This window comes from Thermogemmatispora tikiterensis (assembly GCF_003268475.1).
GTDB lineage: Bacteria > Chloroflexota > Ktedonobacteria > Ktedonobacterales > Ktedonobacteraceae > Thermogemmatispora > Thermogemmatispora tikiterensis.
In genome coordinates this window covers 4,961,771-5,019,441 of record NZ_MCIF01000002.1, presented here as the reverse complement: position 1 = coordinate 5,019,441, position 57,671 = coordinate 4,961,771, and the positions used below count along the sequence as shown (strand labels likewise).

The following is a 57,671-nucleotide window of genomic DNA, read 5'->3' as shown; positions in this document are numbered from 1 at the left end:
TTCACACTGGACAGGCAGGGAGCCAGGGATGAGGCGTACACAGGATGACCTACTCGGGGGAGGCACATTGACAGCAGACAGGCAGAGAAGATCAGATTTCGGAAGGGGCTTTCACAAGAGGAGCGAGAGCCAGCTATGATCAAGGTCACAACCACGCGCCTGCGCTCCCTGCAAGCGATCTCTGAACAGCGCTTGCCCGCTCTCTCACGTAATGATTGCTTTGTCCTGGCTCAGGCCCAGGCACTGCGGGTCTTTTCTCTCTGCGGCAGCCTGCTCATCACTGACACTGCCGCAGAGAAAAGGGGTTCTCGGGAGCTGAGCCTGGCCTCCTTCCTGGATCTGGTGGCCCAGGAAGTCGATTCAATCTGGCAACAAGTCAGGGCGGACAGGCCAGAGACCGCCACCGCCCCCGCTCGCTTACCGGCAGCCCCCGCCATAGCCCCCACCCGCCTACGCCACCCCCACTCTCAACAGCCAGACGCTCAGCCGCAACCTCTTCCCTGGCCCCTCCAGGATTTTTTCGACAGTCTGGACGGTAAAGCGGGAAATTCCTGACTGCGAACTGATATCAAACGGGGTTCTCGTTCGTTCTATATATAGACCCGAAAGGAAGCGGGGGTGGCCGCGAGCAAGCAGATCCACCTCGACGAGCAGCTTGTAGCGCTACCCGTTTCCTGTGCAGCCTTCTCCCCATGAGGCTGCACCCGCCCTTTCAGGGATCTCCCGGTAGCAGAAGCTTCTGGGTAATAAGGGGGAGACGAGCTGGCACCCCGTCTTCCCCTTATTCTTTTGCCGGCCTCCACCCACCCGCTCACTCACTCTCACCCAATCGTACCCTCGCTGTTCTCTCGGTTTTACTACTCCAAAAGTATTCTTTCTCCAAAACAAAAGATCAAATGTGCAAGAAGTATCAGATGCCAGCTGTGCGCGATCTCTTCCCTTTGATGGCGCCGTACGCTATACTCTCTGCGGGACGATGAGCCGCAGCTTTCCTCGATCCCCTCTTTCGTCGAGAGACAAACCCAGCATCGCTGTACTGACTCCCAGCGAGCGAACAAGCAAACAAACTGAGATAGCGACACAACAAACAAATAGTCACTCGGTCGAGCAAAGGAGGCCATGATGCCATTTTGGGGTCTACTGCGTCGCAAGCGGCCCACGACGCCGGCCCGCGCTCTCCATGCCCCGACACTGGCCCAGCCGCCGGCGGAGCAGGAGAGTGCTGCTCGGTTCCAGCGCCGCTACCTGGAAGACGTCCCCTACCTGCTGCCTAAGGATGAGGCAGAGATCGATCGTCTCAACTTTCAGCACTATGCCCTGATGAGCGTTCAGAAGGTTCACATCGTCACACCGCTGGAAAAGTATCCCCAGGCAATCCTCGATGTCGGCTGCGGTACCGGCCTCTGGGCGCGCGAAGTCGGCAATCGCTTCCCCGCCTGCCGCGTTATCGGGGTTGATGTGGAGCCGCCGGAGCGACTGCCCACAACGCCCATCAATGTGCAGTTTCTCTACAGCGATGTGCTCAAGGGGCTGCCCTTTGACGACAACTCGTTCGATCTGGTGCATCAGCGCTTGCTGATCTCGGCTATCCCCGCCCGTTCGTGGTCAGCAGTGGTACGCGAGCTGGTGCGCGTGACCAGGCCAGGCGGCTGGCTACAGTTGACGGAGACCGGCGGCTACTACCACCGTCCAGGCCCGTTCTCGCTGCGAGTCAGCGGCCTCCTGGACCGCGCTTTCGAGCGCTGGGGCTTTGATCCCTATATCGCCGAGCATCTGCCGATGTACCTGCAACAGGCCGGGGCGGTTGAGGTGGAGAAGTATGTGTACAGCGTTGTCTTGGGCGAAGGGGGTGGCCAGGGCGGGCGCCTCCTGCAGAAGGATCTGCTGGCGCTGCTCCATGCTTTGAGCGAGCGCATGGCCTCTCTGATCGCCCGCGAGGAGTGGCAACGGATGCTGGAAGCCCTCCCGGCTGAGTGGGCTTCCCATCAGACCGCTTTCCAGTTCCATGTGACAGTCGGTCGCAAGCCGCCGGCTTCTTAACGGCTGCTGCTGCGCAACGCTCTGGCGCAGTCCGAGGGGAAAGAACTGGGGGCACACGCCTGGCCTGGTCTGGCTCCGCTTCACCCTCTTTCCCCTCCCACACGGCTTCATGCATCATGCACAAAACCCTCGTCCCCTTATGCGTTAAATTGGCCATAGCTTCCTCTACTCTTTGGCCCTATACTGATCTACAGAGGCCGCAACGGCGCGCTCTCTGTGCATTTTATATAAAGCAACGCGAAGCGCTTCCCCTCCGGTGGCTCGCGGTAACCAGGGACGGTGCGAGCTGGTGCGTCGCGCCGAGGCTCCTCTCATAGGCGAGGTCGCTGCTTCTCTCCGCTGCCGCTCTGACGGCGCGGCACCTGCGAGGCTGCGGGCCATGCGCTGCATCGCGCGCGCAGCGCTCTCCGGGCGCCCTGGTCGTTAGCCAGTTGGTCGGTTGGTTCAGATTACCCGGCCATCGCTCTGGTTTGTCGGTCGCGCGCCCGCTGTCGACCCGTTATGTCAGCTGCCAGCAGATGAGGAGGCTTCTGCGCATGCTTGAAGAAACGGAAGCAACACCAGTCGCCGCTACCGCTCTCTCTACCGCTGATCAACCGAAGCGTCGTTTCAATTTGTTAGTGAACAATCCAGTTCTGGAGGACTATTCGCTGCGCTATGCGCCGCGCTCCTTCCGTAAGTGGGGAACGCTGGCGGTGGCGAGCGCCGCCCTGGGAGGGATCGCTTATCTGGCCGACTTTGCCATCGGGGCCGACATTATTATCGCCCACGGCTTCAGTAACGCGGTGGCCGCTATTCTGCTGGCCGCTGTGGTGATTTTCTTAACGGGCATCCCGATCGCTTATTATTCGGCTCGCTATAACATCGATATGGATCTGCTGACGCGCGGGGCCGGTTTCGGCTATCTTGGCTCAACGCTGACGTCGCTGATCTATGCGAGCTTTACCTTTATCTTTTTCGCCCTGGAAGGCTCGATTATGGCCCAGGCCCTGCATCTCTATACGGGCCTGCCGCTGCCGTGGGCCTATCTGGTGTGCGCGCTGCTGATTATTCCGCTGGTGGTCTTCGGGATGACGCTGCTGGCGAAGTTGCAGACCTGGACGCAGCCGCTGTGGCTGGTGCTCTATGTGCTGCCCTTCCTGGCGATCCTGTGGAAGGACCCGGGGGCCTTCGCGGCCTGGACGCACTTCGGCGGTCTCTCTCCGACGGGCGCCAGCCTGGTGCCGCTGGAGGTGGGAGCTGGCGCCGGCGTGGCGCTGTCGCTGATTGCCCAGATCGGGGAACAGGCCGATTATCTGCGCTTTATGCCGGATAAGACGCGCGAGAATAGCGGTCGCTGGTGGCTGGCGGTGTTGAGCGCTGGCCCGGGCTGGGTGATCCTGGGGGCGCTGAAGCAGCTGGCCGGGGCCTTTCTGGCCTTCTATATCTTCGCCGAGGTGGGGGCCCAGCTGGCCGATCAGCCAATTCAGCAGCTGCTGAAGGGCTTCAGTGTGCTGATCCCCAATCCGTGGCTGGCCTTGACGGTGGCGACCTTCTTCGTGCTGCTCTCCCAGGTGAAGATCAATGTGACGAACGCTTATTCCGGCTCGCTGTCGTGGTCGAATTTCTTTTCGCGGATCTTGCACCGTCACCCGGGGCGCGTGGTCTGGCTCTTTCTCAATGTGAGCATCGCCCTCTTGCTGATGGAGCTGAATATGTTCGCCTTCTTGAATACGATCCTGGGCTTCTATTCGAATGTGGCCATCGCCTGGATCGGGGCCGTGGTGGCGGACCTGGTGATTAATAAGCCGCTGCTGAAGCTGAGTCCTCCCTATATCGAGTTTAAGCGCGCGCACCTGTATACGATTAATCCGGTGGGCTTCGGGTCGACGCTGGTGGCTTCGGTGCTGTCGGTGCTGGCTTTCTTCGGGCTGTTCGGGCCGGTGGCGCAGGCGTTCTCGCCCTTCCTGGCCCTGGTGATCGCTTTCGTGCTCTCGCCACTGCTGGCGGTGCTGACGCGCGGGAAGTACTATATCGCGCGCGAGAACGCCGCGGCCCATACGAGCACGAGCAGTCAAGGGGAGCTGCCGCTGCTGCAGTGCTCGGTCTGCGCCGATGCCTATGAGGCGCCCGATACAACGTTCTGTCCATTCCACGAGGGGACGATCTGTTCGCTGTGCTGCACTTTGGAGAAGGATTGTCACGATCTGTGTAAGGCGACGGCCTAGCTTCGCTATTCCGCGGGAGGGAAAGCAAAGGACTGGTATGACGGTCAGCCAGTCAGTCAGTCGGTCGCCTGGTCTGTCTCTCGGTCGTTGCGTTGGCTGCCAGGCCGACTGGACTGGCTGACCGCCTGCCAGTGGGTCGGTTTTTGGGGGACTGGCGTAGCATAGAAGAGAGGTGGGATGTGCTTGCTGTGAGGCCGCGTGGTGAACCGCGCTGAACTGACCTGCCCACTCCTCCCCAATGGCATGCTCCGACCGCATCCCGCCTCTCTATTTGTTGTTGATAGATGGGCCTGCTCTGCGTTGTGGCCCTGAGAGTAAGGAGACGAAAGGAGGTGCGTCAATGGCCGCTTTGCTGGGTGAGCCGCCGCTAGCGGGGCCACCCCGCGATGGGTTGCGTCTGGACCTGGAGCCGTTGCAGGTCTTGCAGTTGCTGCAGCTGTGCGATAGCGCGCTGCCTGTGGGGGGCAGCGCGCACTCGTTTGGTCTGGAGACGCTGGTGGCTGAGGAGCTGCTGACGGTGGAGACCTTAGAGGAGTTTTTGCAGGCTTATTTGACGGAGGCCGGCCTGCTGGAGGGGGTCTTTTTCGGGCGCGGGCACCGCCTGGCACAGGTGACCGAGCCGGGGGAGTTCCAGGTACGCTGGCGGGCGCTGAACGCGGAGCTGAGCGCGCTCAAGCTGGCTCGCGAGAGCCGCCAGGCGAGCATCATGATGGGGCGCCGCCTGCTGCACTTGGTGCAGGGCTGGTTTAGCGAGGAGCGTTTGACGCTGGCTCAGCAGATGGCGCTGCGCGAGGATGGCGTGAGTCATTATGCGCTGGCCGCTGGTCTGCTCTGCGGCTTGCTGGGAATCAATGAGCGTGTGGCCCTGGCCGCCTTTTTGCAGCAACAATTAGCCGCCCTGCTGGCGGCGTGTCAGCGCCTGTTGCCTCTGGGCCAGCGACGGGCGATGTCGCTGTTGTGGCAACTGAAGCCGACGCTGTTGGCAGTGACAGGGCAGGCACTGGGCTATTTGGAGCAGGGTGAGGAGCCGTGGCAATGGACGCCTCTGGTGGAGCTGGGCAGTCTGCGCCATCCGTATTTGGAGACGCGCCTCTTTATTAGCTAGGGGCACCATCCCGCCTGGCCCGCGCGGGCAGCCGGGTCGGGCATTGAACAAGGCGGCGGGTTGAGGAGAGAGGAGATGGTAGACACAGCAATGGTCAGGTCAGGAAGGAGCGAGGATTTGGATGCAGGCGCTGGGAAGTGAGCCGCGCGAGGAGGCCACTGAGGAGGAACCGGCAGCAGAATCTGATGAGCGAGAAGGCCAGGAGCAGCCTGACACGCCAGGATATCGCCAGGCTGTGGCTGGCTGGCTGCGGCTGGGGTTCGGCTACGAGCGGGCGACGGGCCGGTCGCGGCTTCTCGTTCAAGAGCAGCGACCGCCGCTGCAGGTGGTGCGCGCTTTCTCGACGGACGAGGGTGGGGCACTGGTACATGTGCACAATCTCTCGGGCGGTGTCCTGGGCGGCGATCGCTGCGAGCTGGCGATCGAGGTCGGGCCTGGGGCCCGGGCAATGCTCACGTCGACAGGGGCGACGCGCCTCTATCGTCCGCGCGCCGCTGATTGCCCGGCTCTGCAGCGCTGGCAGGTCCAGGTCGGCGCCGGGGCTTTATTGGAGCATCTGCCCGATGCCTTGATCCCTTTTGCTGGGGCGCGCTATCGCCAGGAGGTGACGATTGCGCTGGCGGAGGATGCCGGCCTGTTCTGGTGGGAAATTGTGGCGCCGGGTCGTGTGGCGCGCGGCGAGTGCTTTACTTATGAGTGGCTTGAGCTGCTGCTGACAATCACGAGCGCCGGGTGTCCGCTGGCGATCGAGCGTTTCCGCCTGGAGCCGACCGCCAGGCCGCCGCTCTCGCTGGCGCGTCTGGGACCGTACCGCTACTGTGCGAGCCTCTACGTGTGCCGCACAGGTCAGCCGCCGCAGCGCTGGGCCGACCTGGAAGCAGAGCTGGCGGCGCTGGCACAGGAGCTGAGTCGGCCCGGCTGCTGCGTTTGGGGTGTGAGCCGTCTGCCGGCTGATGGGCTGGTGGTGCGCGGGCTGGCCCAGGAGGGGCTGACGCTCGGTCACCAGCTGCCGGAGTTCTGGCGCCTGGCGCGGCTGCGCCTCTATGGGAGCGCGGTGCCGTTGCCGCGCAAGATCTACTGATGATGGCTGCGGGCTGCCCTGGAGGGCAGTCCGGGGTGATAGGCGATATGACGGGCATCTGCCTGAGCTGAGCAAGGCAAGGAGGAAGGAGGTTTGTCGCTCGATGTATTTGACGCTGCGCGAACAGGAGAAGCTCTTGATTGTGGTGGCGGCTGAGCTGGCACGCAAGCGGCGGGCGCGCGGTCTGAAGCTCAACTATCCCGAGGCGGTGGCCTTGCTGGCCGCCGAGATGATGGAGGCGGCGCGCGATGGGCGCAGCGTGGCCGAGATTATGACGCTGGGCACGACTGTGCTGACGCGCGACGATGTGATGGAGGGTGTGCCTGAGATGATCCAGGAGGTGCAGATCGAGGCCACCTTTCCCGATGGGACGAAGCTGGTGACGGTTCACGATCCAATCCGCTAGCGCTGGTTACCAGCCGGGAGGGAGAAAGGAGGTCTCGCAATGGGAGCTGCTGAAGACGGTGAGGTTCGGCCAGGGTCAGGACCGTCGGGGCTGGAGGGCCTGGCGCCCGGGGCCTATCTGTTGGCCGACGGGGAGGTCGTGCTCAATGCTGGTCGGCGCACGGCCCGACTGCGGGTGCGCAATAGCGGCGACCGTCCGGTACAGGTTGGAAGTCACTACCACTTTTTCGAGGTCAATCCGGCCCTGCAGTTCGAGCGCGCCGCCGCCTATGGGATGCGCCTCAATATTGCCGCCGGGACGGCGGTGCGCTTCGAGCCGGGCGAGGAGAAAGAGGTGACACTGGTAGCCTTCGGGGGCCGGCGGGCGATCTACGGGCATCGCGGCCAGGTCAATGGGCCCCTGGAAGCAAGGCCGCCGGCGCCGGCAGGGGAGGCCGCCGACGCCGAGGGGCAGCGGTCTGGCGAGGAGGGCAGGCTATGAGTTTATCGCTGCCACGTCGCACCTATGCTGATCTCTATGGGCCGACGGTCGGCGATCGCGTGCGTCTGGCCGATACGGCCTTGTTGATAGAGATTGAGCGCGATTATACGGTCTATGGCGATGAGGTGACTTTTGGTGGCGGGAAGGTGATCCGCGATGGAATGGGGCAGAGCAGCCAGGCGCTGCGCGAGGCGGGGCCAGGCCAGGCGAGGGCGCTGGATCTGGTGATCACGAATGCCATTGTGCTCGACCATTGGGGGATCGTGAAGGGCGATATTGGCATCAGGGATGGGCGCATTGTGAAGGTGGGCAAGGCGGGCAATCCCGATACGATGGAGGGGGTTGATCCCGAGCTGGTGATCGGGGCCAGTACGGAGGTGATCGCCGGCGAGCACCTGATCGTGACGCCGGGCGGCATCGATAGTCACATTCACTTCATCTCGCCGCAGCAGGTCTATGAGGCGCTGGCCAATGGGATCACGACGATGATCGGCGGGGGCACAGGCCCGGCGACGGGGACGAATGCGACGACCTGTACGCCGGGGGCCTGGTATCTGGCGCGCATGTTGCAGGCCGCTGAGCACTGGCCGCTGAATTTCGGCTTCCTGGGCAAGGGCAATGCCGCCGCGGAGGGGCCGCTGCTGGAGCAGATTCGGGCGGGGGCCTGCGGGCTGAAGTTGCATGAGGACTGGGGCAGTACGCCGGCGGCCATCGATGCCTGCTTGCGGGTGGCTGAGATCTGCGATGTGCAGGTGGCGATCCATACGGATACGATGAATGAGAGTGGCTTCGTGGAGGAGACGATCGCGGCCATTGCCGGGCGGACGATCCATACCTACCATACGGAAGGGGCTGGCGGCGGCCATGCGCCCGATATTATTCGCGTGGCGGGCCTGCCGCATGTGCTGCCGTCATCGACGAATCCGACGCGGCCTTATACGGTCAATACGCTGGCTGAGCATCTGGATATGTTGATGGTCTGCCATCATCTGAATCCCCAGGTGCCGGAGGATGTGGCCTTTGCCGAGAGCCGCATTCGTCCGGAGACGATCGCGGCGGAGGATATTCTGCACGATCTGGGAGTGATCAGTATGATGTCGAGCGATTCGCAGGCGATGGGGCGCATCGGCGAGGTGGTGCTGCGTACCTGGCAGACGGCCCACAAGATGAAGGTGCAGCGCGGGCCGCTGCCCGAGGACTCGGGACGCAACGATAATTTCCGGATCAAGCGCTATCTGGCGAAGTATACGATTAATCCGGCGGTTACGCACGGGGTGGCGCGAGAGATCGGGTCGATCGAGCCGGGGAAGCTGGCTGATCTGGTCTTGTGGAAGCCGGCCTTTTTCGGGGTGCGGCCCGAGATGGTGATTAAGGGTGGCTTCATTGCCTGGAGCGTGATGGGCGATCCCAATGCCTCGATTCCGACGCCGCAGCCGGCTCTGTATCGTCCGATGTTTGGCTCGTTTGGCTCGGCGGTGGCGGCGACGAGTCTGACCTTTGTTTCGCGGGCGGCCTTGGAGGACGGGGTGCCGCAGCGCCTGGGCCTGCGCAAGCGGGCGGTGGCCGTTGAGGGCTGCCGCGCCATTGGCAAGCGGGATATGGTGCACAATACGGCGACGCCGCGGATCGAGGTGGACCCTGAGACGTATGAGGTGCGCGCCGATGGGGAGCTGTTGACCTGCGAGCCGGCGCGTGTCTTGCCGCTGGCGCAGCGCTACTTTTTGTTCTGATGGTGATCTCTTATTGTGGGGGCTATGTGTCTGTCTGGTGTCTAGCCACGGAATGCAGCAAAGGAGGGAGCAGCGATGAGTCAGTCACTTGAGCCGATGAGGCGAGCTTTTCGGGTGGGCATTGCTGGACCGGTTGGTAGCGGTAAGACGGCGCTGGTGGATTGCCTGAGTCGGCGCCTGCGCGAGCGCTATAATCTGGCGGTGGTGACGAACGATATTTATACGCGCGAGGATGCGGAGTTTTTGCTGCGGCAGGGGGCGTTGCCGGCGGAGCGGGTGCGCGGTGTAGAGACGGGTTGCTGCCCGCATACGGCGATCCGTGATGATGTGTCGATGAACGAGGAGGCGATCGCCGATCTGGAGGCGAGCCTGCCGGGGTTGGAGCTGGTATTGATCGAGAGCGGTGGGGATAATCTGGCGGCGTCTTTCAGTCCCGATCTGGTGGATGTCTGGATCTATGTGATCGATGTGGCTGAGGGGGAGAAGATGCCGCGCAAGGGTGGGCCGGGGATTCTGCGTTCGGATCTGCTGCTGATCAATAAGATTGATCTGGCGCCGTATGTGGGGGCGTCGCTGGAGGTGATGGAGCGTGATACGCGGCGCCAGCGCGGTGAGCGTCCTTTTGTTTTTACGAACCTGCGCAGCGGCGAGGGGCTGGATGCGGTGGTCGGTTGGCTGGAGGAGCAGCTGGCGCGGGCGCGCGGGTCACAGCGCCATCTTCTTTCAGAACGGTAGTTCCCCTTCCTCTGTCAGCTCGGTTGGTCTGCTGGAACGGGAGCCAGAGCGAGGCCGCGGCGGGTGCCACGGTGGTCTTGCTCTGGCTCTTTCTTCCTCTGCCTGGTTCCTTTCAGTATCCTCGTTTCAGTATTCCTCAAGCGGATCGACTCCCCTGCCACCGCAGCCAGCGAAGCAGGGTCGGGGATACTTCTCTCTTATCTTATAACGAACGAGGCCCCATTTTTGGCATCTGAGAGCCTCGTTGTTTCCCTGAAGATAACTGGCGTCCAGTGATCGCCAACGATGTCGACGGCCCCGGCTCGCTGCCACTGCGCCTCGACGGCGAGTATCCCAACCTGGGCCACCTGGGCGCCAGCCGACGCGTGGCGCGCACCCTCTACCTGGGCACCGCGCCTACTGTCCACAGCCCCAACCGCGGCCTGACGGTCAGCGAAATCAAGCTTGGCTGCGTCATGCCCGGCGAAAATATCCCGGCCTTCAGCGACGCCCTGGGCCACCTCTCCAACCGCTCAACCCACCTCTGGTACGATGGCCAGCGCTACTGGTACGACACGCGCGTCAGTATCACGCGTCTGGCCCACGATCGCGCCCGCCAGGTGCAGGACTATGAGATCACCCAGGAGCTTGAGCAGCGCCTTGGAGCGCTCAACAGTCCCAAGCAGCGCGGCGCCTTCGCCCGTATCCACGTCTTCCCCACCAGCAGCGCCAATGTCCCCGACGAGAACAACGGCGTCGCCCTGGTCATCCTGGGACCAAATTGCACCCACGGCGCCAAAGATTCCCAGAGCAGAGCCTATCAAGAGGCTTACCGCCTGCTGCAGGAGCACGGCAACGGGCGCCGCCAGTATTGCAACACGCTGGTCTTCCTGGCCGCCGATCGCCACCGTATCGACGACCTCAAGGAGGGCATTCGCGAGTTCCTGGCCTGGAAAGGCATTTGCGACGATAGCGAGAGCCTCAACCTGGACCTCGCCCAGCTCAACCAGGCTCAGGGCAAGCAGCAGGAGGCCAATCGGACGGTTAACCTGCGCATTCCCGAAAGCTACTGCTGGCTGCTCACCCCCGAACAGAGCAACGCCCGCGATAGTGGCAGCATCCACCTGGATGAGCGTCAGCTGAAGATGACCGGGCAGGAGCCGAAGCAGATCGCCCAGACCGTGAGCGCCACCCTGCGCGACAGCGAGCAGCTTGTCGAGCGCTACGCCCCGACCTGGCTGCGCCGAGAACTGGACAGCATTCCGCTCTGGCGCGGCAACCACGTCAGCGTCAGGGAGCTGCTGGACTTCTACGGGCGCTATCTCTACCTGAAGCGCCTCAAGAGTCCCGAGGTCCTGCGGCAGGCCATCGCAGAGGGCGTGGCCCTGGTACAGTGGCGCGACGAGAGCTTTGCCTATGCCGATAGCTGGGATGAGAGCCGTGAGCGCTACCTGGGGCTGCGCGCCGGTCAGCCCATGAGCAAGGAGCAGGTGCAGCCTTCCGGCCTGCTGGTCAAGGCGGAGGTGGCCGCCGCCCAGCTAGAGGCCGAGGCGCGGGCCAGAGCCGAAGCCGAGCGCGCGCGCCTGGCCCAGACGGCGGCCAGTACGCTGAGCGCGCCCGCGACCGCTGGCGGTACGCCCTCGGTGGTTCAGGCCTCTCCCGCAGTCCGCGAGCAGAGCCTGCCCGGGAGCACGACCTACACCCCCACAACCGTCGGCGGCGCAGCGTCGCCGGCCCCCGAACCAGAAGCGCAACGCTTCCACGGGGCCGTCTCGCTTGATCCCCGGCATCTCTCCAGCGGCGCCAGCACCATCGCCACGGAGGTCATCCAGCATCTGCTGAGCCTGCCCGGAGCCAGAGTCGAGGTGACCCTGGAGATACAGGCGACCTTCCCCGACGGCTTCCCGTCCCACAAGCGCCAGATCGTCGAGGAGAACTGTCGCACGCTCAAATTCTCAGACTTCGGCTTCGAGAGCGAATAGTCTACCCAGCAGAACAGTCAGCCAACCAGTCACCTGGCTAGCTAGCCAGACTGGGACGCCAGCCCGCCTCAGCTCAACGTCACTCAATGAGACGAGGCAAGCCACCGAGACGGCGCGTCCTGGGGTCCTGGTCTGGCATGGCCTCCTCCTCGCGCGAGGTACGGGCATCGGGTGGGCCGTCTGTGGTCTGCAGCAGAGCGAAGGCCGGCGCCTCATCTTCAGCAGCTTCATCCGGTGAGGCTGCCAGAGCCAGAGCGGCCAGCTCGCGGCGGAAGGGCCAGAGGAGGATCTGCCAGGCCCGCGCCGGCGGCAGTCCTGCCAGATGGGTCCGCGCCGCCGCGATGGCCTGCCAGACCTCGCGTACATGCTCCATTGCCTCGGCCTGCTCCTCGCTCTGACCCAGGGTCGCGACCGCCTCCTCCAGATGCCGCCAGGTTGCCGGCGACTCGCCCTGTCTGGCGGAGGTGGGCGTCAGTGTCGGCCCCTGCTCCTGTATGCGCCGCACCAGCTCAAGGCCGGGCGTTGAGCGCTGGCGGATCTTCATGTTCGGTTTCCTCCTTTGTGCTTGATACCTCCTCTCCGGTTGAGCAATCTGCCTGGGCCTGCCGGCCCAGACGGCCTGGCTCGTTCTGGCACCAGGCGAGTAGATCGGGCGGGCACTGCTCCCAGGGGACATGCGCCAATGGGTCGCAGTGGCGGGAGAGGCAGAGACGCTGGCGCAGCAGGGAGAGGTGAACGGCGACGGTGTGAGGTGCGAGGCCCAGGTGAGCGGCAACGGCCTGGCGGGAGAGACCGCGGCGCAGCAAGAGGACGATCTGCCACTGGCGCATGGTTAGAGGTCGTCGCTGCTGGTCGTCGGCCCTGGGTCGGCAGATAAGAGCCATAAGGTGTCTTCCTCCTTCAGCGAGTGAATACAGGTAGTAATGAACATCATCTTGTCGGGATGATCAAGCAAGCTGTCTATGATGAAGGGAAGAACGAGGGTGGGGAAAGTGGCCAGGGAGCCGGGGGGAGAGGTGGAGCGGAAGGGGGGACCGACGAGGGAGGCAGGTGAGAAGGGGCGAGGGTGAGAAGGTGCTGGACGGTGGCGAGCAGGTCGGCGATGGTGAAGGGCTTGGGGAGGAAGGCGGAGGCGCCGGCCAGGCGGGCCTTAAGGCGGTCGAGGGTGCTGTGACGGCAGCTCAGCATCAGAATGGGCAGGCGAGACAACTGGGGATAGCGGGTCTGGTGGCGCAGGAGCCAGGTCAATTGCAAACCGGAGAGGTGGGGCAGGAGCCAGTCGAGCAGGAGCAGATCGGGCGGGGGTGCTCCGGGGCTGGCCAGCGTCGAGAGGGCGCTGAGGCCGTCGCTGCACGTTTGGACCTGGTAGCCGGCGCGGCTGAGGGCCACGCGCAGCACGGTCCGACAGACCGGCGAATCGTCAACTACGAGAATGGTGGGTCCTGGGCGCATGATGTCCACGCCTCCTTCCACTTATCGCTAAGCAAGCGTACTATATTTGATTGCATTTCTTTACAGTGCTACATCTAACATAGTGCAATCTAAGTGAGGAGTAAATCGGTGCCTGCCCAAAAAGGAAAATTCCTTTCCTTCTTACCTCATTGCATGATTGAAATTGTTGCCCGGAGTAGCTATACTGTGCTCAGGAGGTGCTTCTATCTGGAAGACAGGCGAGTTGTATGGAACAACCATACTACTGGTGGTATGTGTATGGGCGATTTAGTCCAGGGGAGAATAATCTGCCCTGTACGGGGGAAGTCATTGCCTATTATTTCGCGCTCAGCGGACTCTCGAAAGAGGAATTAGCACGCCGATTACAGTGCACAGAGAGATACGTCACCATGCTTAAGAGTCCGAAGAATAAGACAATGCCAGAGCTGCTTTCTCGCCGCATCCTGCTGGCCAAAGTGCTCCAGATCCCGCCCGTTCTGCTTGGCCTGTCTTCCGTCACGCTCGCCAGCGGCGATGGAACCCTCAAACTGGCCTCTTCTTCCGTGGGGATCGAGTCACTGGCCAGCGGTCAGATGATGCAGTCCTACGAAAGCCTGCTGGCTCTCTCCTGGGAACTCTACTACACCAGCAGCATCCAGAAGGCCGCCCAGAGCATTCAGCAGGCACTCGGACAGCTCAACAGCGACTTTGCCCACGCCAGCGGCCTCAAGCGGGATCAATACGATGCACTCCGCTGCCGCTTCTATCAGCTTGCATCGGTCGTGGCTCGTGACCGCCAGGACCGGGCCCAGGCTCTAGAGTGGGCTACCCAGGCTGTCGAGATTGCCAATCGGCTCAACCATCCTGAATTGCTGGCGGCAGCGTATCTACGGCGTGCTCGGGTCTACATAGGACTGCAACGCTACGAGTCTGCCTGGCAGGACGCTGCTGCCGCCTTACCGTATGCCGACCTCGCGCGTGACCCCCTCAAAGGCAAGTGCCTCCAGATGGCTGGGGAGGCTCTCAGCTATGTCGCCGGAGCAGATCGGGGCCGGCAACAGCAGAGCCTGCGCTACTTCGAGGAGGCTGCCCGCATTGCACGCAAAGGGAACCTGACCCCAGACGGCAGCTTCGTGAGAACAGATCTGACCAGCATCGCCATCGAGAAGGCCCAGGCCCTCACGCTGTTTGGTCGGCACGATGAGGCACTGGCAGCTCTCGGTGTGGCGCGCAAACATCTGCAACCAGGTATGACACGCTGGCAGTTGAATTTGCTGCTGGCAGAGGCTGATACTTACTCTGCTCAGGGGGACCTGGAAAGCTGCTGTTACGTTCTCACAGACGCCCTGCGCATCGCCCGCGCGCTCAACCTGCCTACCAAGGAGGAGCGTATCAAGCGCTTGTATCAGCAGTGTCAGGGAAAGGCGCCACTGCATGCTCTGCGCGATTTAGAGCAGTTACTCAGCCGCCCTGTTTGAGAGCACGCAGTCTTGACGGGCCCAACCAGGATCTTGCTGCCGTTGGGCTTTCTGAGGGGTATATGGGATGAGGGGGGAATCTATGTCACCCGCCGAAGAGAAGATTCATCACGTTCTTGAAGCCAATGCCTGGCGCCTCCGAACGGAAGGGCCGGATGTCGTTCGCTGGCTGACCGGCGGCAGCGAACCAGATGCCTATGTGCTTTTGGAACGCGAGCCTGCCGTAGACCGGCTGACGGCTCGCTGTGCTTCCTGTCGGCAGGTGCTGCAGTCGCTGACCCTGGTCGACGGGCATCTGGTTGCTGAAGAGCTATTAGCAGTGCGGCGGCGCTTTGCTGGCCATACCTGTGCCAGAGCAGACGCCTGATCAGGGCTAAACCCGTTCCCTCTGGGGCCTGGCTGAGCGGCTGCTCCTTTTGAGAGAGTGTTAGCGGGAGGCGCTGGCCATCGGGGTCCAGCCTCTGGCTGATGCGGAGGGGCCACGGTGCTGAGGAGCTCCCTCCGACAGGCTCTGGCCAGGGCAGCCAGCGTCTGCCTTTTTGTTTCTCTGCCGACTCACAGCAGGCCGCCCAGACGCTGAGGCCGTCGCTGCACGTTTGGACCTGGTAGCCGGCGCGGCTGAGGGCCACGCGCAGCACGGTCCGACAGACCGCGAATATGGCTTTCCTTGCCTCCTCATCTTGTGGCTCCTTGCTCCCAGGGTGGGGGTAAGCGCGGGTAGGACCTGGCCTGCGCGCTTTTTGTTTTTGGGAGAGATAGAGGGAGGAAAGGGAGCCTGGCCAAAAAATGGCCCATTTGAGAGGCCGATTCGAAACTCTCCGAGAGTACCACCCTAATGCGGTCAGAATCTGACCGCATTAGGTCAGAATCGCACATCTTCTGCTGCTTTTATGATGAGAAATCTGTTGTTGCTTTCTCGAAACTCGCCCCTTGCGGCTTGCAAAAAACGAGTTTCGAGAAAGGTCGTGATACGATAGATGTTGGTGGCTGGAGGAGGGAAATAACGAGGCTCTCAGATGCCAAAAATGGGGCCTCGTTCGTTATAAGATATGTGAGAAGTATCTCCGACCCTGCTTCGCTGGCTGCGGTGGCAGGGGGGTCGATCCGCTTGGGGATACTGAAAGTACCCTACTCCCACTTTTGAGATAGAGATATATATCATGTGGCAGGGGGGTCGATCCGCTTGGGGATACTGAAAGTGCAAAACGGCGACAGTCAAGTAAGAAGTTCTCTAGGTGGCAGGGGGGTCGATCCGCTTGGGGATACTGAAAGCATGTTCCAGGCTCCGGGGCCGTCTGATGCATTCACCGTGGCAGGGGGGTCGATCCGCTTGGGGATACTGAAAGCGCCAAGGGCCTTGATGCCCATCGCAGCGAACCCCAGTGGCAGGGGGGTCGATCCGCTTGGGGATACTGAAAGGACGGGACGGATCTGGCTGAGCCGGGGACATTCGGTGGCAGGGGGGTCGATCCGCTTGGGGATACTGAAAGGAAGCCGACCGCGACTACTACACAGCCAGGTGGCAGGGGGGTCGATCCGCTTGAGGATACTGAAAGGGATGGAGTGAGCGGGTTGTGTGGGCGGTTGGTGTTACAGGTGGCAGGGGGGTCGATCCGCTTGAGGATACTGAAAGGTTCTGCAGAGTCCCCGGCCTCCAATGGGAGCGGCTGTGGCAGGGGGGTCGATCCGCTTGAGGATACTGAAAGTGAAGCGAGAAGCACTGGCTGAGCCGATCCGTTTTGTGGCAGGGGGGTCGATCCGCTTGAGGATACTGAAAGGCTGTATATCTATCGCGCTACTGCGCAAAATGTCAGTGGCAGGGGGTCGATCCGCTTGAGGATACTGAAAGTCACCACTAGATGAGCCTGGCTGACCTGGCTGACCGTGGCAGGGGGGTCGATCCGCTTGAGGATACTGAAAGTTGTCTTTTGGCGCTGGGCTGCTCTGGAGAGTTGAAGGTGGCAGGGGGGTCGATCCGCTTGAGGATACTGAAAGACAGGCAGTATAGCATCTCCAGGCACTACGCCAGGTTGCCAGGAGCGCTGAGCAGCAGGTCAGCCCCTCATCAGTGGCCATACTCGCTGCTCTGACGCCCAGCCGAGGCCGGAGGCACTGCGAGTATGGCCACAATGGTCCATTCCCCGCAGTACTTCCCTTCTCTCACGCCCGGCAAAGCGCTATGTGGGGCACTCTCTGATGAAGTGGAGGCGAGAATCGCGCCACTATTCCTTGACGTGGTTGCAGCAATCTGCTATACAGGTATCTAGCAACACCGTTGCAGGTAGAGAAGAAAACAGGCAGTCACGGGAGCTCGGGAGAGCCGGGCTGAGAGGGTGACCAGCCGCTGCACTCCGGCAGATGGCACCGTCACCGACCGCCAGAACCTGATCTGGGTAATGCCAGCGCAGGGAGCGTGCTTCTTGCCGCCAGGCAGCATCGAAGCAGCAGAGCCATCCCCGGGGTGCTGGCGCTCTCTTGGCCAGCACCCCGTTGTCGTGAGACGAGCCGCGACCGCTCCCTGCGTAGGTCTCGGTCCCAGGGCCTTGACCACTGACCAGGGCAGCTGGAGGCGCCTCAAGTCCACTCACCCAAGCCGGCCCGGCCCTTGCCTTCCGGCCTCCCGTGCCAGCCCACGTCAGCCACATCCAGAGAAGGAGCGAACAGCATGGAACAGCCGGACAGCAGCATTCTGCAGGTAAGAGGCGTAGAAGCCGATGATTTTCTCAAAGTCGAGCGCCACGGCATGGAGCCGATCCCCGAAGCCGACCGCCACGGCAGCGCCCGCGAGCTGACGCTTGTCTGGGCCGGAGCAATGGCCAATTATCTATCGCTCCTCACCGGCGCCCTGGCCATCGGTGCCCCGCTCGTCCTGGGCCTGAGCCAGGGACAGCTTGGCCTGCTCGATAGCGCCATCGCCATCATCATCGGCTCTGCCCTGGCCGCCGTCCTGCACGGCCTGACCAGTGCCACCGGCGCCCGCACCGGCACCCCGCAAATGGTCTTTGCCCGCGCCGTCTTCGGGCACCGTGGTGCCTACGTGGGCGCCTTCCTCACCTGGCTGATGGCCGTCGGCTGGTTCGCCGTCGACTGCGTCATCGGCGGCTGGGCCCTCGTGCAGCTCGCCAGCCTGATCGGCATCCCCAGAACGCCGCAGACCGCCCTCATCGCCATCGGCCTCGTCCTCATCGCCTCCGTGATCGTCGCCGTCTACGGGCACCAGACCGTCCACGTCTTCGAAAAGTACGGGGCCATCGTCTTCATGGCCTTCTGCCTCTTACTCTTCATTGTCCTCTTCCCGCGCATCAACTGGAGCCTGCCGACCACAGTTCACGGGCCGGCGCGCCTGGCGGCCATCGTCACCGGCGGCGGCTTCATCTACGCCCTCATCGCCTCCTGGATACCCTTTGCCTCCGACTACTCGCGCTACCTGCCCTCGCGCACGCGTCCCGGGCCTATCGCCTGGTGGGCCGGCCTGGGCATCGGTCTGCCCACGGCCCTCCTGGGCATCCTGGGCGTCGCCCTGGCCACCATCAACCCGGCCAATCCCGATCTCTTAAGCGTCATCACCGGGGCTGCGCCGCGCTGGCTGCTGGTCCCCTTTCTGCTCTTCGTGGTCCTGGGCGAAATCTGGGCCAACTACTTCGACGTCTACACCGCCGGCCTGGTCGCCCTGGCGATGGACATCCCCCTGCGGCGCTGGTGGTCGGCTCTCCTCTGCGGCATCGTCGGAGCGCTGGGTGTCTTCTGGATCGGCCTCTTCTCTCATTTCAGCTTCAGCGAGGCCCAGACCTACAGCGAGCTGGTCAATCGCTTCCTCAATGTCTACATCGACTTCCTGCTGCTGACCTACCTGTGGGTGCCGGCCTGGGCCGCTGTGCTCCTGATCGATTTCTTCTTGCTGCGCCGCGGGCGCTACGCTGCCGAAGAGCTGACGCGCGGGCGAGCCGGGCGCTACTGGTATCGCGGCGGTGTGGCCTGGCGAGCCGTTCTCTCCTGGCTGGTGGGCTTCGCCGCTACCATCCCCTTCATCGGCTCGGCCACCCTGCCCTGGCTAAGCCAGCCCTGGCAGGGGCCATTCGCCCACCTGCTAGGCGGCATGGACCTGAGTGGCATCATTGGGGCCGTTGTCAGCGGCCTGCTCTACCTCCTGCTGAACCTGCCCCATCTGCGCCAGCAGCCCGCCGCTGGCACCGCCGAGACGGCAGCAGTCAGCTAAGTAAGCTCACGACCAGCCAGAGGCGGTGGCCCCGTCCGCACTGCTCCGACCCGACCGGAACGGATCGGGCCGAACGAACCGGACTGGGCCACCGTCTTCTTCAGGAGGGCTATTTACTCCTCGCCTTCGTCTTCGCCTTCCTCGCCGCTTCTCTCTGCGGCCTCAGCCTCGGAGGTTAGCCACGTGCGTAGCTCAGCTGGGCGGAGCGGCAACGTATACTCTTCGAGCTGGCGCGCCAGGTGGAGTGGCAGGGGCAAGATCATTGGCGATCCAAACTGAACGGCCATCTGGGCGCGCAGCTCGTGGGCGACGACTGCACACATTAGTACGTCATCAGGGCGCTGCTCATGGCCCTGGCGGGCTATGGTCAATTCCACGATGCGCGGATTCCAGGCCATTCCCCCAGGAGCGTCGAAAGGCTGATGCGCACTCCGTTCCGTAGCCAATTTCTCAAACGGGCGCAGTGAGAGCTTCGAGCTATATTTGCTCTGGTGCGCCGTGGGCGGCTTTTCCTGCACACTATAGAAGACAGTGGGATTCGTCGCGTCGCGGAACAGCCCCTGCGAGAGCAGGTACGGATCTTTGCCCAGAGCCTGCCGCTTTGCGTTAAAGGCATACCACTCGGGCACTTCGGGCGAGGCACTGCGTACGCGGACAATGCGCAACTGCGGAAAGCGCTCTAGCTCTGGCGGCAGACTGGCTGTGATGCGCTCGTTCCCCAACCAGGGCCAGGACTGACGCAGGTTACAGGCATCGCAGAAGAGGATGGTCTCCCCGCGCGTCGGCAGGAGCGTATGCAGCGTCTTGAACAGGAACTGACGCACGGCCTCGCGATCGCGCTGGCTGGCCTGCTCCAGGCAGGCGAGCTGCAGGGCAGCCTCGCGATAGGGCAGCCAGTCCTCAAAGCCAGGCGCGCGTACCAGCACAAGCCGGCTATCGGAGCGCAGGTAGACCACGACAGGCAGATACTGGGGCAGATGGGTTTCGCTGCCGCGCCGATTGCGGTGAATGACCCAGGCGGCCAGGTAGTGCAGCGGCTCAGGAATCTGGAAAGGCAGCTTGTGGACCCTGGCCTTGGGGAGCAGCCGCGGCGGCACACCGAGAACGCCACACTGCCGCAGAAGATCACGGACGGCAGATCTGGCCCGCTCCTGCAGCGTCTCCTTAGAGGTTTCTTCTTCCCTGTCAGAGGTCGGCGACGTCAAAAACTGCGTCAGGTAGCCCTTGCGGGCGAAGCCCAAACGTAGGGCGGCCTTGGGATCTCCATCGTGACGGAAGAAGTAGGCATCAGGCAGCTCGATGATGACCCCATAGGGACCAGCCGCCTCTGGTAAGGTCTGCGCTATAGCCTCAGCTCGCTCTTGAATCTTCAGACGCCAGTGCTCGGCAGCCTGCCCCCGCGAACGCTCCTTGATTCCCAGCGCCCTCCCGATCTCGCCCAGCGGCTCATAGCGCACCGTGAGCGTCAGCTCTGGTGTTGTCCAGACCGTTCCCTCAGCTGTCTCCAGAGGATAGCCCAGCACCTCATACAAAGCCAGCCGCACAGCCTGCAGCACCTCCGCGGTCTGGTAGCGCACAAGAATGGTCATGGCCTGCCCGTCCCCAAGTGCTTCCGCCACAGCCTGCCGACGCTCAGCGCAGACCTTCATCTGGGCCATCGGCTCCCGATCTTGCTTCTCTTGAGGGAAGAAAGGATTGGACGGGTGCGTAATGAAGCGCCGCGCCCCATAGCGCTCTAGCGGCGAGCGCAGTACGAAATCCGGGGCCAGCAGCTCAGCGATCTGCTCCACCATGAAACAACGATCGCTGAGAGAGAAGCCCGCTCCCTCCCCATGATCCGGCCTCATGCCGGTCCGAAAGACAAGCGCAGCCTGCGGGCTTCTACCCGTCAGAGCCCGCTCTAACCATTCGGTCGGCTGCTGGATGAGCTGCTGCGGATCAGGCAGCAGCTCGGCCCAGTGCAGATCGTTGAGCAGGGCAACCAGCGAATCGGCCCACCTATATTCGGCAATCCAACCGTTGCCATTCTCGGGCGTCTCCCCAGCCTTGCGATTGCGCCTGACAATCGGCGCTACCTGAAAGCACTGCCGCTGCTGGTCGGCGGCGAGCCAGGGCAGGCTATCCAGCAGATAGGCGCTGATGGTCTCAGCCGGCGTGTATTTCAGCGGCTGCGAGACCCAACGTCGAACGCCCAGGTTGATATGTAGCTGGGGATAGCTTTGAAAGGGCACCGTCTGGAGGGTCACCGTGATCACGATGGACCAATACCAGGTCTGGGACCCCCTGCTCTCCTGCTGCGGCGGCCAGGAAATCAGCTCGCAGCCATGTCGGCCCGGCGCCAGGGGCGCCCGCTTGAAACGAAAGCGTCGCGTGTGGTCACCTGCCAGCTCTAAGGCCGAGAGTCTGGTAGCCACCAGATCGGGCATGAGCACAAAGCCATTTTGAATGCAGCGCTGGTCAACCTGGCGGTACGGTCGAGCCGTCCCATTCGGGGCCTGCGACCAGTAGCAAAGGTCGATCTCTTCCCGCTTCCAGCCGAGAGGCAAGGTCTGCACCTTCTGGAGCAGATCCATGAGAGCGGGCGATGGGAAGAGAGGACGAAAGACGGTGCGCAGCCAGGCACTGAGCAGCGCCTGCAGCAGAACGCCCTCTATTGGCGGCTCCGCAGGCCGCTCCTGGTCGACAAAACCATAGAGCCAGGGCTGCACACCACTATCGGTGATACGGCTGGTAATCGAGATCAAGTCAGGAATCAGCAGGCGCGCTGCCTGATTCAGGACCACATGGGGAGGAGTGCTTTCCTCCGGCGCACGCCCGACGATCTGACTCTGGACCTCACGCAGGCGGCGCTTGAGGTCCTCGGGGAACTCCAACACCCAGAAAGGATGAGAAGCCAGCCGCTCTCTGACGGCGGCGTTGTCGCTCGCCAGGCAAAAGGCTATCGGCTGCAATACTGTGTCATTGGCCATCAATAGTGCTCCCTCTCTTCAATGCCCTTCAAGCCATAATAAAGGGGTCCATAGAGAATCTGAGCCAGATGCCTCTCACGAGGAGGAATAGCCTGTGTGTCATCTGGCTCAAAGTAAGGACGGAGTACCTCTTGCATGCCCTTGATGAGGCTGGTATGTTCGTAGTCGCTCTCGCCCGTGGCCGCCTGGCGCGGGGCAAAGCGCGCATCGCAGAAAAAGATGCGGGCCGGACAGCCGCCACGCACCAGGCGCCCGATGACCTGCCAGAGCGAGACCAGCAGCGTCCAGGTCAGAGCCTGACGCTCCTCCTTCGGCAGGGAACTGTAGCGCAGGCGCAGATGCAAGAGGTGCTGCCAGCGCGCAAAGGCTCGCTGACGGAAGCGCTTGCCGAGTGTCTCTAGATCCGCTGGCTCGGAACCGCAGAGCCGGCGCAGCCAGTTGGTATCGGCACAGCGCTCGATCGCCCAGCGGTTCATGCTATGCAACAGGTAGTGAATGTCATCGGGCCGCGGGTGCGGGCGCACGAGGAAGCAGACGGCCCCGAGCGCAGCTTTCCCCTCGTCGTTCAGGATGTTGTGGCCCCGCTCAATCGCCTGGAGAGGCGCAATGAGCAACCAGGCGTCGCGTTTGCTCAACTCGCTCACCAGGCCACGGGGCAGCCGATCATCGCTTTGCCACGACCATTGACTTTCGAAGATGGCATCGTCGGGGACAAGGTAGACAGCTTCACCCGGGGCTATCAATCCCTGGTTGAGCAGGTAGTGATAGGCATGCCGGGCCTCCGCGTAGCTGCCCACGACCAGGAGAATGCGCTGCCGTCCTTCGGGCAGCTCAGCCCGCAGCCGATCCAGCGAGCTCGGCAGCCGCTCCTTAGCAAGATGCTCGTGTCGCGCCAGATCTCGGAGCACGATCTCTAGATGCCTGAGACGCTCCTCTCCCTGAAAGCCCGAGACCGCAGCCGCCTCCATTGATTCCTCCAGGCGCGCGAAGCGATAGACAAAGTCACTCTTTTCGATGGCCAGGCGTTCCTCCTCCGGTGGTAGCAGGATCGCCTGGACCGGTAGCTGCAGATGATAGATCGGCGAGGTGCCCGCCCAGCTTGTCCCCGAGAGCAGCAGGCTGTGAGGACCCGCCAGCCCATCAGCAGCCAGAAAGTCATGCAGGTGCAGCAAGAGCCAGCGCCCGACGCCCATGCAGCGGAAAAAGCGCAGCTCCCCCGGCTCTGAGGCGCGCTCGGATGAGCGTACATATTGAAATCCAAGGATGTTGCCCATTGGGGCATCTGGTAACAGGGGAGCGTAATCGGGCGGTGGGCTGTAGAAGAGCGTCGCGCTGCTGCCTTCGAGGCCAAAGAGAGCCTCCATCTCCCTCCAATCGTGGATCAGGGCATCCAGGCTATCGGCCAGGACCTCCAGCAAGAGGGCAAACTGCAGACGCACAGTCCAGATCTCTAGACCCTGCTCGTCTAGACAGACGAACGGCTGCCGCTGGAGCCAGCGCCGCAGCTGCTCGCGCACTCGTTCATCGTCTGGCAGACTGATGACCTGGCGCGTTAGAGCCGCGAGCTCATGCTCGCCGCGCTCCCCTAGCGGATCGTCGAGGAAGCGGGCCAGCGGCGGCCAGAACTCCTTATAGCGTCTCTCCTGCTCAGCCTGATCCAGAGCTCTTGAGATACCACAGACAGCAACAGTCAGTTTTTCGAGAAGCGTGAGGCTGCTAAAGTAGCTGCCCTGTCTGGTGATCCATTCCATGAGTGCCCGCTCGCGCAGGAGCAGGCCATAGATGCTCACCGCCGCCTCGTTGGCTCGATGGAGGCGCCTGACCCAGGCTTGCACGCTCTCATCGCGCACCTGTCCCAGCCCCTCGCGGTAGAGCGCCGCCGGCACCTTGTTGAGCAAGGTTCCGAGCCAGGAATCGCCCCCCTTACTTACCAGGGTCAACGCCGGGCTGAACAGCTCATCAAGCTGCACCTGGACGCGATCAGCCTCATCGACGACCACCAGGTCGCAGAGGCGATAGACCAGCTCCAGGAAACGCAGATGGGGAGGACAGAGCTGCGGGTCAACGCTGGTGTAGATCAGGCTCTGGGGAGTGGCGACCCAGATGGCCGCCTCAACCAGTTCGCGCTGCCCAAGATGGGAGGGGCAGGCGCCATAGAAAGGGCAGGCATAGCTGCGACCTCGCTGGCCCTCTCCCAGCTGGACCAGCTCATCCTCTTCTGCGCCGGCATGGGCCCGGTCCTCTTCGCCTTCTCCGTCTGGCTCCGGCTCTTCCTCCTCCGCCGTTCGCAGCGTCAGACAGGGCGGGGCATCGGTGTCCAGTGGCGGCGACGCCTCGCTACATAGCCCATTGAGCAGGCAGGCGCTGCTGGTGTAATCAAAGCCCATATGCTCCTGTTCTATGGGGTGCTCGCTATAGACAGATGAGAGCATTTGATGCAGCTGCCTCCGGTGCTTGACACGGTTTGTCGCCCCCAGCACGGGCGACGCGCTCAGGCCCAGGCTGCGAAAGTACTGGACCCGCTCCAGCAGGCTCGTTACATCTCCGACAACCAGGGTGATGCGCTTGCCTCGCCGCGCCGCCCAAACCGCGAGCACGTCCATCAAGGTGGTCTTGCCAGTCCCTACCATACCTACCATGTGGAGGGCTCCCTCCAGTCGCAGGACATCCGCCGCTTGAAATTCGCTGTTCTCATCGGGGGCCAGATAGAGCTGAATACGCTCTAGCGCGCGGCGCCACTGCCGCGGCGCGAGCTGATGCAGTGCTTCCTGCTCATCGAGCCACTCCGCAGTCTCCAGGAGCTCGGCCCAGGGAATCGCAAGCGCTTCGTGCTGGCGCCGCTCGGGAAGTCGATGGCCCGGCGGCCAGGAAGAAGGCAGCGCTAGATCCGGCGGGATGATGACCGTTGTACGTCGACGTCCGCTTCTGCAGAGGTAGCGCCCAGCCGGGGCCAGGCGCAGCTTGCGCTCGCGATGGGGCAGCGGCTGGCGGCAGAGCTGCTGATAGAGCGCCAGCCGCTCGGGATAGAGGCTGACCGGACGCCGGCTATAGCGCCCGGTCTGGAGATCCACATCGTACAGGCGCAGCAGCTCGCTGACCCTGGTATAGTCCGCTAAGGCCCGCTCCCAGTGCCGGGCATTTTTATAGGCCAGCAATAGATGGCGAGCTACACCGATCATCTGTACATGCTCTTGATGAGAAGAGTGGAGTTCAGGCAAGGCGAATGAGTAGCCAGTCAGAAGCACCCATAGGGCCCGGGCAGAGGCCGCCGGCGCTACCTCGCTCAACAGGGTCAGGCCCAGCTCCACCTCGGCCAGGCGACGGGCATCGACCATCAACGGGGCTGCTGCTCCGTCTTCTTCGGCAGCTTGCGCGAGCTGGCTCAGCTTCGACAGCGCTTCCCGCAGCTTCTTCTCTACCATCTTCCATTGTTTCGAAAGATCGCGCATTGTCATCTTCCCTCGTCAACACATCTCCAAAACTTCTCTGAGAAAGTCATCCTCAAAAGCCACCTTGATGCCGCTTGCGGCCAGCGAAGGACCGCGGAGGGTATCGTAGGCCGCCGTAAAGGCGCGTACATAGTCTGGCTGGAGGCTCCGACGCTCCTGGGGGAAGACGTAGTAGAATTGGTCACCCGCTTCAGCCGGCCAGCCATTCTGCTTGACATGTCGCGCCAGCAGATAAGGGTTGCTCCAATCCTTGACATCGACGGCCAGAGTCGCCCGCGCTACCACGACGCGCAGATCGTAGCGATCGTAATCGGGCCACAGCTCCACCTTGATCCCTTGCTCGCGTAAGCGGCGCTCTAGTCGCAACTCTGCACGGCCAGGCCACATCACAAACCACAGCAACCCGCGCTTGAGGCAGCGCACCTGCTCTAGAGGGTCAAGCCGGCGCAGCGACAGGCCCCCCGACTCGGTAACGGTCTGGAGGGGAAGCGAGCGTTGACCACAGCGATCAATCACACAAACCAGGCTCCTCCCGCGCTGATCTGGCTGCAGCAAGGCCCCACAGTTGGGGCAGCAATAAAAGTGATTGTGATACATGGCTTCATAGGGAGCTTCTACGTACGCCTCGCGGAGCAGCTCCCGGAGCGGCTCCATGACCGGCGAGGCAGCTCCCCATTCGAGCAGCTCCTTCCCGGTAACCACCGGATGCTCAATCAACCAGCGCCGGAAGCAGACATAGGCCTCCGGGCTCTGATAGAGACGGCAACGGGCCAGGATACGCCCGATGAAATCCCGCTCCATCAGATCCGCTTCGACGTCGTCGGTCGAGCAGGCCAGCTCAAGACAGAGCTGCGATGGCCAGCGCCCATGCAATAGTACCTCCTGGTCCATCAGCTTCCAGCCGGGAGCCGCCCGATCCAGATCGAGCGACCACTCGGAGAGCGGCCTGCGACACCAGGCCAGCAGATCGACCACGCTCTTGATGAGCGGCAGGCCCCGCCGATAACGCAGCACGTTGAGCAAGTCTAGTCCCCTTTGCAGCGGCTTGGGGTAGCTGCCGTCTACGACAACCAGCCCGCCGGGACCAGCGCTACATTGCTCCTGATAGCGCACAATTCCGGTGGCAATCAGATGCAGGATGAGCAGCTCATGGGGCAAAGCTTCTGAGATACCGGCTTCCCCCGCTTGTCCTGCCTCTTCCATAGTCATTAGCTCCTTTCCTCTTCTACGGGTCCCGTCGCCATAGCGACTGAGTCGCACTCTGCGTAGAGTGTCCGCCCTGGCTACCCTTCCCCATCTCTCTCCTCACCACAAAAGGGGAAGCGCTTACCAGAAAGTCCTCTCCGATCAGATGCTGCCAGGCCCGTCTTGCCAACCGCTTGGCTTGCTCTGCCTATCGGTCCATTTGACCTCAAGGCCCATCCTATCGGGGTTGCAGTATTTTTTACTGCAAAAATATTTAGTATCTCAGGATGCGTTCTAAGAATAGCATATGCGACTCACAGAGTAAAGACTCTTTTTCATCCATTTATATCTTGTGCAACAAACAACGGCACTGGCTCCTGCGCCCTCCCCTACGGCCTCCGCGCAAGAGCCAGTAGTAGAGCAGCCGGACCGATTGACAGACCAGAGAAAATCTAGCCAGGAGGGCAAACCAGACTCGCTGCACTGGTTTCAGCCGACGACCTTCTCCTGCTCTGCCCTGCTCTGCCGTCGCGGCGGGCACGTCGCCGGCCAGACAGCAAGAGTGGCAGAACAGCCCCGTAGCACGGCCTACAAGACCGGGAAACATCAGCGAGGGAGGAAACGGACAGGCTTCTGACGATGTTAGTCATGGAGATCTATCGCTCGATCCAGGGTGAGGGCAGCCTGATGGGGGTACCGACAACCTTCGTGCGCTTCTTCGCCTGCAACTTGCGCTGCTCGTGGTGCGATACCAAGTATTCATGGAGCGTGCGCGAGGGCGGCAGCTGGGAAACGCTCTCGCCCGCAACGGTGGCGGAGCGCGTGGCCGCCCTGGGCGCCCGCCACGTGGTACTGACCGGCGGTGAGCCAACGCTACAGAAGGAGCTGCCGCAGCTAGCGACCCTGCTGAAAGCCCAAGGCTACCATCTGACGGTCGAGACGAACGCCACGATCTTTCCAGCGCTGGCCGTGCCGTTGATCGACCTGTGGAGCCTCTCGCCCAAGCTGCCCAGCGCCGGGAGCGGCGCAAACTATCTGCGCCATCCAGTCATTGAGCAGTTTTTACACAGCCTGGAGCCTGAGCACCAACAGTGGAAGTTCGTCGTGCGCGACGCCCACGACGAGCAGGCCCTGCGCTCCTTGCTGGAAGCTCATCCGCTCTTCAAAGAGCGTCGCTTGCCAATTATCGTGCAGCCGGAGGGCGATGCCGCCCTGTCAGACTATCCCGCGGCCCTGGCCTGGCTGGCTGAGCGTGTGCGTGATCCCTTCTGGGATCAGTACAACGTGCGCGTGCTGCCGCAGCTGCACGTCTTGATCTGGGGACGCCGCCGCCTGGTCTAATCTCCGCCGGCAGACCGCTCAGTTCTGGTTCCTGCACAGACATGCACAGGAGCGAGCCGCGCACCACACACGGCTATCTCCTCTGCCGCGGTTGGCCCTGACCGGCTGGGAGCGAGCAGGGAAGCATCCTTCCTGGCTCCCGGCGGGCAGGGCCAGCTCTGCACATTGGTGCTCCTTACGGAACGGACCCCGCCCACCCTTGTCCTGGCCACCAGCCAGCGCGCCAGTGAGTGAAGAGCAGACCTAGCTCAACGGCTGCGGCGTGAGAGGCACAACAATCACTTCAACGCTGACACACTCGGGCAGAGGTGTAATCGGACCCTCCCCGGAGAGGCAGATGAGCGGCTGGTAGGTGCCAGCCTTAGCGTAGCTGTGAGCAGCAACCAGCTCTACCGGCGGAACTGGACAGGCAGCCGCGCATACAGGATACTTGGAGAGGCTACCATCCCCCCAGTCCACAATTACGATGGGAGAGGGGATCGCTGGATAGCAGGAGACCGTAATGACAATGTGGGCGGGCTGTCCTACCGCGACTTGCTGCTTCGATGGCGCCGCCGCCAGACAACCAGAGGCGACGGGAACGGTTGCCTCGGGGGCTCCCGAGGCGGCGTGCACTGGAGCCGCACCAAGTAGCACGGTAAGCGCCAGGGAGAGCAACAGACAACAGACTGCTGAGAGCGAGAGCAGCAGGGCTGAAATCCTTTTCATTGACCAGTGCTCCTTTCAACCTCAATCTGAGTTGGCGTCGCGATCGTCTCGTCAGTGGCGGAGAGAGAAGAGAAGATCGCAGAAGACACGGAGACGCCGCTGGTGAGCTGCTTTCTCTAAACAGGCTTCCCTGCTCAGCTATAAGTGTACCTGATCTACGCGAAAAGTCAACTACAGTCCAGTTGCTCGGAATCAACGGCGCCCCCTCGGCGGGACAGGCCCGGCCCTCTTCACCTGCTCCGCCAGTCTCTGCTCTAGAGAAGAGCGTTGCCTAGACCCTGTCTGTAAACTGCCCTTCTTCTGCCTAGCCGTCCCCTTGACAGGATGAAGCTGGGGAGGCTATATCTCTATTGATCGTCTTTCATCTTAAATAGAAATTCACTGTGATGATCAATCCCAGCATTCTGAAAATTTTCAAGCTCTCTCAACCTTTTGAAAATTTTCAGAATGGAAAATGATCAGAAAATTTTCAAGCAGGAAACCAAGGACAGCCAGGTAATGCCCGTTTCCTTTGCAGGGGAAGACGTGACATTCCCTGGTACCTGGTGTAGCTGAAGTGGCGATCGCCACTTCAGCTACACCAGCAGCCCTTCGGCACTTCAAGGAGGAAACGCCATGTCGTTCAAGCAGCCGGCAGGGAGAGCCGGTATGATCCTCATCAGCGCACTGCTGCTCGCGGCCCTCGCGGCGAGCGTGATCCTCTCCTTTTCACCGCACACGGCCTACGCCGCCTCAACGATTAGCGTGAACGGGGCGACCCGCTATCAGACGATCGACGGCTTCGGCTTCTCTGGCGCCTTCGGTCCCGCTCAAGAGCTGGAGCAGTCTTCCAGCAGCATGCAGCGTCAAATTCTAGACCTGCTCTTCAGCACCACCAGCGGAGCCGGCTTCTCAATTCTGCGCAACTTGCTGCCCTCGGATCAGGCCCATACCATCGAGCCGAATAGTCCCGGCAGCCCGAATGCTACCCCCACCTACGTCTGGGATCACGATAGCTGGGGCCAGGTCTGGCTTTCCAAGCAGGCCCAGAGCTATGGCGTCACCCAGTTCTATGGCGACGCCTGGAGCGCACCCGGCTTCATGAAGACCAATGGCAATGAAGCCAACGGCGGCGCCCTCTGCGGCTCCCCGGGCGCCAGCTGCAGCAGCGGCGACTGGCGTCAGGCTTATGCCAATTACCTGCTGCAGTACTACCGCGACTATCTCAGCGATGGCATTCGGCTGACGCAGATTGGCGCCTTCAACGAGCCGAATCTCTCGACCTACTATTCGAGCATGGTCATGAATCCCACCCAGACCGCCGATTTTGTGGCCATCCTGGGGCCAACGCTGCGAGCGGCGGGAGTGACCGCCCAGGTGGTCTGCTGCGACGGCGAGGGGTGGGACAGCGCCCAGAGCTATGCTAACGGCATTCTGGCCAATCCAACGGCCAATAGCTACCTTGACCTCTTCTCCAGCCACGGCTATACCGCGCCTCCCACGACACCGATCACGGGACTGGGCAGCCGCCATGTCTGGCAAAGCGAATGGGCCAAGTTCGATGCGGCAGACTACAGCTGGGACGACGGCGGCGACGGCTCCGGCTTCTACTGGGCACAGCAGATCTATACAGGCTTGACGGCTGCTAACCTGAACGCCTTCTTCTACTGGTGGGGCGTAAACTTCAACGCCAGCGATAACGGCTATCTGATCAATGTCGTCAATGGGACGGTGACGCCGGCCAAGCGCCTCTGGAGCTTCGCCAACTATAGCCGCTTTGTGCGCCCCAGCGCGACCCGCATCGGCGCCACCAGCAGCGATAGCACGCTAGAGGTGACAGCTTTCCTCAATAGCAATGGGACCCTGGCCATTGTGGTCCTCAATACCTCCTACAGCCCTGTGCCGGTGACGCTTTCGCTGCAGGGCCTCGCGCTGCCCACCAACGCGAGCGCCGTGCCCTATGTAACTGATGCCAGCCATAATACAGAGGCCCAGGCACCTCTGACCGTCCAGAACAATAGCTTCAGCGCGACAATTGCCGCCCGCCAACTGGTGACCTATGTGATCAGCGGCACCGGCGGAGGAACCGGCTCGCCTACACCTTCGCCCTCGCCTTCACCTACGGCAGGCGCCTCTCCCACTCCTTCGCCTACCGCAGTGCCGACGCCGACCGCTGTTCCTGCTCCTACACCTTCGCCGACACCTGCTCCAACCCCGGTGACAGGTGCAAGCTGCACGGTGCATTATGTAGTGAACTCGCAGTGGCCCGGGGGCTTCAGCGCCCTGATCCAGCTGACCAACACGGGCACCACGCCAATTAACGGCTGGCAGCTTCAGTTCACCTTCCCCAACGGGCAGACGATCACCCAGGGCTGGAACGGCTCCTTTAGCCAGAGCGGCAGCACGGTCACGGTGACCAATCTTTCCTACAACGCCAGTATCCCGGCAGGCACCACGCTGGGAGCCTCGCCCGGCTTCAATGGGACCTGGAACGGCAGCAATAACCCGCCTACAGGGTTCAGGTTGAACGGCGTCACCTGCACGACCACTTAGCGAGCGCTGCACTCAGGGGAGACTGGTCGGCAGAGCAGGCCGCAGCGGACCGGCCTGTCTCCCCCGACGCGCTGAGGCCAGACTCGCGCGCTTCTCTCCGTCTCCCAGACAGGGAGACAGGACGCGGGTCCGGCGGATGCATCCCTCCTCATCTGGCTCGCCCGGCGGCGCTGTCCTGCGCGCTGGTCGCCGTGATCGCTCTGGCGCCCGGTCCGTCCAGAGCCTGACGGCGGTGCGCAGGGCAGCGCTGGCCTGCTCTCTGGTATGGCTAGCTCCCTCCGCGGCGGCCCTGACAGATCCCCATTCCCAAGCCCCAGAGAGCGGCCCGCTCCCATTGCTCCGCTTCCAGGCTTTCTGCTATCATAGAAGCAGCCATGTTGGTCGACCTCCTGGCACCCGACAAGCTGCGTTTGTGATACCACTGATAGACCTTGCGGGCGGCAGGATGTCCCGCGCATGTCCCCGAAGGGAGACTCTCTTGAGGCAGGAATCCACCGGGCGCCTTGCCGCCGGCCTCTGCCTGATCATCGTTGCTATTGCTCTCCCGCTCGTGCTCTGGTTCGCCGCCGGCGGACGAGCCGTTGTTGTCGGCCTCACTGGTAGCCTGCTTGCATTGATCTTCGGCATCTTCCTGCTCGTAGGCATCTTCCCGCCACGCGCCAGGAGCTGAACTGCGCCAGCGAGAGCGCAGCCTGCTCACTCTGGCCTCCCGCGATCTGCCGCGGCGCCATCTCAGGTGAGAGGACCCTACCCGACTGGATCTTAGCAAGCGTCCTCTGTCTGAAGTGAGTGTCTTCCGGTCAGAACCCAAAGGAGGGAGAGGCACATGGCATCCACGCCTGTTCCGGTTCCCTACGAGGACCAGGAAGCGGTCATTTTGGGAGACAGCTTCGCCCGGGAGCTGGCCCGTTACGGCTGGCAGGTGCAGCAGGCACGTCCGCCCTATACTGATCCTCTGGTTCTCCGGCAGCGCTGGCTGCGCTGTCCCAATGGAAGTGAGTACAGCCATCGGCAGCTCTATACGTTCCTCCTGAACACTCCTTGTCGTCATGCCCTGCGTCGCCTGCTGGAACGGCTCCCCTGCCTCTATGGCGATCTCCTTGCTGCCGGCCCTGGCGAGCTGCCCGGCGGCCCTTTCTTAAAGTTGCTCATCGATCAAGAGCTGCTTTTGCAGCAGGAGATTCATCTCCTGGCGGGGCCCGACCTGCTACGCCTGCATGATCTGGGCCACACCTTCGAATGGCTGGTCGCCGAGTGGCTGCGCCTCTATGGCATCGCTTATTACAAGCGTCTGGTCCCAGTCCGCCATAGCGTGAGTCTGGCCGCGCCAGCTCTACCGGGCGATATAGATGTGCTGGCCTTTCTCGATGAGGGGCCTGTGCTGGTCGAGTGCAAAACGCGCACCAGGACCATCGAGGAGGCTCACTTTGCGCGCTTTGTCGAGCGAGCGCGCCTGCTCCGGCCCTTCGCGGCCATCTTCCTCATCGATAGTGAAAATCCGCTCCCCGAGGAGCGCGTCAGTCAGTGTGCGCGCGCCCTGCAGCAGACTGGGGCTGCCCCCCTGCACGGTTCAGGTGGCTTCTACTTCACCGCTGAGCGCATCTATCTGATGAATACCTCGCTAAGCTTCCAGCATCGCCTCACCGAGGCGCTGGCGGACGCTCGCCGTCGCTGGCGCGGGCAACCGCGAGCCGCCTAAAGGCTGCCCTGGCTCCTGCTTGTCTGCGAACCAGCAAGGGCGACTCTCTCTGAGAGCAGTTCGGGCCACACCTCTCCTGTCTTTTCTTTCCGCTCCTCACGTGTTCACTGCTTCCTGGTAGCACTGTCCTTCTGCCCCCTGCAGACGACCACCCATATGGGCTATGCTCGCCGCATCCTCTGCCAGTTCGGGCCAGACGGATCACAGGAGATAGTAGAGGCGCATCGGGCATCCTGGCTGATGCCTGAATCACGCCGCTCAGGGGTGGAAAGGGCCTGATATAGGGTTCTTAACTTTCCAAAGAAGGAGCGCATAATGAACAAAATTGTTGATAACGCTCCTGAACGAATCACTCAGCGGGTCCCGGATCGGCAGAGGATTGGCCTGTGGGCGCCGCTGACTGGCTCTGCTCGCCTGCTCTCCGCGCGAGAGTGCGGAGGAACCAGCGAGTCCGCCATGACAGGGATGCATGGTAACGAGCGGGGATGGGAGACCCTTCCTGCTGTGGTTGTAGGGGGCGTTCTGCAGTTTTCTTACTTTTCTCTATTCATTGAGGCTTGTCAAGTAGCAGATGAGGAGTTTGCCAAACGATGGAGCAGGATGATCTTTCGCCAGAGATTGAAGCAGAGCTAGTCAGCCTGCGCCCCGCCCTGGAACGCTTTTTCCAGCGGCACCTCCACGACTCCTCAGTAGTGGATGACTGCGTGGACGAGACCTATGCCCGCGCCTATCAGAGTTTACGTCAGCGAGCTTTGCCCCTTCATCACCCTCGCGCCTGGCTGTTTAAGATTGCGCGGCGCGTCTGGGCCCAGCACTGCGCAGAGGAGCAGAAGCACAGACGCACGGGTCAGATCCACTATTACTCGACAGCTGATGGCGAGCTGCGCTCAGAGATAGACGATCTGGCCGATGACGCCGATCAGCAGCCGGAGGTTCTGGTAGAGCGGCGTGATCAGGCTCGCCTGCTCACACTCGGCCTTCAGGCTCTGCCCCCTTATCAGCAAACGGCAGTGATGTTACATTTTTCGGGCCAGTCGGCGCGGCAGATCGCTGCCCAGACGGGCCGTCCGCGGCGGACGGTCAATGACGACATTCGCCGGGGGATCGACCGTTTACGCCGTCTGGTTGACAATATCGACTGAGGTTCCTATGGATCGCCTTGATGTTTGTCTGAGACCAGCAAAGCGCTCACAATCGCTCGCCTCGACGGGCTGCCGGCGCCAGGAGATGTCAGCCGCATCAGAGACGAGCGTGGGGAGAGATGAGCATCTTTGAGAAATAAGCAGGGGAGGATTCGCTTCATGTATCAGAACAGCGCTGAACCTTGCACGGGGCCGCTGCGCGCCAAGGAGCTGCTCCCTCAGCCGCACGACAGCTTGCGACGCTCGCTCCGCCCGGTACATCAGCCGGCGATCCGCCCGCTCCATCTGGTGCCCACTGGCGGAGATGGTCAGGCCCTGACTACTGACACTGAGGCTCATGCTGTCCACCCTCTCACAGACTCCGAGGCAGAGGCAGGAGAAGAGGACCCTCAACAGGACGCAGTTGCAGGGACAGCCCAAGGAGCAGCTGCCCTCTTGCGCTCGTTGCCCGAGGACGGCGAGGCACTCGTGAGCAAGCTGGCACAGGCCCTGGAGCAACGGACAGGTCTGCCACGTGGCCCGCTCTTGTTGGCTCTGGCGCACTCTTCCTGGCGTGTGCGCGCTGAGGCGGCGCGCTTGCTCGGTCTGAGCGGTGAGCCACTGATCGAGCTGTTGCTCACCATACTGGAGCGAGAAGCTCACGAGGGGGTACGCGAGGCCATCGTCTGGTCGCTCGGGCGCCTGATCCCCACCTTCCTGGCCGATGAGCAGCTATGCAGCGCCTGGTTGGCGCGCCTGCGGGCAACCCTGATCGCGCTGCTGCAGGCTGACGATTGCTGGCTGGTGCGTGAGGCCGCCGCCTGGGCCTTGGGTCGCTTAGGCCGGGCCGCCCCCCTGGAAGCACTGCGCCAGGCGCTCCTGAACGATGGCGACGAGGAGGTCTGCGCGGCTGCCGCCCAGGCTCTGGCCTTATCAGGCAAGCGCCTGGCTCGTGCCTATCTGCTGGAGGCACTGGAGAAGATCGAGATGCCTTTCTTACAGGAGACAATCCGAGAGGCTTTGTCGGAACTTAACGAGGCCCTGGCCCGCGCAGAGTTACAGGCAAAGGCAAGGCAGACACCGCGGACGGACTCACCGCTGCGTCAGATCCTGCTGGCCTTGCGTGACTTCCTGGAGGACCGCCGCGGCTCTCTGGAAGAGCCACGCCTCCTGCTCACAGAAAAAGGGCCGGTCCTGATCCTTTGGTGCAGCTATCAGGCGAAGGAGCGACGGCTGCAGGAGGTGCTCAATGCCCTGTCCCTGGACGAGCGAACAAGGACTTCGATCGCGCCGCTGGAGGCAGCCCAGTGCTCAGGCGATGGTACGCTGCGCCTCCTGGGTCAGCGCCTGGTCCAGCACTGCCGGAAGGAAGCTTCTTGCCAGGAGGTGCTGATGCTCTCGACAACGATCTGCCACCAGGCTCAGGTTAAGCCAGCACCGCCGGAGCAGGGCTGTACTTGCCTGCGCGTCATCATCATTGGGGTCAGCAAGTCACAGGTGGACGGCGACAAACCACCCGTGCTGCGCGAGCTGGCCCGGGCCTGGCAAGCGACCACGCAGGAGGCACCTCTCTGCGAGCAGGACCCGTGCGACCTGCATCTCTGGTATCAGCCCTGCCACGGTCAGGCTGGCCAGGGCTAACAGGTGACCAGTGCCCTCGACTGCGCCCTTTGGGCTACCTTCACGCCTGCACTCACTCCCTCCTTTGCGGCTGTCTCAGCTTCATCCCCAGGCGAGCGATCTGCTGCGCCAATCAGGGATGAGGTTGAGATGGCACCCGCTCGCTGGTTGCCCGCAGCCCTCGCTAGCCCTGCTAGGCCCGGGTCACGTGGATGCTGCGCATGAGCCAGATGGTGATAGGACCAGTAAGGGCAGCAGCCAGATCGCTGGGGCCACAGGCGCTCTCCATTGCCAGCTCAGCCAGCCCAGGACGATGATCAACAGCGCGACCAGGATGCCAACAGTGAGCATGCGCTTGAGCCGCCCACGCGCGTGTTGCAGGGCATCCCTCCATTTGTCCCAACGCGCCCAGAGGATGAAGGCCAGCGGCAGACCGATCACTACCATTACCAGAAGGAGCAGCAGAAGAGATGGTATTGCTTCAAGAGGAGACATTGTCTTGATCCAATCCTACATAAAGATCAGGTATATGACGTAGCGAGCAGGCAACAGTCACCGTCAAGAGCGCATTGTACAGGGCCTGGGGCAGGCTCAGCCATCGCCGTTTGCTCCTATTAGTACTATACGAAAACCAAAGGAGGAGAAGAGCCGGTCAGGTTGGTCATCGGCAAGGAAAAGACGCGAGATCGCCAAGTGGGCGACCTCTGGCATCAGTGCAGATGGCCAAGCAGCTCGCCGAGGAAGGTGACAATCGCCTCGAGTACCTCTGAGACCACTTCCTCGCCCGCGAGGCTGCGCCGCCGCGGGGCCGGGCCGCTCTCTTCTTGTCCCAGGAGCAGGATGTAGGGGCTAAGGGCCACCAGCAGTGGCAGCTCCGTCAGGCCCTCGGCGGCGGGAAAGAGCTGGAGCTGACAGTCCTTCAAGCGGGCACGACTAGGCTGCCAGGCCGGCATGTGAATACGTAGCAGGACCGGCCCCTGGGTCGAGAGCATCTGACAGGTACAGCTGGCCAGCGCGGTGCTGCGCCGCCAGACCCAGCAGTAGCAGCGCCCATCGGCGAGAAGCAGGCGCAACTCAGGGAAACGGCTCTCGCTATCAAGCCAGGCCAGTGGCTGAGCGTCTGCCGCCCTATCGCGGGCAGGGCCAGGATAGATCTTGACTGCAGGATCAAAGAGCTGCTGGCCCAGCAAGAGCCAGCTCTCGCTTCCGAAGGTCAGCAGGATCTGCGTCGGCCTCTGCTGATCTCGCTCAAAGGTGGCCAGTTCGACGCTCCCTTTGCGCAGGACCAGGTAGCTCCGTCTACGCTCGGGTTGTAGCCACAGCAGCGGCTGCCCACTGCTATCATCGGATGCTTGCATCTGGTTCCCTCCGTAGCTGGATGGTGTTTGCCTGCTCTCCTTTCGTGAGGAGCTGACACTCTTCAAGAGGGGGAGAGCTAGCGAATCAGTGCTAACAGACGCGAGAACATAGGCCCGAAGAGCGCACGCAGGTGCTTGTCCGCAGAGGCTGGCTGCTGCTGCAAGGTTCGCAGCTCTTCATAGCGCTCGCTCGCTTCGTCGAGGCGGCCTAGAAGAGCCAGCAGGAGAATCTGACAACAGCGAGGTACAGGATCGCCGGGCAGCGCCAGAGCAAGGCGCTCATAGACGGCGAGAGCTTCCTCTCCCCGGCCCAGGCCGCTCAAGAGGAGCGCCTGCAGATAGAGGGTCTGGCGATCGTCAGGGTGGCGCCGTAGTCGCCGCTGGCAGGCCGCTCGCTCCTTTTCGGCGCGCTGGCGGAGGATTGGCTGCTGCTCTGTCTCCAGCGGGAGCAGCGATGAGGGAGAGGAAGCAGCCCGCCAGTGGAGGCGCAGCGCCTGCAGCAGCGTTCCCAGGGCCTCGCTATAGCGGCCCAGATCTACCAGCACACAGCTCTTCTGCAGGACCAGCCTGGCATTCTCAGGCTGGAGCTGGCAGGCATAGTCATAGGCAGCCAGCGCCTCGCGATAGCGCAGGAGCTTGGCCAGGACGCCGGCCTTGTTGGAGGCCGCCCAACGATGGCCTGGATCAAGCCGCAAGGCCTCCTCATAGGCCTCCAGCGCCTCCTTATAGCGGCCCATCGATGCTAAAACCGCCCCTTTGCCATTGGCGGCAGTCGCATAGTCTGGTTTGAGCCGCAAGGCCTCCTCATAGGCCTCCAGCGCTTCCCTATAGCGCTTCAGTTGATGCAGGACATAGCCCTTGCTCACCCACATACGGGCATAGTCAGGGTCCAATCGCAGCGCCTCTTCATAGGCGGCCAGCGCTTCCTCATAACGTTGCAGCCGCTCGAGAGCGCGGCCATAGTAATAGGAGGAGTTGGCCAGGTCTGGCCAGCAGTGCCGGGCGTGCGCAGCAAGCTGCAAGCACTCCTCGGGACGCCCCAGCGTGAGTAACAACTCACACTTGAAGAAAGAAAAGCTGGCCTCCTTCTTAGGATCGAGACGTCGGGCCTCTGCGCACACAGTCAGGGCCTCTTCGCAGGCAGCCAGGGCCTCTTCATCGCGTGCCAGGCGCCATAGAGCCTCTACCCGTACATACCATAGCTCAGCATCCTCACGATCGCGTTGCAGCCCCTGGTCCACCGCCTGCAGAGTCTCCTCTGCGCGTTGCAATCTCAGGAGGACCTGAGCTTTCTCGAGCCAGGGAGCGCTTTCCGGGTCAAGCTCGCAGGCCCGTTCGTAGGCGGCCAGCGCCTCCTCACCACGGTCCAGTTGCTTCAGTACATGACCCTTCTCTGCCCAGGTCCAGGCATCTTCAGGATCCAGTCGCAGCGCCTCCTCAAGAGCCGCCAGCGCCTCCTCGTAGCGCTCTAATGCTGCCAGGGCTTGCGCGCGATTACGCCACAATGCGACATCCTCTTGGTCAAGCTGTAGCCCCTGCTCTACCGTCTGGAGCGCCTCCTCGGTACGCTCTAGCATCAGTAAGATACGGGCCTTCTGATGCCAGAAGTAGGCCGTGTCTGGCTGCAGCTGAAGAGCTTGCTCGCAGGCGGTCAGGGCCTCCTCATAACGCTCCCGTGCCTCGTATATCTCGCTCTTACTGCTCCAGGCCCAAGCCTGCTCGGGATCAAGGCGTAGTGCTTCCTCATAGGCCTGCAGCGCCTCCTCGTAGCGTTCCAGATTTTGTAAGGCCCAGCCGCGTGCCCGGTGCAAGCTGGGATCAGAGTCGTCAAGGAGCAAGCCCTGATCAGCCGCCTGCAGGGCTTCCTTAGCTCGCTGGAGACAGATCAGCGCTATAGCCTTGTTCCAAAAGAGCGCTGAGGCTGGTTTCAGCTGAATGGCCCGCTCGCAGGCCGTCAACGCTTCCTCATAGCGCTCCAAAGCTATCAGCGCCCTGCTTTTGCTTTCCCAGCAGAAGAGATCGGTCGGACAGAGATCCAGGGCCTTGTCACAGGCTGTCAGCGCCTCCTCATAGCGCTCCAAAGCTATCAGTGCCTCTCCACGGACCTCCCACAGCCAGAGATATTCATTATCGATGCGCAAGCCTTGATCGCAGGCCTCCAGGGCTTCGCTATATTGCTCGAATTGCAGCAAGCAGTCGCCCTTTGCCGACCAGGCAGTGGCATCAGTGGGATCAAGTCGCAGGGCCATCTCATAGGCCGCCAGGGCTTCAGCTGTTCGTCCGAGTTCCTGCAGCACGAACCCCTTCCCCAACCAGCTCTTCGCCTCCCGGGGATTCCTCTGCAATACTTCTTCATAAAGGGCTAAGGCCCGATCATAGGCGGCTACAGCCTCGTCACTTCTGCCTAGCCTGTCGAGTGTCACGCCAAGGTGATAGGAACACTTGGCCTGACGCTCCATACTCTCTGGCAACAGCCGGCTCAATCTCTCAAAGGCCTCCAGCGCCTCCTGATAGCGCTCCAGCTCGCGCAGTGCTCTCCCTTTCAGGAGCCAGAGATCCCAGGCCGCTTCTTCATCCACGCTGCCCAGCTTCAGAGCCTGCGCTACCACCTCCAGAGCTTCCTGGCAGTGGCCCCTCCTCATCCAACGTTCTCCCCGCTCCAGATCGCTCCGCCAGCTCGGCGATTCTTCATCCTGTCCCACTGTCTCGGCATTCTTCATTTGCCCGTTTCCTTTCTTCTCTAGAGAAGAGACCATTATAGATTTATGCTTATCGATACAACAATCAAAAGCTGTCACGCCTGGGGGTGATCTATCCTCCGTGTGTCACTACCGTCATCCGAGCCTGCGTCTGTATCTGCTGACCGTCGGTCAGGCTTCCCCAGTCATTTTCAAGCGGTCCAGCTAAGCCAGAGAGCTGGTGAGAGCTGAGCCTGCCTGTGGGCCTTCCCCTTCCCGTCACTGGCTCTCATGCACAAGGGAGAGGAGATCGCGGACAGCGATCTCCTCTCTCCTGTCTGGCTCCTTATTCAGTTTGTCAGAACCGGCTTCCAGTATTCTCCCTCCTTCACGGGCAACGGTAGCACTATCTTCCATTGCTCCTGCCCGCTCTCCTTGTCCAGAGCATGCAGTACAAAACGTTCTTTTCCATCCGGTGATGCTGTAAACAGATAGACCTCACTCTTGCCCACCAGCAGGCGGCTAGGAAGCAGGCCCCCCCCTTCGCGGGTGGCTGGCTGTTTCTGCCAGAGCACTCGTCTGCTTTGCCCATCCAGCGCCGTCACCATTCCTTGCACATCCAGCAGATAGAGGACCTTTCCGTCTAAAACCCCTTGCATCCCATCTGAGTCGAACATTCCTGGCAGTTCAATCGACCAGCTTTCCTCTCCATCCGCCAGCCTCACCGCGCTCACCTGCCACTTCTGGTTCCTCACCACCTCCTTCGCTACATAAAGCCAGCCCTGCCCGGCGGCAAGCAGCCAATAGCTGAACATATGCCATCGCGATCCGCTCGCCTGCCACAGCACTCGCCCGTCGCTAGCGTCTACTGCGACAACCCCATTTTCCAGATCCAGGCACAGCACCCCATTCCCCAGCACCATAGCTCGCGGTGATTGAAAGCTCCCTTCTGGAAAGCTTCTTTGCCAGTGCGGCTGCCCTGTGCGTGCATCCAGCGCCACCACCAGAGCAGATCTCTCGGGCACCGTCATTAGATCATCTCCTACGACATAGACCCCTCCCTCCCCTACCAATGGCATCAGGCTGACACTCGTCGTCGCCCGGCTAGTATCCTTCTGAGGTAGTTGGTAGGTCCAACGGCTCTGCCCATCGCTCCCTGCCAGCGCCGTCACCGTCTTTACATCTTTCTGATAGACCTGCCCAGTCGCCTTGTCCACCGCTGGCACCCCCCGGACGTCATCTAGATCAAGGGCCTCTAAATCTTCCGCTCCCCAGCGAACCGCACCGTTCTGCGCGTTCAGCGCCAACAGATAGGCATCTGCGGTATTGGCATATAGATCCTGCCCGACGCGAGTGATTGTTATAAATCCTAACAGATCCTCATGGGAAGTGCCATTCCAGCGCAGCATTCGGCACCAGCGCGGGCGCCCACTGTTGGCATCCAGCGCATAGAGCCACGTAGTCAGCCCTACATAGAGGGTAGTCATTGCTGGCTCGCTCTCACCAGGATGCTCAGCCAGCTTGCTGAACTGCACCTGCCACTGAGCGGCAGGACAGGGCACCGCCTCCATCTGCACGGTCGGCGGCGTCTGGCAACCCAGCAGACTCGCCAGCAGCCAGACACTTCCTAAGAGCAGCTTCCACAAGGTGCGTGCAAACTTCTGCCATCGCTTGCTCACGAGCGCATACTCCCTCTTTTCTGACCCTGACCCTTCTAAGACGAAGACGCCAATTTGCCTCAAGCTTCCCGTCATCCGATCTACGCGCTGCACCCATCGAGTACGATCATGTTTCTTTGGTCCCAGGAAGAGGGGCCGGAGGAGCGCTCTCCTCCCCCGGGTTCTCCTGCTCTCAGCTCGCCAGGACTGGTATCGGCCAGCCCTGGCCTACGGGTAACGGTAGCGCCACATTCCATTCCTCCTGTCCGTTCTCCTTTGCCAGGGCATGTAGGGCAAAATGTTCCTCTTCGCCAGGGAGCGCCATAAACACATAGACGTTGCTCTCCCCCACTACCAGGCGGCTCGGGATGCCTCCCCCATTACGGCGGCTTTCTAGCTGTTTCTGCCAGAGTACTTGCCCGTTCTGCCCATCCAGTGCCGCCACCCATCCTTGTCCATCGACCAGATACAGCATCTTTCCATCTAAAACCCCCTGCAATGGCGCAGTCACCCGCTCAAACCCTCCGGTCAGCTCAACCGACCAGCCCTCCCGTCCATCCGTCAGCTGCAGCGCACTCACCCGTATCTTTCCTGCCTGCTTTGCCTTCTCGGCTATATAGAGCCTGCCCTGGCCTAGTGCAAGCGGCTGGTAATCCAGATCCCAATCTTGCCATTGCGAACGGCTCACTTGCCACAGTAGTCGCCCATCGCTGGCCCTTACCCCCATGATCTTGCCTTCGGAGTCCAAACAAAGCACTCCATTCCCCAGTAGCATCGCCCGTGGCTGCGAATCAAGACTATGGTTTTCAGACATGCCCAATTGCCAGCGCAGTCGCCCTGTGCGCGCATCCAGTCCTACCACTTCCGCCTCTTCCCCGTGCTCGGTCACCCCAGACTCACTCGCAACATAGACCATTCCCTCCCCCACCACAGGCATGAGATAAATGCCATCATTCCCTGGAAACGCATAGCTCCATCGCCCTTGCCCACTGTTCATGTCTAGGGCCTCTACCCTCCTCAGAGCGACCCGATAGACCTGTCTGAGCGTCTCATCCACAGCTGGCATCATCCAGGATTCCCCGCTGAAAGCTATCAATTTCATCTCTGCTTGCCAGCGGATTTCGCCATTCTGCGCCTTCAGCGCCAGCAGATAGCCATCCGAGGTATTCGCGTAGAGAGCCTGCCCAACACGCGCGATCGGCTCGAAACCTGAGAGGGCATGGAGAGGAGTGCTCTTCCAGCGCAGCAGCCGGCACCAGCGTGGGAGTCCACTGCTGCTATCTACCGCATACAGCCAGGTCCCCAGCCCTACATAGAGCGTCGCCGCTTCTGAAGCGCTCTTGGCTGGCGCCGAGCTGAGCCGGCTGACCTGCACCTGCAGCTGAGCCGCGGGACAAGGAACCGTCTCCAACGATGGATTCGACTCCCCCAGCTGACAACCCAGCAGACTCGCCAGCAGCCACAGACACCCTACGAGCAACATCCCCGCATAAGCCTTGAACTCGTGCCGCTTCGCTCTCATGATATCTACTTCGCTCCTTTCTCATCACAATCCTTTAGAGACGTCAATGAGGAGAGGTGTCAAAAGTTCTATCATGAGGACGCAGTTCCGATTATTCCAACGGGGTTCGAACTCTCTTGCATCGCCCTCCGTTAGCTCACTTGCAACAGCACGCCGTATCTCTCTCTTCACCTCCTCAGCTCGAGACAAACGCTGTACTGCTTTGAGCAGTACAGCCCCAGGCATCTCTCGATAGCCACGGCTACACCCTCGCAATTGCCTCTCATACTATCGAGACGTATATCTGTAGAAATCTTTCAATACCAGTAGGCCGCGCTCTCATTCATCGGAGCACGCACTGTATATAAGTATTGGATAATATCTATGTATAGTTTTCCTATCAGCAGGGCCGCTACTGCTAATGGCCCTGACACATTACTCTACCCAATGTTTCCCCTCCTTGTGTACAAAAGCGCCCAAGGAAGACAGCCAGTACGCCCCTGCCAGTGATCCTCATTGTGGTGGAGGTAGCAGTATCGCCCTTTACATCCCTGCTCATGTCATCATTTGGCAGTCTTCCCTCGACAGCGATGCCATCTGCGAGTCAGCAACGGCTGCGCCTCATCTGGCGGGGGCGGGAGGGTCAACCCAGCCACACCGCTGTCCTGTCCTATGGGGCAGTGGGCTGCCGTCGAAGTGGCCCCAAAGCGCGGGCCGACGAGGCTGCGGGCAAGCCCCTGGCTTGAGCCAGGGGTCGTTGACCGTAGAGGTAATCCACCGAGGAGCTGGGCGCTGTCGGCATATTCTGCCAATGCACCAGCCTCCCCTCTGCGTCATAGCTCAGCTGCTGCCCAGTGGGAGCGCTACCGCCGCAGGTCACCGAGCTGTTGGGCGCCCGGCAAATCCTGTTCCCTGCCGCATCATAGCTGGCACTGAAGCCACTGCTGGTGCTCGTGACCGCATGCGGGTGCGCGCTATCCCCATAGGTGTAGCTCCCAGCCGGCCCCGTCGTCAGGCGCCCCTCCGCATCGTAGCTATAGCCCTGCTGGTACTGCGCCGCCGTCAGCGTTCCCGCGTTCAGCGTGCTCCCACAAGGCGGCGTCCCACTCGCCCCCGCCCACGTCAGCCGATTGAGGGCATCGTAGCAGAAAGCCTGCACGTCCGTATCCCCCGTCGGCATGGTCGTGGTGGCCGCCACGACGTTGTTGGCGGCATCGTACTGCGGCTGCTCCTGATAGAGCACCGCTCCACTGCTCTGATTCTTGTAGACCAGGCTGGTCACTCGCAGCCCCGCGTCAAAGCTACACGCGAAGCTATAGCGGCTGTTCCCCAGGAGCAGGGCTGTGGCTTTCCCCGCCGCACCAGCATTCCCCTGGTACTGGATGGCCGAAGCCAGCACCGTGGCGGTGGTGTTCTGGGTGGTGGTTAGACCGATCAGCCAGCCGCTGGCCTCATAGCCTGGCCGCGCTGGCGCCGAATCCGGGTCCGGCTGCTGGATGGCTCGCCCCAGATCATCGTAGGTGGCGACCAGACTACCATCGGGCGAGCGTGTGGCAATCCAATCTGTTGACTAGACAGGCCTGCTGACCCCAGCAGCGCAAAAAGAGCCATGTCGTAGTTCTTACGGAAGACAGGAGAGCCTCTACACTGGTATAATAGAGCCATGCGGAGGCTCCTCCGCGGGCGGTGTTCTCCCTGGCGGGTCGCAACGCTTCTGAGAGAACACCGCTTCCTCCTTCGTCGCATCTATCTACCACACGGGCAGGCTATTTCTCTGGATTGGCGGCTTCTCCCTGATCCCCCGGCCCTGGCTCAAGCATATGCGCGGGCCAAAACAAGCCAACGTAGAGGGGAATAGGGAGGAACAAGATCTTCTGAAGACCGTCGTACCTGGCTTGCGCTGGTAACCAGAGCCTCTTTCTGATCCCCTAAAGAGGCAGGCAAGCTTTGACCTCCTCCCCGGACTGAAGTCCGGGGATTCCTGGGGCGATCCCCCAGGCTGGTTAGCCCTACCTCAGCCTCAAGCATTTCTGCTTCGGCTTCATCGGTGGAGCCATAAGGGCCGGGTCATCGGCCCGCCCCGGCTGCGTTCCGTCAGGTATGCCTGACGTTACCGCACCGGGCGGCGGTCCTCGGACGGCAGCTACGCTGCCCCGGCCAGACCGCTAATCGCTCTGCTGATGTTCAGCGCACCCACCGCATCGGCATGTCCGCGGTAGCCACACGATCGACATTGGAACCAGATACCATTCCGGTTCTCCTTCGCGCAGTGTCCGCACCGCGGACAGGTACGGCTCGTGTCCTTTGGCTCCACCCACTCCACCCTGATTCCTGCCAGCCGCGCTTTATAGGCGATAAACTGCTGAAGGCGGTAGAACGACCAGGAGTGCAGGGACCGGCCACGGTCCCGGCGGTCACGCCGCCGACGATTCCGGATGCCCTCCAGTTTCTCCATGCGGATGGTGCCAACGCCGCGGGCGAGGCACCAGTTCACGATAGCGCGGCTGATTTTGTGGTCCTGGTCGCGCATCCACCGCGCTTCCGTGTCCTTCATCCGGCGGATGGCATCCAACGCTTTTGCTTTGCCCATCCTGCGCCGCAAAGCGTTGAACCGACGGCGGACATACGCAGCGCGGTTGCCCTGAAAGAACAGGGTCTCGCCTTCGCAGTTCACCACGGCCAAGGAGCGCAGGCCCATGTCGATCCCCGCGATGCGGTCCCCGGCACACGGTGCCACGGGAACCGTCACCGACAGGGCCAGATACCATCGGCCACGCTTGCAGTACAGCTTTGCCGCCCCTTGCTTAACGGTCGTGCCCAACTGTTCAAGGATACGCTCTTGCCGCTCTGTTGTGGCGAGCGGAACCCTGATACGGCCTTCGTGAGTCGGGAAACTGGCCGTCCAGAAGTTGCCCACCTTCCGCAAGCGCAAGTTCTGGTTGTTGAAGCAAGGTGGTAGTACCCTGAACCGCTCAACTTTCTGGTCAGCAGCAACTTCGCGAAGAACCTGGTTAACCACCGCCGCGGGGATAGGGGCAGGCAGGTACTGCGCGGCAGTCCTGCTGGTCAAACCCTTCGGTCTGCCAGCAGCCACAAGGTTGTTTGCCAAAGTGGTTGTGCATTCGGTCAGCTCGCGGTAGATGCGCTCCTTGGCATGAGTGGGGCGGTGGAGCCGAAGACGCAGTGTGATGGTCTGCAACTACTCACCCCCTTTCTTACGCTGTTCCTCGATATCCCGACGGATGGTCTCTGCGGAAACGTTGCCAGCCGTAGCGATGAAGGAGGATGGTGCCCAGAGCGTTCCCCTGCCAGTACTGCGCTGAAGATGTGGGAACTCCATGAGCAACCTCCGGGCACTCACGCCCTTGAACACCTTCACCACATCGGCGGGCTTTCCACTCGGCGGGGCAGATGCAAAAAGGTGGACGTGATCCGGCATCACCTCCAACGCGATCACGTCCCATCCCCGCTCCACGGCAGTTTCCAGAAGAATCTCCTTCAGACGTGCGGCAATTTCGCCGCTAAGAATAACCCGCCGGTACTTCGGTATCCAGACCATGTGATACATTAGGAGGTGTCTTGAGTGCCGACTAGACTTGATATCCACCACGCTTTCATACTACCATGTGCATACCGAACACACAATCGGCTTCATCCCCGGAATGAATTCCGGGGCTTTCGCCGATGGCATCTGTAATTAAGTCAGCGCTCCTTCCCGTTGGCTTCTCTCGACAGCAGGAGGCGAAGAGAGAAACAACACCTGAGAGAGGGAGGGACCGGGGCAGGGGGCCAGATCTCAGGAACGACTGGCACTCAACGGAAATACAGGACTCACTGCAAACAACGTCGCTCAGCCTGGCACCGACAGCCTCAACGCAGTTCGCATGGAGAAAGATACTACAGGGACAGAGTTGCTTCCATGCGTCCTGTTTTGATCGCTCTCCCCTGAAAGGCTCCTGCTGACTAAGCAGTGTAACAAGAATAGATCCGCCTGTCAAGTGTTTTCGACTGTCCTTTCAGTTGAGAGGAACAGGAGAAGAAAACAAACGATGTGGGCCGGGACGACTTAACGCTCAGCCCCCCCTGCTGCTCCTCTCCTTGGGGCGCTCCCTGGCAGTATCTCAGGAAAGATACGGGTGGATTTTCTGCGCACCTATAGCGTATACTCTCTATAGAGAGACTTATTATCGTTTGGTTGCTTTAGTGATGCTTAAGGAGGTGAGAGAGGTAAGTGAGCGACCACACGCATAGCGAGCCAGCATTGAGCCAGCGAAAGCATGCGCACCCCGCTTCGGCTGCCAGCCGCTGGTGACGGCAACGAGGCCGGGCCTCCTGTCCGCTCGTTTTATGCGCCGATGTTATCTCGTCCCGAACAGAGAGGTACTCAGCGACCGCTGTAGCGCTTGTCTTGTCGTTGCCTTTCTCTGGAGAGGAGTTCAAGAGCCATATGCAGACCGTGCAAACCCGCCTACCTGCGTCTTATCTGCTCAAGGGCAACGCGGCTGGCGCCCGCGACTGTAGCTGCCCTTGTAACCCCTGCGACTGCAACCCTTGCGAGTGCCCTGGAGCCAGCCGCTGGCCAGGCTGGCGCCTGAGTCTCTATCAGCTCGTCGAGGGTCACTTTGAGAGAATCTCCCTCTATGGACATGAGATGCTCCTGCTCTGTCTGGCGCTGCCTCAGCGGGAGGCCGAGCCCACTTCGTGGCAAGAGGTAATCCTGTGTGAGGCTACCGCCAACCCGGCCACCGTGCTCAAGCTGCTGGAGGGCATTGAGGAGTATCTGGAGGCGCTCCCTGCCGAGGTGCAAGGAACAGTCCGCCGGCCCACCCGACGAGCCGTTTACGCTGTGCCCCTGGCCTATCAACAAGAGGGGACCACGCCGCTGCTGCGCGTCGATTTCGCCCCTTCGACAGCCCGACTGCTGCGCGCCGCCGAGCCGGAGCCGGCATGGACGCCACCCGCCTGGTCCTACAACGGTCCGGTAGCGCCGCGTGGCCCCTTCGCCTGGCAGTCTCCACTGCGCTAAGCCAGGCCAGGCTGGGCAGCGCTCCATGAGGAAAGCGATCGAGGCGACAGCCGGCGTGGCCTGTCGCCTCTCTTCACCAGTGACTAGCCATCGAGGCCGTTAGCGCTCTGCTCTCCCGCCACGTGGCCAGCCTCCCTCAGCTCACCCGGCACATGGCCACAGGCCCGTACAACCTCAACGATCCGCTCTGGTTCCAGCTGCTGCCGTGCGTAGCGCAGGGTCACGGTCCTGGTCGGTAGAGCGGCGGTAAGCACCTCCAGGCCAGGCAAGGCTCGGAGCGCCTCCGTGACGCGCTTGAGACACCCCCCACAGCGCAGACTTGGGATATGCAGCACCACCGTAGTCAGCTGCTGTCCCAGCACGTCCACTCTCTCTTCCTCCTTCTTCATCTCCTTCACCATCCCTTCATGAGCAAGCTTACTGGCGGCTGCGAGAGGCCACGATGGCCCCAGCTGCCGCCGTCTTGACTATACAAGAGCGCATTCTCTGCTGTCATGAGGCTTCTCCCGTATTTTTCTCTCAGGTCTTTTCCCGAGGGGACCGCGACCCGCTCAGCTCATCTGTCGCCCGGCCCCTCGGCTAAGGACCAGCCTGGCAGCTCACCATGCATAGCGCTGGGGATCGGATCGAGAGCAGTGAAGCATGGCCGCGAGATGCCCAATCACCAGCTTGCCAGCCAGGAGAGGAGCAGGATTCCAACCTCCAGCTGAGGCGAAGAGCTAGCTGAATAGTATGACTATAGGAGGCTCTCAACAGCCGAGGAGCAAAGACAGCGACGGTTGTCGCCGTCAGAAAGAAGATAAGACAACTCGACTCAACGGCCTTCAAGTCGTCTGGCTTCTCCCGTCTTGCGCCCCTTTCCTGGTCAGCTTCTTTTGACAGCTGGCCTATATGTCCATATAATTCTACCCGTAGGAGAGTGATGCGCGAATGGCTCATGTGAGACAGCCATCTCGATCACCTGCTCGTCTGAGAAACCCTAATCATCAATGGAGAGAAAGCAGAGGTAGGACATGCTAAGGTGGTTTCGTCGCAAATCTGCGCAATCCCGCCCACCCACCGCCAATACCTACGATTACGCCAATCGACCCGTCAGCCTAGCTGAGGATAACGTGCCCGTTCCTTATATGCTGCCCAAGGACGACCGCGAGGTCAACCGCCTGGATTTCCAGCATTACATGCTACGCTACGCCTTGCGCAGCAACTATCTGGCGCCCATTGTAGAGCCGAAGCGCATTCTCGATGTAGGCTGTGGCACCGGGCGCTGGCTGGCTGAAATGGCGCAGCTCTTCCCCGAAGCTCATCTGATCGGTTTCGACCTCAACCTGCCACCTGCCTCACCATCGTTTCCACCGAACTGCACCTTCCGTCAGGGAAACCTGCTGGACGGCCTTCCCTTCGCTGCTGGCAGCTTCGACTTTGTCCATCAACGCCTGCTCGTCTTCGCTCTACCGGCAGATCGCTGGCCGCTCGTGATCCAGGATCTGGTGCGCGTGACGCGCCCAGGCGGCTGGCTGGAGCTGGTTGAGGTTGATCCCCTCTTCCAGCGCAGCGGCCCGGCGACAACGCGCATGCTCCAGCTGATCGTAGCCGCCTGCCAGAGCCGCGGCATCGATCTGAAGATGGCCCTGCGCCTGGAGCCAATGCTGCGCGAGGCCGGTTTGCTGCACGTTACTTCCCAGGTCATTTCCATTCCTATCGGTGACTGGGGGGGACGTCTGGGCAACATGGCGCGCACGGACTTCGCCGCCGGTAACCAGACGATTGCCCCGCTGGTGGCGGCTACCACCGGCGCCAGCATCGAGGAATACCAGCAGCTCGCCACCGCCTGGCTGCATGAGTGCGAACAGTACCGTAGCTACTGTAATTTCTATGTCATTTACGGCCAGCGTCCTCAGTAAGGGAGAGCACGCGCTCACTGACTCGCTCTAGCCCTTTGCCTTGCGTCATGGTTGTTCCCGCTGCTATCGTAAAAGAGAGAAGAGAAGCAGGCAAAGAAGCTGTCTGTTCAGCGTCGGCGGCTGGCAAGACAGCAAGTGTGGCAACGGGAGGAGCCGATGCATTTCGAGAGCGCGCTGCTGGTCGCATCGCTGCTATTACTCTTGAGCGTGCTGGCCTGGAAGATCGCCGGTAGGCTGGGGATTCCGGCCCTGCTGCTCTTTCTGGGCCTGGGAATGCTCGCCGGTTCGGACGGTCCGGGCGGTATTTATTTCGACGATGCCCAACTGGCCCAGGCGGTGGGTATCGTAGCGTTAGTGTTGATTCTGTTCGCCGGGGGACTAGAGACGCGCTGGTCAGCGGTGCGGCCTGCCCTCGGCGGGGCCCTCCTCCTCTCGACGCTTGGCGTGCTGCTGAGTGCTCTTGTGGTGGCCCTGTTCGCAGTCTGGCTGCTCCATGCTTCGCTCCTGGATGGCCTCCTTCTGGGGGCACTGATCTCGGCCACGGATGCGGCAGCGGTTTTCAGTGTGCTGGCAGCACGCAATCTGCGCCTGAGCAGCCAGCTGCTCCCTCTGCTAGAGCTGGAATCTGGCACGAACGACCCGATGGCAGTCTTTTTGACACTCGGCCTGATCCGTCTCCTGAGCGAGCCAGAGACCCCACCTTTGAGCATACTGCTGCTCTTTGTCCAGCAGATGGGGATCGGCCTGGCGCTGGGGCTGGTGATTGGAGGTCTGGCGATCTGGCTGATCGGACGGCTGCATCTGGACGTGGAGGGCCTCTATCGGGTACTGACGATCGCGCTGGCGCTCTTTACCTACGCGGTTACGGCGCTGTTGGGCGGCAGTGGCTTCCTGGCGGTTTATCTGGTCGGGCTGCTGCTGGGCAATAGCCGGGTGGAGGGCATTGAACGCATCGGGCGCTTTCACAATAGCCTGGCCTGGCTGATGCAGATCGCCATGTTTCTGATCCTGGGCCTGCTGGTCTTCCCGTCGCGTCTGCCAGCGGTGGCCCTCGCCGGTGTGCTGATTACGCTGGTGAGTGTCTTTGTGGCTCGCCCGCTGGCAGTTCTGCTGGCTCTGCTGCCTCTGCGGCGTATGCCGCTGCGGGAGAAGCTCTTTGTGGCCTGGGTCGGACTGCGCGGGGCCGTGCCGATTGTGCTGGCGACCTTTCCTTTGCTGGCCGGGCTGCCGCGCGCTGGACTGCTTTTCGATCTGGTCTTTTTTGTGGTGCTGGCCTCGGTGCTGTTGCAGGGGACGACGGTGTCGCTGGTGGCGCGCTGGCTGGGCGTGGCCAGACCAGCTCTCGCTTCGGTGTCAGACGCTCCCGCTGCCGAGGCTTCTCCGTCAGCATCGGACTAGCCCGCGCCCGGCCTGCCCGCTTCAGGCCCGGTCAAGGGCGGCCTTGAACTCTTCTCCGTTGAGGAGGCCGCCAGTCTGGTGGATGATCAGTTCGCTCCTTTGATCATCTCCTTGCGGCAGGTGCCGCGGATTGTAGAGGAGGCGGCTGACACGCAAACGGAAGTCGGTGCGTCGAAAGTTCCCTCCCGTTAACGTCTGCTAGCGCGCAGCACGATCAGAGAAGATTATGGCCGGGCCAGCCTGTGCAGTCACGGCAGTAGCCAGAGGGTGAGCATGGCCACCAGGAGGCAAATGAGGCTGCTGAGGGTCAAGATCCAGCTGAGCGAGTCGGGGACTCTGCTGCTGGCGAGGTAGTAGGAGCAGCAGAGGAGGAGCAGGACCAGGGTGAGCCAGAGAGCGAGACGATCACGGGCGCTGAGAGTAGGAGCACCCCAGACGGTGCTCAGATAGCAGCAGAAGAGAGCCACCAGACCGCGTGGCAAGCTGACCAGCTGCCCCAGGCCCACCAGGAGAGAGAGGACTACCAGGAGAGTCGTGGCTTGCAGGATGACGCGCGTGATGATCAGGCGCCTGTCATCCTCCAGGCATGGGAGACGCCAGACCAGCAGGATAGCCGGGATGCCGAGAAGGAGGCCCACAAGTGGAGGCTGCCACCAGCGCGCCAGCAGATCGGCCAGCACAATCATGACGAGAACGACCACCAGTCTTAAAGCTCTGAAGCTGCCCGCCACAGCAGCTTGAGGCGTCGGCATCGAAGCCCAGCGGCTGAGCAGGACAAAGGCCAGGGGACAGATAAACAGGGGCCAGCTCTGGGTGACAAGGGCAGTCTGCAGAGCCGCCAGATAGAAAGCCGCAGTGATGAGCAGGGCTACGAGGTAGGAGCCGAGTGGGGCGCTGGTTCCAATGAGTTGAACACAGAGCGCGAGGAGCAGGGAGAGGGTGACTTGCTGGGCGCTATCGAGGGCCAGTCTGGGCACAAGCGGGCTGAGGTAGGCAGAAAGGACAACCAGGCCGCCGCTGACAGGAATCACCATCAGCATGAGGCTGGCTAGCAGGCGTAGGCTACTCTCGTGCCTGGTCGCTCGCGCTGGATCGGGCTGCATCACTGGCCCTGGTTCTTCTTCTTCGCCGACGCGCTACGCTGGTTGCTCCGCCAGACCAGGCTCTAACCTGGTCCTCTACCAGCGAGTGTAACAAGGGAGAACCGTTCTGTCAACTCTGCTTTTCACTCACCCGTTCGCTCGCTCGTCACCCATATATTAAGGAAGGAAGGAAAGTGGGTCAGGCCAGGAAGAGAGGGCAGGCGGTCCGACCCTGGCCCTGGTCCTACCCAGGCCACAGCAGAGCAAACATCTCACCTGCCTGACATCTCCCCGACCTTTAGTAGCGACGCCACGGCTCGGCAAGAGGGGTAGCGGTGCCACCCTGGGCTGGTGGCCTGACCGTCACCGCCGTGCCCGTGCCAGTCCCCCACGCTCCCGGCCTCTGGAACTGGGGCGGCACCATCGTCTGAGCCGGCTGCATCTGGGCCTGCTGGGCCTGCAGCCGCGTCTGTAGCTGGGTCCGCTCTTGTCTGCTGCGGCGCGCGACCTGCACCCGCCTCCAGAGCAGCCAGCCAACCGCCCACAGGCTGCCACCATAGAGGGCCACCGCCCACCAGCTCTGGCTATCGCTGCCGCTGCCCAGCCCATGCAGGGTGGCCAGAGCGAAGAGCAGCAAGGTAAGCAGGTGCAAGCGACGCCACCAGCGATAGCCGATATGGGGACGCAGCAAGGTGCTGATGCCGATGGCGATCCCCAGGTAGAGGGCGCAGATACCGAGCGCCATCCAGATGGGCCGATAGTGACTGGCCAGAGGAATCAGGATCTCATTCCAGCCAAAATGTGTAAAGGGGTCAACCCAGACGGCCAGGACATGCAGGCCGACAAAGATGGTTGCCAGCAGGGTCAGAAAATTGTGCAGCTCATTGTTGACCAGCCGTGGCCAGCGCGCCGGCGACTGCAACTGCGCCGAGAGCGCCAGCCCGGCGCAGACCGCCAGCGTCAGCAGGAGGTAGGCTGTCAGACCACCCGCCCGCGCCACATTCCAGGTTACGCTTTGCCAGATCGTCGACATAGACATTCTCTTTCTTTATAGAGAGGGGAAGTGCGTTCCTTTTTTCATTCTTCAGCGGATGAGTGACCGCCGCGCCGCTATCTCGCATCGATGGCCCATGCAGACAGCGCTCACACTCCTCGCTATAGCTGCCTTTGTTCCGCTGCTGGCAGTCCGGCTTCCTCCTGCCAGGCGGTCATGAGATGAGTCGGCCAGGGTGCGACGCTCTGCCAGCTTCCATCTTCGTGGATAAAGAGGCCAGCGAGATTGTGGCGGCGCAGGAAGGCCGGGCCTTCCTCGGGGCCGAGAATAAAAGCCACTTTGGCGGCCACCTCGGCCTGCTCACAGCGGTCGGCGACGACAGTAACCGACCAGAGGTCGTTAGCGACGGGCAGCCCCGTGCGTGGATCGAGCAGATGATGACGCAGGCTACCGTCTCGCCACCAGCGACGGCGAGCAATGCCGGAGGTGGCCACGGCGCCACGGCGCAGGGGAACGGTCCAGCCACCGTGGCGTCCCGGGATGGCAATGGCCCAGTGCTCGCCAGCGGGGGGCAGGCCGGCCACGGCCAGGTCGCCGCCAGCGTTGACCAGGGCTGGCCCCAGACCACGGCGGCGCAAGGCCCCCAGAGCTGTATCGACGGCCATCCCTTTCGCAATGCCACCAAAGTCCAGCTGCACCCCAGCTGGCAGGCGCACCCGCCGCATCACCGGATCAACCTCAATACGACGCCAGGCCCCGCCAGGCAAACTCTCCAAAGGCTCGCCCCTCCGGGTGCTCATCTCCTCCTCTTGCTCAGCGCGCGCTGCCTCCCCCGCCTGCTCCAGCAGTTCAAAGCTGCGATCGTAGCCCAGTTGCAGGAGCTGCGGCAGCAGCGTTGGATCGTAGAGGCCATCGCTGGCTGCCGCGGCCTCTAAAGCCCGCGTAAGCACTACGTAGAGGAGTTCACTCACCTCAACCCACTGGCCAGCGCTGCGGTTAAGACGCGTCAGCTCGCTCTGAGGGCGAAAGCGGCTCAGAATGGCTTCCCAGCGGGCAAAGAGGTCGGCAATCAGCTCAGCTCCTTGCTCGCTCCCCTCAAGAGGCAGCAGGTAGCTGACGGTGGTTCCCATCGCCTGAAAGCTGCCGCGCAGCATCCCCGGCGGTGTCACATACTGAGGCTCAGGAGACGCCGCTGCCACTGTGGCCCTGCCCGAAAGTCGGCTGGCTGCCAAAGTTATCCCCTCCTTGTTGATTGAAGAAGCCATTGCTGTCCTGACTTGAGCTGCTGCCCGTCGAGCTGGAAGACTGGGCAGACGAGCCAGATGAGGATGAGCTGGCACCATTGCTATTGGCATTAGTCGACGATGACGATGATGACGACGAGCTATTACCACTGGATGGCGTGTTGACCTGCGATTGTGAGCCGGAGGACGAGGAGCTATTGACGTTGGTCTGAGAGGCGCTGGCGCTGGCGCTGGCCTGGTGGAAGGCTACCAGAGCGCTAAAAGTGCCGAAACCCGCCACAGCGAGCGCCACAGCCCAGCGCTTCAGCCGCTGCGCCAGGCGCTGAGCCTGCTCTTTGGGCATGCTGGCCCGCTTTTTCGAGGACGCCGCTCCGGCACCAGCAGCTCTTGTAGCCGACGGCTTCCGTGCCGGGGGCGTGAGCTTCTCGGCTCCCGGCATGCTGCGGCTGTAGAGCGGCTGCTGCCAGGCGCTGCCTGCTGCGGGCATGGGCATCGTCTCCCAGCCTGTTCTTCTCTCCTGGCCAACCCCGTAGGGAGGATAATAGGAAGGCAAGTAGGGAGTACCTGCCGCTCCTGTCCCCCCAGGATAGCCAGGGGAGATGTCAGGGATGGCGTTGGGGCGGGCGGTGAGACCGCCGTCAGCTCCATAGCTGCCATAGGTCCCATAGGCTCCACTGCTGTAGATGCCTCCACCATAAGCCCCACCATTGCTTCCTCTGGCCCCGGTGTTTCGATCATTTCTCTCATCGTGCATGGTTTCACCTCTCGTGTGTAGAGCGCCTCGCGAAAGTAAAGCATCAGACTTGACAACCTCTAGCTTACCAACCGTTTCTTGGGCCTTCATTGGAGAAAGATGAGAAGCTTCTCACTCAGACGCTCGCCTCAGCTATTCTTCGCAGGGAGGCCCGGCTGTCCGGTCGACCTCTACCGTATCAACGTTCTATGACTCATCCTTAGCTATGCCACGCCATGATGAGAATTGCATTGGAAGAAGATGAGAAACCTCTCACCAGCTTCTAAGAGAGGGCCGTCCGAGACCAGAGGAGTCCCAACAGGAGTGCGCGAGGAGGGACACGAAGAGGCTCAGGCCAGGCCCGGCGCTGCGGCGAGGACGAAGGAAGGAAGGCAAGGAACCACACCGGCACGGGGGCCAGCTCTGCCGATGCGGTTGCGCTCAACTGACTGCCAGTCAGAAGCGGCGCCACACTACGCTGCTGCTGCTCTTTCTCTGGCACTGCTCCTTTGCTGCCGCGCTGCAGCTGTAGCGGTAGCGGTAGCGGGCTGCTGCGACAGCCTGGACCGGGACCAGGCTGCTCGAAGGGAAGAGCGTTGAGACACGGATGGACAACTGGCTGGCACTTACTCAGGCCAGGCTGCAGCTCACTCCGTTGACGCTAAAGGACGTCGGCTTGCTATTGGCGGTCGTCCAGGTTCCGTTGAAGCCGGGCGCCGGGTTGACGCTCGCAGCGGGCGCCACGCTCCCGTTATAGGAGGCATTGGTTACCGTCACCGTGCTGCCCGACTGGCTGAAGGTTGCGTTCCACCCCTGGGTCACCGTCTGCCCAGACGGGAAGGTAAAGGTCAGCCGCCAACCGTTCCAGGCTGTCGTGCCCGTGTTGGTGATTGTCAGGCTGGCTGTGAAGCCGCCTGGCCACTGGGCCGTCACCGCATAGCTGACACGGCAGGCTGTACCAGCGGAGGCCGTCGGGGTCGGCGTCGGTGTGCGCGTTGCTGCTGCCGTTGGCGTCGGCGTCGGGGTTGGTGTGCGCGTCGCGCTCGCTGTCGGCGTTGGCGTCGCACCGCCGCTGGAGCCGTTGCCGCTCACCGACCCCCACACCGGAGTAGGTCGTCACCTCGTTGATGACATCACTGACCGGATCAAGGGTGTAATTGTAGGGAGCCGTTGTAAAGGTTCCAACCTGGGTAATGTCGACCGTCGCGCCGCCGTAGTCGTTGCCACGCGCGTTGGTGAAGCCATCCTGGGGGCTATCGCCGGTCGTTGTCAGAGCCACATCGACGTTGCGGAAGACGTTATTCTCAACCAGTACCTGGGCTCCCATGCGCGAATGGATGGCGCTGTCATCCACGTTCTGGTAGTAGTTGTTGTAGATGTGGCCAGTGCCAAAGCGCAGGCTGGGCAGGCGCGAATTGACGTTATAGAACCAGTTGTGATGGTAGGTGACATGGAGATGGCCTGTGTCTTCCGCGGCATTCGAGTCGGAATGGCCCACCAGCGAGACCTTGTAGTGGTCGTGCAGGCGATTCCAGGAGACCGTGATGTAGTCGGCGGCGTGGGTGATATCGATCAGCCCATCGTAGTAGTCCTTACCGTGGTCCATATCGGAGAAGAGATTGTTGTGATCAACCCAGATATATTGAGAGTGCTCGATATGGATGGCATCCCCGCTGGTGTTGCCGTCGGCGCGCACAAAGGAGATGCTCAGGTTGCGAATGATAACGTTGCTGACATCCTTAATGGAGAGGCTAATGCCGACCAGCGAGGCCGTGGAGCCGACGCCAATGATGCTGGTGTTGGAGCCGACGTCGACATCGGTGTCGCCCGTGATCGTACCACTCACGTAGACGATCTTGGGCGAGGACCCCTTGACAGCGTTCTGCAGAGCAGAGAGCGTGCTGACAGTGGTGACGCTCCCGCCGGCGCCGCCAGTGGTACCGGCTCCATAGCCGACGAGCTGGTCGACGGGCGCCGCCGCCGCCGTGTGTGTCCCCAAGAACACGGGCACTAAGGCTAGCCCACCTCCCACGAGGACGAGCAGCGTGATCATTACTACCCAGAATAGCTTCCTGCTGAGAATACGCCTCATGCGTATCTTCCTCCTTGACAGGTAGTTGCTGAATAGGAGCCTTCCACTCCTCGCTGCAGCACAGGACGCTATCAGGGCTACTAATCGGGCACCGCGGTTAATCAGTACATCAAGAATATTGAGGCTCTCGCCCTTGTGCTACAGCATAGACAAAATCAAATGTGCTATCTCACAATAACAAATCTTTCCGTGTTCGTCAAGATTATCACCCTCACTGCTTCCAAAGCAGGTAGTCTTGATACAGATACCCATCCTGTGAGTCCAGTTCTGGACTTTTTTCTTAAGAAAAAGCTCATCTATTTTCAGAGAGTGCCATAAAGTACCATAGCAGGTAATGGCGCCTGAAACAAAGACAATGAGATAGGTCCAGGAGAGTACAGGGGGAGAAGAAGGAGGGGCCTGCCCTGCTGCCAGCGCAGGAAGAGCAGGCCCGTTGGAACGAGGTAGGACAGGACAGGTGAATGGGAGCGCGAGACGGGGCGCCCGTCGGCAGGCCCGAGCAGAGGGCCAGG

Annotated in this window: 43 protein-coding genes, 1 pseudogene, 1 CRISPR repeat array and 1 riboswitch; of the genes and pseudogenes, 22 read left to right on the top strand and 22 right to left on the bottom strand. The window is 61.8% G+C overall.

All coding sequences use genetic code 11. The annotated features are described in order from the left end of the window. The first annotated feature begins 135 nt into the window (after positions 1 to 135). The 10 genes from A4R35_RS20080 (at position 136) to A4R35_RS20035 (ending at position 11,745) form a co-directional block, all read left to right on the top strand. On the top strand, positions 136 to 555 hold the full coding sequence (locus A4R35_RS20080) for a hypothetical protein (RefSeq protein WP_112432550.1): 420 nt from the start codon (positions 136 to 138) through the stop codon (positions 553 to 555). Between the two features lie 564 nt (positions 556 to 1,119). Next, positions 1,120 to 2,040: a class I SAM-dependent methyltransferase gene (locus A4R35_RS20075; protein WP_112432548.1), complete on the top strand. Its 921-nt coding sequence runs from the start codon at positions 1,120 to 1,122 to the stop codon at positions 2,038 to 2,040. 536 nt (positions 2,041 to 2,576) lie between these two features. Beyond that, the gene (locus A4R35_RS20070) at positions 2,577 to 4,247 is read left to right on the top strand and encodes a hypothetical protein (RefSeq protein WP_112432546.1); all 1,671 of its coding nucleotides are present in this window, start codon (positions 2,577 to 2,579) and stop codon (positions 4,245 to 4,247) included. Positions 4,248 to 4,587: 340 nt separating this feature from the next. Next, entirely contained in the window at positions 4,588 to 5,352 is a 765-nt protein-coding gene (locus tag A4R35_RS20065) for an urease accessory protein UreF (protein WP_189362091.1), read from the top strand. A 121-nt stretch (positions 5,353 to 5,473) separates the two neighbouring features. After that, positions 5,474 to 6,433, top strand: a complete 960-nt coding sequence (locus A4R35_RS20060) for an urease accessory protein UreD (RefSeq protein ID WP_112432542.1) — start codon at positions 5,474 to 5,476, stop codon at positions 6,431 to 6,433. A gap of 103 nt (positions 6,434 to 6,536) precedes the next feature. Further along, positions 6,537 to 6,839 (top strand): urease subunit gamma, encoded by a 303-nt coding sequence (locus A4R35_RS20055; RefSeq protein ID WP_112432540.1) that lies wholly within the window; start codon positions 6,537 to 6,539, stop codon positions 6,837 to 6,839. 99 nt (positions 6,840 to 6,938) lie between these two features. Continuing rightward, positions 6,939 to 7,319, top strand: coding sequence for an urease subunit beta (locus tag A4R35_RS20050; RefSeq protein WP_112434358.1), 381 nt, complete (start codon positions 6,939 to 6,941; stop codon positions 7,317 to 7,319). Beyond that, positions 7,316 to 9,049, top strand: coding sequence for an urease subunit alpha (gene ureC / locus A4R35_RS20045; RefSeq protein ID WP_112432538.1), 1,734 nt, complete (start codon positions 7,316 to 7,318; stop codon positions 9,047 to 9,049). Before A4R35_RS20050 ends, ureC begins: the two co-directional genes overlap by 4 nt. Positions 9,050 to 9,124: 75 nt before the next feature. Further along, a complete protein-coding gene (gene ureG / locus A4R35_RS20040) occupies positions 9,125 to 9,784 on the top strand; it encodes an urease accessory protein UreG (RefSeq protein WP_112432536.1) in 660 nt (219 codons plus the stop codon). A gap of 272 nt (positions 9,785 to 10,056) precedes the next feature. Continuing rightward, the gene (locus tag A4R35_RS20035; RefSeq protein WP_112432534.1) at positions 10,057 to 11,745 is read left to right on the top strand and encodes a hypothetical protein; all 1,689 of its coding nucleotides are present in this window, start codon (positions 10,057 to 10,059) and stop codon (positions 11,743 to 11,745) included. A gap of 79 nt (positions 11,746 to 11,824) precedes the next feature. Here A4R35_RS20035 and A4R35_RS20030 read toward each other — a convergent pair whose 3' ends face one another. The 3 genes from A4R35_RS20030 to A4R35_RS20020 all read right to left on the bottom strand — a co-directional run bounded on the left by A4R35_RS20030 (position 11,825) and on the right by A4R35_RS20020 (position 13,197). Then, complete coding sequence (locus tag A4R35_RS20030; protein WP_112432532.1) at positions 11,825 to 12,289, bottom strand: hypothetical protein; 465 nt, start codon at positions 12,287 to 12,289, stop codon at positions 11,825 to 11,827. After that, entirely contained in the window at positions 12,255 to 12,629 is a 375-nt protein-coding gene (locus tag A4R35_RS20025; protein WP_112432530.1) for a LuxR C-terminal-related transcriptional regulator, read from the bottom strand. Before A4R35_RS20025 ends, A4R35_RS20030 begins: the two co-directional genes overlap by 35 nt. 76 nt (positions 12,630 to 12,705) lie before the next feature. Further along, positions 12,706 to 13,197 (bottom strand): response regulator, encoded by a 492-nt coding sequence (locus A4R35_RS20020; protein ID WP_112432528.1) that lies wholly within the window; start codon positions 13,195 to 13,197, stop codon positions 12,706 to 12,708. Positions 13,198 to 13,424: 227 nt separating this feature from the next. On the opposite strand from A4R35_RS20020, the gene A4R35_RS20015 reads away from it, so the two are divergent. The 3 genes from A4R35_RS20015 (at position 13,425) to A4R35_RS20005 (ending at position 18,870) form a co-directional block, all read left to right on the top strand. Further along, positions 13,425 to 14,654, top strand: a complete 1,230-nt coding sequence (locus A4R35_RS20015) for a tetratricopeptide repeat protein (protein WP_146747278.1) — start codon at positions 13,425 to 13,427, stop codon at positions 14,652 to 14,654. An 82-nt stretch (positions 14,655 to 14,736) separates the two neighbouring features. Continuing rightward, complete coding sequence (locus A4R35_RS20010) at positions 14,737 to 15,021, top strand: hypothetical protein (RefSeq protein ID WP_112432524.1); 285 nt, start codon at positions 14,737 to 14,739, stop codon at positions 15,019 to 15,021. Between the two features lie 720 nt (positions 15,022 to 15,741). Continuing rightward, positions 15,742 to 16,649: direct repeats of the CRISPR family, unit length 37 nt; unit sequence GTGGCAGGGGGGTCGATCCGCTTGAGGATACTGAAAG. Positions 16,650 to 16,947: 298 nt separating this feature from the next. Further along, positions 16,948 to 17,082: riboswitch (TPP riboswitch) on the top strand. A 237-nt stretch (positions 17,083 to 17,319) separates the two neighbouring features. Then, positions 17,320 to 18,870 carry a purine-cytosine permease family protein gene (locus tag A4R35_RS20005; protein WP_112432522.1) on the top strand — a complete coding sequence of 517 codons (1,551 nt, stop codon included), beginning with the start codon at positions 17,320 to 17,322 and terminating at the stop codon, positions 18,868 to 18,870. 113 nt (positions 18,871 to 18,983) lie between these two features. Here A4R35_RS20005 and A4R35_RS20000 read toward each other — a convergent pair whose 3' ends face one another. The 3 genes from A4R35_RS20000 to A4R35_RS19990 are packed head-to-tail and all read right to left on the bottom strand — an operon-like array spanning position 18,984 to position 26,491. Next, positions 18,984 to 21,839 (bottom strand): pPIWI_RE module domain-containing protein, encoded by a 2,856-nt coding sequence (locus tag A4R35_RS20000; protein ID WP_112432520.1) that lies wholly within the window; start codon positions 21,837 to 21,839, stop codon positions 18,984 to 18,986. Next, positions 21,839 to 25,288 (bottom strand): pPIWI_RE_Z domain-containing protein, encoded by a 3,450-nt coding sequence (locus tag A4R35_RS19995; RefSeq protein WP_112432518.1) that lies wholly within the window; start codon positions 25,286 to 25,288, stop codon positions 21,839 to 21,841. The genes A4R35_RS20000 and A4R35_RS19995 overlap by 1 nt, the downstream gene beginning before the upstream one ends. A gap of 15 nt (positions 25,289 to 25,303) precedes the next feature. Continuing rightward, entirely contained in the window at positions 25,304 to 26,491 is a 1,188-nt protein-coding gene (locus tag A4R35_RS19990) for a restriction endonuclease-related protein (RefSeq protein ID WP_112432516.1), read from the bottom strand. A 621-nt stretch (positions 26,492 to 27,112) separates the two neighbouring features. On the opposite strand from A4R35_RS19990, the gene A4R35_RS19985 reads away from it, so the two are divergent. Next, the gene (locus A4R35_RS19985) at positions 27,113 to 27,814 is read left to right on the top strand and encodes a 7-carboxy-7-deazaguanine synthase QueE (RefSeq protein WP_112432514.1); all 702 of its coding nucleotides are present in this window, start codon (positions 27,113 to 27,115) and stop codon (positions 27,812 to 27,814) included. Positions 27,815 to 28,057: 243 nt separating this feature from the next. Here A4R35_RS19985 and A4R35_RS19980 read toward each other — a convergent pair whose 3' ends face one another. Then, positions 28,058 to 28,522 carry a hypothetical protein gene (locus tag A4R35_RS19980; RefSeq protein ID WP_112432512.1) on the bottom strand — a complete coding sequence of 155 codons (465 nt, stop codon included), beginning with the start codon at positions 28,520 to 28,522 and terminating at the stop codon, positions 28,058 to 28,060. A gap of 615 nt (positions 28,523 to 29,137) precedes the next feature. On the opposite strand from A4R35_RS19980, the gene A4R35_RS19975 reads away from it, so the two are divergent. The 5 genes from A4R35_RS19975 (at position 29,138) to A4R35_RS19950 (ending at position 35,515) form a co-directional block, all read left to right on the top strand. Beyond that, positions 29,138 to 31,054 carry a cellulose binding domain-containing protein gene (locus tag A4R35_RS19975; RefSeq protein WP_112432510.1) on the top strand — a complete coding sequence of 639 codons (1,917 nt, stop codon included), beginning with the start codon at positions 29,138 to 29,140 and terminating at the stop codon, positions 31,052 to 31,054. A 478-nt stretch (positions 31,055 to 31,532) separates the two neighbouring features. Continuing rightward, positions 31,533 to 31,724 (top strand): hypothetical protein, encoded by a 192-nt coding sequence (locus A4R35_RS23955; protein ID WP_146747277.1) that lies wholly within the window; start codon positions 31,533 to 31,535, stop codon positions 31,722 to 31,724. 156 nt (positions 31,725 to 31,880) lie between these two features. Further along, complete coding sequence (locus tag A4R35_RS19965) at positions 31,881 to 32,753, top strand: nuclease-related domain-containing protein (protein WP_112432507.1); 873 nt, start codon at positions 31,881 to 31,883, stop codon at positions 32,751 to 32,753. A 590-nt stretch (positions 32,754 to 33,343) separates the two neighbouring features. Then, entirely contained in the window at positions 33,344 to 33,895 is a 552-nt protein-coding gene (locus A4R35_RS19955; protein WP_112432503.1) for an RNA polymerase sigma factor, read from the top strand. A 159-nt stretch (positions 33,896 to 34,054) separates the two neighbouring features. Further along, on the top strand, positions 34,055 to 35,515 hold the full coding sequence (locus A4R35_RS19950; protein WP_112432501.1) for a HEAT repeat domain-containing protein: 1,461 nt from the start codon (positions 34,055 to 34,057) through the stop codon (positions 35,513 to 35,515). 183 nt (positions 35,516 to 35,698) lie between these two features. Here the strand turns inward: A4R35_RS19950 and A4R35_RS19945 are convergent, their stop codons facing one another. The 8 genes from A4R35_RS19945 to tnpA all read right to left on the bottom strand — a co-directional run bounded on the left by A4R35_RS19945 (position 35,699) and on the right by tnpA (position 46,296). After that, positions 35,699 to 35,989, bottom strand: coding sequence for a hypothetical protein (locus tag A4R35_RS19945; RefSeq protein WP_146747276.1), 291 nt, complete (start codon positions 35,987 to 35,989; stop codon positions 35,699 to 35,701). Between the two features lie 215 nt (positions 35,990 to 36,204). Then, positions 36,205 to 36,852 carry a hypothetical protein gene (locus A4R35_RS19940; RefSeq protein WP_112432497.1) on the bottom strand — a complete coding sequence of 216 codons (648 nt, stop codon included), beginning with the start codon at positions 36,850 to 36,852 and terminating at the stop codon, positions 36,205 to 36,207. A gap of 77 nt (positions 36,853 to 36,929) precedes the next feature. Further along, on the bottom strand, positions 36,930 to 39,572 hold the full coding sequence (locus tag A4R35_RS19935; protein WP_189362089.1) for a tetratricopeptide repeat protein: 2,643 nt from the start codon (positions 39,570 to 39,572) through the stop codon (positions 36,930 to 36,932). Positions 39,573 to 39,880: 308 nt separating this feature from the next. After that, positions 39,881 to 41,209, bottom strand: coding sequence for an outer membrane protein assembly factor BamB family protein (locus A4R35_RS19930; RefSeq protein WP_189362087.1), 1,329 nt, complete (start codon positions 41,207 to 41,209; stop codon positions 39,881 to 39,883). 172 nt (positions 41,210 to 41,381) lie between these two features. Continuing rightward, positions 41,382 to 42,710: an outer membrane protein assembly factor BamB family protein gene (locus A4R35_RS19925; protein WP_112432491.1), complete on the bottom strand. Its 1,329-nt coding sequence runs from the start codon at positions 42,708 to 42,710 to the stop codon at positions 41,382 to 41,384. Positions 42,711 to 43,359: 649 nt separating this feature from the next. Then, positions 43,360 to 44,088 (bottom strand): hypothetical protein, encoded by a 729-nt coding sequence (locus A4R35_RS19920; RefSeq protein WP_112432489.1) that lies wholly within the window; start codon positions 44,086 to 44,088, stop codon positions 43,360 to 43,362. A gap of 744 nt (positions 44,089 to 44,832) precedes the next feature. Then, the gene (locus A4R35_RS19915; protein ID WP_112432487.1) at positions 44,833 to 45,888 is read right to left on the bottom strand and encodes an RNA-guided endonuclease TnpB family protein; all 1,056 of its coding nucleotides are present in this window, start codon (positions 45,886 to 45,888) and stop codon (positions 44,833 to 44,835) included. Continuing rightward, positions 45,889 to 46,296 carry an IS200/IS605 family transposase gene (gene tnpA, locus A4R35_RS19910; RefSeq protein WP_112432485.1) on the bottom strand — a complete coding sequence of 136 codons (408 nt, stop codon included), beginning with the start codon at positions 46,294 to 46,296 and terminating at the stop codon, positions 45,889 to 45,891. It lies immediately after the preceding gene. Between the two features lie 840 nt (positions 46,297 to 47,136). Here tnpA and A4R35_RS19905 point away from each other — a divergent pair. Further along, a complete protein-coding gene (locus A4R35_RS19905; RefSeq protein ID WP_112432483.1) occupies positions 47,137 to 47,715 on the top strand; it encodes a FliH/SctL family protein in 579 nt (192 codons plus the stop codon). A gap of 83 nt (positions 47,716 to 47,798) precedes the next feature. Here A4R35_RS19905 and A4R35_RS19900 read toward each other — a convergent pair whose 3' ends face one another. Beyond that, positions 47,799 to 48,104 (bottom strand): heavy-metal-associated domain-containing protein, encoded by a 306-nt coding sequence (locus A4R35_RS19900; protein WP_189362086.1) that lies wholly within the window; start codon positions 48,102 to 48,104, stop codon positions 47,799 to 47,801. A 624-nt stretch (positions 48,105 to 48,728) separates the two neighbouring features. On the opposite strand from A4R35_RS19900, the gene A4R35_RS19895 reads away from it, so the two are divergent. Continuing rightward, positions 48,729 to 49,616, top strand: coding sequence for a class I SAM-dependent methyltransferase (locus A4R35_RS19895; RefSeq protein WP_112432479.1), 888 nt, complete (start codon positions 48,729 to 48,731; stop codon positions 49,614 to 49,616). 156 nt (positions 49,617 to 49,772) lie between these two features. Further along, entirely contained in the window at positions 49,773 to 51,014 is a 1,242-nt protein-coding gene (locus A4R35_RS19890; RefSeq protein ID WP_112432477.1) for a potassium/proton antiporter, read from the top strand. A gap of 248 nt (positions 51,015 to 51,262) precedes the next feature. Here A4R35_RS19890 and A4R35_RS19885 read toward each other — a convergent pair whose 3' ends face one another. From A4R35_RS19885 to A4R35_RS25400, 6 genes and pseudogenes are all read right to left on the bottom strand, one after another. Beyond that, positions 51,263 to 52,117 (bottom strand): hypothetical protein, encoded by an 855-nt coding sequence (locus tag A4R35_RS19885; RefSeq protein ID WP_112432475.1) that lies wholly within the window; start codon positions 52,115 to 52,117, stop codon positions 51,263 to 51,265. 277 nt (positions 52,118 to 52,394) lie between these two features. Then, positions 52,395 to 53,129, bottom strand: a complete 735-nt coding sequence (locus tag A4R35_RS19880) for a ferric reductase-like transmembrane domain-containing protein (RefSeq protein ID WP_112432473.1) — start codon at positions 53,127 to 53,129, stop codon at positions 52,395 to 52,397. Positions 53,130 to 53,251: 122 nt separating this feature from the next. Beyond that, positions 53,252 to 54,322 carry an FAD:protein FMN transferase gene (locus tag A4R35_RS19875; RefSeq protein WP_189362084.1) on the bottom strand — a complete coding sequence of 357 codons (1,071 nt, stop codon included), beginning with the start codon at positions 54,320 to 54,322 and terminating at the stop codon, positions 53,252 to 53,254. Continuing rightward, positions 54,270 to 55,088: a hypothetical protein gene (locus tag A4R35_RS24410; RefSeq protein ID WP_189362082.1), complete on the bottom strand. Its 819-nt coding sequence runs from the start codon at positions 55,086 to 55,088 to the stop codon at positions 54,270 to 54,272. The genes A4R35_RS19875 and A4R35_RS24410 overlap by 53 nt, the downstream gene beginning before the upstream one ends. Positions 55,089 to 55,697: 609 nt before the next feature. Further along, positions 55,698 to 56,000, bottom strand: a complete 303-nt coding sequence (locus tag A4R35_RS25405; protein WP_399358166.1) for a cellulose binding domain-containing protein — start codon at positions 55,998 to 56,000, stop codon at positions 55,698 to 55,700. A gap of 370 nt (positions 56,001 to 56,370) precedes the next feature. Beyond that, positions 56,371 to 57,120: pseudogene (locus A4R35_RS25400) on the bottom strand (pectate lyase family protein); the annotation flags it as partial. Between the last annotated feature and the right edge of the window lie 551 nt (positions 57,121 to 57,671).

Coding starts and splice junctions, on each gene's coding strand:
- A4R35_RS20080 (WP_112432550.1), top strand. CDS start 136: ATGATCAAGGTCACAACCACGCGCCTGCGCTCCCTGCAAGCGATCTCT.
- A4R35_RS20075 (WP_112432548.1), top strand. CDS start 1,120: ATGATGCCATTTTGGGGTCTACTGCGTCGCAAGCGGCCCACGACGCCG.
- A4R35_RS20070 (WP_112432546.1), top strand. CDS start 2,577: ATGCTTGAAGAAACGGAAGCAACACCAGTCGCCGCTACCGCTCTCTCT.
- A4R35_RS20065 (WP_189362091.1), top strand. CDS start 4,588: ATGGCCGCTTTGCTGGGTGAGCCGCCGCTAGCGGGGCCACCCCGCGAT.
- A4R35_RS20060 (WP_112432542.1), top strand. CDS start 5,474: ATGCAGGCGCTGGGAAGTGAGCCGCGCGAGGAGGCCACTGAGGAGGAA.
- A4R35_RS20055 (WP_112432540.1), top strand. CDS start 6,537: ATGTATTTGACGCTGCGCGAACAGGAGAAGCTCTTGATTGTGGTGGCG.
- ureC (WP_112432538.1), top strand. CDS start 7,316: ATGAGTTTATCGCTGCCACGTCGCACCTATGCTGATCTCTATGGGCCG.
- ureG (WP_112432536.1), top strand. CDS start 9,125: ATGAGTCAGTCACTTGAGCCGATGAGGCGAGCTTTTCGGGTGGGCATT.
- A4R35_RS20030 (WP_112432532.1), bottom strand. CDS start 12,289: ATGAAGATCCGCCAGCGCTCAACGCCCGGCCTTGAGCTGGTGCGGCGC.
- A4R35_RS20025 (WP_112432530.1), bottom strand. CDS start 12,629: ATGGCTCTTATCTGCCGACCCAGGGCCGACGACCAGCAGCGACGACCT.
- A4R35_RS20020 (WP_112432528.1), bottom strand. CDS start 13,197: ATGCGCCCAGGACCCACCATTCTCGTAGTTGACGATTCGCCGGTCTGT.
- A4R35_RS20015 (WP_146747278.1), top strand. CDS start 13,425: ATGGAACAACCATACTACTGGTGGTATGTGTATGGGCGATTTAGTCCA.
- A4R35_RS20010 (WP_112432524.1), top strand. CDS start 14,737: ATGTCACCCGCCGAAGAGAAGATTCATCACGTTCTTGAAGCCAATGCC.
- A4R35_RS20005 (WP_112432522.1), top strand. CDS start 17,320: ATGGAACAGCCGGACAGCAGCATTCTGCAGGTAAGAGGCGTAGAAGCC.
- A4R35_RS20000 (WP_112432520.1), bottom strand. CDS start 21,839: ATGGCCAATGACACAGTATTGCAGCCGATAGCCTTTTGCCTGGCGAGC.
- A4R35_RS19995 (WP_112432518.1), bottom strand. CDS start 25,288: ATGCGCGATCTTTCGAAACAATGGAAGATGGTAGAGAAGAAGCTGCGG.
- A4R35_RS19990 (WP_112432516.1), bottom strand. CDS start 26,491: ATGGAAGAGGCAGGACAAGCGGGGGAAGCCGGTATCTCAGAAGCTTTG.
- A4R35_RS19985 (WP_112432514.1), top strand. CDS start 27,113: ATGTTAGTCATGGAGATCTATCGCTCGATCCAGGGTGAGGGCAGCCTG.
- A4R35_RS19980 (WP_112432512.1), bottom strand. CDS start 28,522: ATGAAAAGGATTTCAGCCCTGCTGCTCTCGCTCTCAGCAGTCTGTTGT.
- A4R35_RS19975 (WP_112432510.1), top strand. CDS start 29,138: ATGTCGTTCAAGCAGCCGGCAGGGAGAGCCGGTATGATCCTCATCAGC.
- A4R35_RS19965 (WP_112432507.1), top strand. CDS start 31,881: ATGGCATCCACGCCTGTTCCGGTTCCCTACGAGGACCAGGAAGCGGTC.
- A4R35_RS19955 (WP_112432503.1), top strand. CDS start 33,344: ATGGAGCAGGATGATCTTTCGCCAGAGATTGAAGCAGAGCTAGTCAGC.
- A4R35_RS19950 (WP_112432501.1), top strand. CDS start 34,055: ATGTATCAGAACAGCGCTGAACCTTGCACGGGGCCGCTGCGCGCCAAG.
- A4R35_RS19945 (WP_146747276.1), bottom strand. CDS start 35,989: ATGTCTCCTCTTGAAGCAATACCATCTCTTCTGCTGCTCCTTCTGGTA.
- A4R35_RS19940 (WP_112432497.1), bottom strand. CDS start 36,852: ATGCAAGCATCCGATGATAGCAGTGGGCAGCCGCTGCTGTGGCTACAA.
- A4R35_RS19935 (WP_189362089.1), bottom strand. CDS start 39,572: ATGAAGAATGCCGAGACAGTGGGACAGGATGAAGAATCGCCGAGCTGG.
- A4R35_RS19925 (WP_112432491.1), bottom strand. CDS start 42,710: ATGAGAGCGAAGCGGCACGAGTTCAAGGCTTATGCGGGGATGTTGCTC.
- A4R35_RS19905 (WP_112432483.1), top strand. CDS start 47,137: ATGCAGACCGTGCAAACCCGCCTACCTGCGTCTTATCTGCTCAAGGGC.
- A4R35_RS19900 (WP_189362086.1), bottom strand. CDS start 48,104: ATGAAGAAGGAGGAAGAGAGAGTGGACGTGCTGGGACAGCAGCTGACT.
- A4R35_RS19895 (WP_112432479.1), top strand. CDS start 48,729: ATGCTAAGGTGGTTTCGTCGCAAATCTGCGCAATCCCGCCCACCCACC.
- A4R35_RS19890 (WP_112432477.1), top strand. CDS start 49,773: ATGCATTTCGAGAGCGCGCTGCTGGTCGCATCGCTGCTATTACTCTTG.
- A4R35_RS19885 (WP_112432475.1), bottom strand. CDS start 52,117: ATGCAGCCCGATCCAGCGCGAGCGACCAGGCACGAGAGTAGCCTACGC.
- A4R35_RS19880 (WP_112432473.1), bottom strand. CDS start 53,129: ATGTCGACGATCTGGCAAAGCGTAACCTGGAATGTGGCGCGGGCGGGT.
- A4R35_RS24410 (WP_189362082.1), bottom strand. CDS start 55,088: ATGCACGATGAGAGAAATGATCGAAACACCGGGGCCAGAGGAAGCAAT.